We start from the raw sequence: 57,671 nt of genomic DNA, 5'->3' as shown, positions 1-57,671 counted from the left end.
CCCGCGATCCGGATCACCGCGCATGCCATCCGCTCGGTGCCGCGCAACACGGTCGAGGCGAGCGAGTCCCTTGGCGCGACCCAGAAGCAGACGCTGGTGAAGGTGCTGCTGCCGTCCGCGCGCAAGACCATCGTGCTCGGCGTCAACCAGACGATCATGGCCGCGCTGTCCATGGTCACGATCGCCGCGCTGATCGACGCGCCGGGTCTCGGCAAGACCGTCGTGAAGGCGTTGCAGACGCTCGACGTCGGCACGGCGTTCAACGCCGGTCTCGCGATCGTGGTGCTGGCGATCGTGCTGGACCGCGTCACGACGGCCGCGACCGAACGCCGCAAGCTGCCACGTTGGGCGTTGTTCGGCGGTGCCGCCGTCACGGCCGTGTGCGTGTACCTCTCGTACACCTACCTGTGGGCGGCGGAGTTCCAGTCGGACGTGGAGATCGGCAGCTCGATCAACAAGGGCGCGACCGCGGTGACCGAGTGGGCGCAGGACTCGCTTCCGGTGCTCACCGGCGGTTTCAAGGACTTCGTCACGTTCGCGTTGATCAACCCGCTGCAGGCGCTGCTGGCCGAGTCGCCGTGGTTCCTGGTGGCGCTGGTGATCGTCGCGGTGTCGTTCATGATCGGCGGTGTGCGGCCGGCGGTCATCTCGGCGGTGTGCGTCGCGCTGCTGATCGCGACGGGCCTGTGGCAGGACTCGATGATCACGCTGGCGTCCACCCTGGTCGCCACGATCATGGTGATGCTGCTGGGCATCGTCGTCGGTGTCTGGATGGGACGCAGCAGGCGGGCCGACCGGTTCATCCGCCCGGTGCTCGACGCCGCGCAGGTGATGCCGGCGTTCGTCTACCTGGTGCCCTTCCTGGCGTTGTTCTCCGCGTCGCGTTTCACCGCGATCATCGCCGCCGTCGTGTTCGCGGCCCCGGTGGCGATCAAGATCATCGCGGACGGGATCCGCGCGGTGTCGCCCGCGACCGTCGAGGCGTCGACGGCGCTGGGGTCGAGCTCGTGGCAGACGATCGTGAAGGTGCAGCTGCCCATGGCGCGCGGGGCGTTGACGCTCGCCGCCAACCAGGGACTGATCTACGTGCTCTCGATGGTCGTCGTCGGCGGTCTCGTCGGCGCCGGCGCGCTCGGTTACGACGTCGTCGCCGGGTTCTCGCAGGGCCAGTTGTACGGCAAGGGGCTCGCGGCCGGTGTCGCGATCGTCGTGCTGGGCGTGATGCTCGACCGCCTCACCCAGGCGGCCGCCAAGCGGTGGACCAACTAGGAGGTCTGGAAAGTGGCAAGGCACAGCGTGCTGGGAGCGGTGCTCGTCGGAGCACTCGCTTTGGCTGGTTGCGGTGGCGCCAAGGTCGGTGACACCTCCTCGGGTGCGACCGGCGACTGCGGCACGTTCAACCTCGCGGTCAACCCGTGGGTCGGCTACGAGGCGAACGCCGCCGTTCTCGCGTACGTGGCCGAGAAGGAGCTGGGCTGCAAGGTCACCAAGAAGGAGCTCAAGGAAGAGGTGGCCTGGCAGGGCTTCGGCACCGGCGAGGTCGACGCCGTCGTCGAGAACTGGGGTCACGACGACCTGCGCAAGAAGTACATCGACGAGCAGAAGTCCGCCGTCAGCGCGGGGTCCACCGGTGTGAAGGGCCAGATCGGCTGGTACGTGCCGCCGTGGCTCGCCAAGGAGCACCCCGACGTCCTGGACTGGAACAACCTAAACAAGTACGCCGAGCAGTTCAAGACGTCCGAGTCCGGCGACAAGGGCCAGCTGCTCGACGGCGACCCGTCGTTCGTGACCAACGACGAGGCTCTGGTGAAGAACCTGAACCTCAACTACAAGGTCGTCTACGGCGGCAGCGAGACCGCGTTGATCCAGGCCTTCCGCCAGGCGGAGAAGGACAAGAAGTGGGTCATCGGCTACTTCTACTCGCCGCAGTGGCTGCTCAACGAGGTCAAGCTGGAGAAGGTGAAGCTGCCCCCGTACGCCGCGGGCTGTGACGCCGACGCCGAGAAGGTCGCCTGCGACTACCCGGACTACGACCTCGACAAGATCGCCTCCAAGAAGTTCATGGACGCCAACGGCCCGGCCGCCCAGCTGGTCAAGAACTTCAAGTGGACCAACGAGGACCAGAACACCGTGGCGAAGTTCATCGCCGAGGACAAGATGAAGCCCGAGGACGCCGCCAAGAAGTGGGCGGAGGCCAACGCCGACAAGATCAAGGCGTGGCTGCCGGCCAAGAGCTGACGCCGCGACGCCGCAGGGGGTGTGGTTCCTGGACGAGAGGAACCACACCCCCTGCGGCTACCCGGCATCACGCAGCCCGCGGCCCGGCGGGGACCTCGGGCTCGTGCCGGTGTGTCATGCGGTGCCACCACGAGCGGGGCTTGCCGCCGTTGCGGTAGAACTCCCGCGCCCGGCGTGCGTCCTCGCGCAGCGCGGTCTGCCGGTAGTCCATCTCCGCCTTGATCGCTTCGGGCGTCCACTCCATCTGGGACTCACTCCTCAGGTCGTTTTCTGACAACGCCGAGAGTGCTCCTGAGGGACGGCCCGTCACATCGGACGATCACCTAAGGCACCGCCGCGAACCCCTTACCCGGGCCGGTCGCGGGCGTGCGAGAGGTGCCGTGCGACCGAGTAAGGGCACGGCCGAACGGTGCAATCGGACACAGCGGACTTTCCTGATCCGGTCTGGTTTGCTTAGGTCTGCTGAGCTCCGCGAACGCAGGCGGGGCCTTGGGGGACTTGGGGGATCAGAGGCATGCCCTTTTCCAGATCACGCGCGGCCGTGCTCGGCATCGCCGCCGCGACGCTGGCGGTGCTGGTTCCGGGGGTGGCGCACGCGCAACCGCCCGGCAACGACGACTTCGACTCGGCGACGGTGATCAGCGCCCTGCCGTTCTCCGTCGAGGGGGACGCGAACTCGGCCACGCGAGCGGTCGACGACCCGGTCATGGACTGCAGCCACCGCGACGTGAAGGCCTCCGTGTGGTTCCGCTACACGGCCGCCGAGGACGGCGTGCTGCGGTTCGGCACCACGGACGCCGGCGACAGCCTGCCCGTCAGCGTCTACACCGGCGGACGCGGCGACCTGCGACGTCCCGGAGGCGACGACGACTGCGCGTGGGACGCGGGGAGGCCGGCGAGCGTGCGGGTGACCGCGGGCACCACGTACCACCTGCTGGTCAACGACGGCAACAACTCCGGCCGCCCCTTCCGGCTGTCGGTCGAGCAGGTGCCCGTTCCCGCCAACGACGACTTCGCCGCCGCGCAGGTCGTGACGTCACTGCCCTTCACCTCGCAGGGGGTCGACCTCACGGCGGCGTCCGCGGAGCCCGACGAGCCCTTCGGCACCTGTGCCTGGGAAGGCGCTCCTTCGGTCTGGTACCGCTACACGCCGCAGCAGAACCAGTTCGTGCTCACCGAGGGCGCCTATGTCACCACGTACGAGGGGGCGACGTTCGAGGACCTGCGAACGCGCACCTGCGCCAGGGGCTCCGACTTCGACGCGCGGGTGGTCGAGCTGACCGCCGGCAGGACCTACCACTTCCAGCTGGCGGGGTCGGCGGCGCCCGCGTCGCTGAAGCTGTCGGAGGCGCCGGAGCTGCTGACGTTCCTGAACGTGCCCTTCGGCGACCGGTCGATCTACGACAAGCCGACCACGTTCACCGTCGGGCACTCCTACGACTACAACTCCCCGGTCACCACCGAGTGGGACTTCGGTGACGGCACGACCCTGCCCGCGACCGGTGTCAAGGAACAGCAGCACCACTACGCCGCCGACGGCACGTACACGGTGATCCTGCGGTCGAAGTCGGAGGACGGGCGGGTCGCCTCGCTCAAGCAGAACGTCGTGGTCAAGACGCGCGACGTCGGCATCACGTCGTTCCGGACGCCGGCCGTCACCATCCCCGGCAGGCCGGTGACGCTGACCGTCGGGCTCGCGAACCACCGGTACGCGGCGAGCCCGCGCGTCGAGTTCTACCGCAGCGACAACGCCTCGAGGTGGAAGTTCATCGGCGAGAAGACGGTCGACATGGCGGCGGACAGCACCACCGACGTCTCGACGACCTACCGGATCACCACCGAGGACGCGGCGGTCGGCAAGGTGTCGTTCCGCGCCGTGGTGTTCCTCTCGGACCGGGACTCCCGCCAGGACAACGAGGTCACGTCGATCCCGACCACCATCAACCTGGTCAGCCCCGCCGCCGCGCACGACGCCGGCATCACGAAGTTCACCGCTCCGGTCACGGCCGCGGCCGGTGAGCGGAAGGCGATCACCGTGCAGGTGCGCAACGACGCGTTCGCCGAGCGGGCGGTCGTCACGTTCACCCGGCTCGACCGCTTCTCCTGGCAGCCGCTCGGCGAGCAGACCGTCGACCTGCCCGCGTCCACCACGATCGACGTCCCGTTCGCCTACACCTTCACCGAGGAGGACGCGCGGATCGGCAAGGTGGCGTTCCGCGCGACCGTGCGCCTGACGTCGTCCTCCGACGCCCGAGCCGCGGGCGACGACGTGATCGCGGTCGCCACCACCGTCGGACCGTCGGCGACCGCCGCCGTCCTGAACTGATCTGGGGGGATCATGAGAAAGCTCCTGCACGTTCCGCTCGCGGCCCTCGCCGCGGCCGTGATCGCGACGCTCGCACCCGGCGTCGCGCTCGCGGCACCGGCCGGCGACGACTTCGACGCCGCGACCGAGATCACCGCGCTGCCGTTCACCGGCACGCTCGACACCACCGGGGCCACCCGGAGTGCCGACGACCCGTACGCGTGCGACAACTACGGCTACCAGACGACCTGGCTGCGCTACACCGCGCAGGCCGACGGGTTCGCCCGGCTGCAGCTGCAGAGCGACCGCAGGTACGCGTCCTTCGCGGTGCTCACCGGACAGCGCGGGGCGTTGACCGCGGTGCCGGGCAGCTGCAGTTCCACGCCGGAGAGCACGTTCCGCGTCACGGCGGGCACCACGTACCACGTGATGGTGCGGGAAGGGAGCCCGTGGGAGAGCGGTCCGCTCACGCTCAGCCTGCGCACGGTGTCGGCCGAGCCGAACGACGCCCGCGCCGCGGCGAAGGTGACGACGCTGCCCGCCACGCACACCGGTGACCTCCGCCTGGCGAGCGCCGAACCCGGTGAGCCGTCGCCGAGCTGCAACGCGCAGGCGACGCAGTCGGTCTGGTACCGGTACACGGCGACCCGCACCCGGTACGTCAGCGCGGCCTCCGTGTACGGCACGGTCACGGTGCACCGCGCCACCGATCTGTCCGAACTGGACTGCGCAGGCGGCACCGAGCACTCCGTGTTCGCCGCGACCGCGGGCGAGAGCTACCTGATCCGCGTCGCGAGCTCGACGCAGAACGCCCGCGACTTCAAGCTCGACATCGGCACGGGAAGCCCGCTCGCCCCGCAGGTCAGCTGGTTCGCGGGCCGCTACGGTCTCCCGCCGGCGGGCTACGACGTGCAGTTCTCGTTGTACGCGGGCGACCGGCACAACCGGGAGCTGGTGAGCGGCACCCTCTCGTTCGGCGACGGCACGTCGGTGCCGGTGCAGGGCAGGAACTACACGCACCGCTACCAGCAGGACGGCGTCTACCAGGTCACCGTGTCCGGTGCGACCGTCGACGGCCGCACCGGCACCGCGACGACGACCGTGCGGGTCGAGACGCACGACGTGGCGGTCACGAACGTCGTGGCACCCGCCGCGGTCACGCCCGGCCAGACGAAGCAGGTAGAGGTGGCGGTGACGAGCCGGGCGCGGACCGAGGAGGTCAACGTCTGGTTCTACCGGGTCGGCCAGAACGGCGGGAGCGACGAGCTGATGGGACAGCTGACGCAGCAGGTCTCGCCGGGCACGACCACCGCGTTCCCGTTCGCCTACACCTTCACCGCGAAGGACGTGGCGGGCGGGAAGGTGACGTTCCGGGCGGTCGCGTCGTTCACCACCATCGGGATGCTGGACGCGACGCCGGCGGACAACGAGGCGCAGGCCGTCTCGGTCGTGGGTCCGGCGCAGGCCTGAAGCTCGAGACACCGCAGGGGGTGTGGTTCCTGGACGACAGGAACCACACCCCCTGCGGCTTTCCGCCGAAACCCCGGTCAGTTGACCAGGGCGCTGCCTCCCGCCGCCGGGCGGACGGACGTGGTGGTGGCGCGGGCCTCGTTGTCGTCGCCCTTGTCGTCACCGTTCCAGCCGAAGCCGCTCACCTCGGCGCGCGCCCGGAACGTCACCTGGCCCGCCGTCGCGTCCTCCTCCCGGTAGGAGTAGGCGAACGGGAACCCGGTCCGTCCCTGCGCCGACGCCGTGACGCGCTGGGTGAGGCTGCCGATCGTCCGCTCCTGCTCGCCGTTCGCGCCGACGCGGTAGAGGGTGACGGTGACGTCCTCGTCGTGGCGGGTGTTCGCCACGGACACCTTGATCGGCTTGGTCTGGCCCGCCCGTGCCGAGGCCGGGACCGACAGGCCCGCCACGGCCACGTCGTGCGTCCTGACCTGCACCGTCCGCGTGGTCGTGGCGGTGCGGCCGTCCGCGACCGAGGCGGTGGCCGTGACCCGGTAGTCGCCGTCCCTGGTGAACCGGTGCTTGACCTGGCCTCCGTCGGCGCGCAGGACAGTGCCGTCGCCGAGGTCGATCGTGGCGCTCGTCATCGGCAGGTAGTTCGGGTCGCCGACGTGCACGCCGAACGTGGTGTCGCTCAGCACGGTCGGCCGGTCCGGCCAGGTGGACAGGTTGGCGACGATGTCAGGGGCCGTCCGGAACTGGACCTGGACCTTGTCGGCCTCCGTCGCTGACGTGGCCGCCCTGATCAGGTAGGTCTCGTTGGCGGCTGCCGGGAACAGCGCCTTGGAGTACCGCTGCGCGCACGCCAGTTCGGCCGTCTCGCCCGCCCGGTGGACGCTGATCACGGTCCCGGAGACCTCGACGACCTTGGCGCGGGCCGGGGTGTAGCGGTACCAGACCGACCGGGTCGCCGTGGTGTCGCAGGTCGGCGGGGTCTCACCCGGTTCGGCCGTGGCGAGGGTGAGGTCGGGTTGCTGGGTGCTCGGCACCTGCACCGCCGTCGCCGTGGCCTGGGCGTCGTTCGGTTCCGGCGTGGCCTGCCGCAGCGTGAACGACAGCGGGCCGCTGTACTGCTCGTCGTAGTCGACGACCATGAAGTAGTACGTGGTGCCCGCCTTGGCGTGCACGGTGTAGGAGCCGTCCTGGACGCACGCGTTCGGCTCGATGCCGAGGGCGCCGCGCTGTCCGGTGTAGACGGCGAGCATCGAACCGAAGGTGCCCCTGCGGGCCGAGACCCGCAGCAGTCCGTCGGCCGGCGCGGTGTACTTCTGCCACACCGAGCCCTGGCCCCAGAAGTAGCAGGGGTTCGGGTCGTCCTCGGCCTTGGTCGAGCCGGTGGTGTCGAGGGTCGCGCTGTGCGGCAGCGCGGTGATCTCCGCGGCGGTGTCGAAGTCGTCACCGGCCGGTGCGGCGTGGGCCACGGCGGGTGCGAACACCGCGGCGACGGCGAGTGCGATGGCGGTCAAGCCTGCCCGTCTGAACATGTCTCCCCCTCGTCAGTTCGCGGTGGCGGCGGCGGAGGTGGTGGCGGGACGGACCGTCGTGGCGGTCGAGATCGCCTCGTTGTCCAGCGGCAGCGAGTCCACGGCCGGGTACGGCAGCGAGAGGGTGGCGCGGAAGTTCGCCTTGCCCCTGACCGCGTCCTCCGCCGTGAAGGTGTAGGAGAACGGGAAGGTGACCTTGCGGGTCGGGTGGGCGGGCACGTCGAGCGAGAGCGTGCCGATCGACTGCCACCCGTACTCACCCCACTTGTAGAGCGTGACGGTGGTGCCCTTCTCCAGGTAGCGGGTGTTCGTCACCTGGACGTTGACCGGCTTCGCCTCGCCCGCCCTGGCCGACCCCGGCGTGGCGAACTTCGCGATGCCGACGTCGTGCGTCTTCACCACGAAGGAGGAAGAGGAGGTCGCGGTGCGGCCGTCCTCGGACGTGGCCTTGACCGTGACGGTGTAGCTGCCGTCCTTGCTGTAGCGGTGCGACTTCGCGGTGTCGGTGCTCGGCGGCAGCACCGTGCCGTCACCGAAGTCCCACTCGGTCCGCACCGGCTGGTTGTACTGGTTCTGGTGGTAGACCGAGAGGTTCACGTCCCGGAAGGTCGACTGCTCGTCGAAGACGCGGGACAGGCTCGTCTGCAGCGGGGACGCCTCCGACAGCCGCAGCGTCGCCGTGTCGGACGAGTAGAAGCTGTACTGCAGCTGCAGGCGGTACGTCTTGCCGGCGACGAACTGGAAGGACCTGCCGTCGTAGTAGCTGGGGTTGACGCAGCCGAGGTTGCGCAGGTCGGTGAGCGACGAGCCCTCGTACACCCCGAGAACGGGACCGGAGTTGTTGATCTGGCCGTGGACCCACTGCGTGGTGGCCGGCGTGTAGGAGTACCAGACCGTGGGCGTGCCTTCGCGGACACCGGGGCACGCCGTGGTCCACGGCTCGTCCTGCTCGGCGCTCGCGAGCGTGAAGTCCGGCTGGGGCGTGGTGAACGGCAGCGACGTCACCGGCTGCGCGTCGGCGAAGTTGTCGTTGGCCACCGGGGCCATCCGCCGCAGGGACATCTTCAGGGTGGCGCCGCGGCCGTCGTAGCCGTCGGCCGCCATGAAGTAGTAGGTCTGGCCGGCGGTCATCCGGAAGGTGAACGGGTTCGAGGGGCCGGAGCACCCGACGGACCGCAGGTCACCGCGGGTGCCGCTGAGCACCGACAGCTTCACGTCGCGGTCGCTGCCGACGGCGTCGACGCGGTAGATGCCGTCCTCGGTCGCGGTGTGGTGGAACCAGACGGACCCCTCGGCCGGCCACTGCACGCAGTTGGCCGGGTCGTCGAGCGCCCTGGTGGCCTCGGTCCGGTCGACCTGCGTGGTGAACGGCAACGAGGTGATCGGCGTCGAGGCGTCGAAGTCGTCGTTGGCGGGTGGTGCCGCGTGAGCGACACCGGGTGTGTTCATCCCCAGCGCGAGCGCGGCGACCACCGCGATCGGTCTCCAAGAAGGCATGCGAAATTACCCCCACGTTCCCCAGTACCCCCAAGCCCCCAGTGGCTGGAGGTTCCCCGGCGCCTTAATACCGTCAGGCGGGGTGTTCGTTGTGCGTCCCCGCCCAAGTTGCGTCGTTCGGCCCAATCCCTGGCCGTGGTGCGAAATCCCGCCTCTGCACGCCTGAGGGCGGGGTGCCCGTTGCCACCCCGCCCTCAGCAACACTCGTTCGGTCTAGCGGCTGAACCGCAGGGTGAGCACCTGGAACGGGCGCAGCGCCACGTCGGCCGACGCGTCGGCCAGGGGGCGTTCCAGCAGGTCGGTCTCCTGGATCCGGCTGTGCGGGAACGAGGTGGTGAGCGAGGCGCGGGCACGGCCGCCGTGCGCCTCGTACAGCCGGACGACGACGTCGCCCGACCGGTCGTCGGCCAGCTTCACGGCCTCGACCCTGACCGCCGGGTTGTCCGTGCGCACCAGCGGTTCCGGTGCCTGCGAGCCCCGGACGGCGCGCGGTGGCAGGTTGATCCGGTAGCCGGCGTCGATGGCGGCAGGCAGGTCCCCGATCACGAGGGCGTAGCGGAAGCTGTGCTCGCCCTGGTCGGTCTCCGGGTCGGGGAACCTCGGCGCGCGCAGCAGGGAGAGGCGCACGGTCGTGGTGGTGCCGCCGTCGTCGCGGGTGGTGCGGGTGACCTCGTGGCCGTAGGTCGAGTCGTTGACCACCGCGACGCCGTAGCCGGGTTCGCCGACGTGCAGGAAGCGGTGGGCGCAGATCTCGAACTTCGCCACCTCCCACGAGGTGTTGGTGTGCACGGGGCGGTGCAGGTGGCCGAACTGGGTCTCCGCCGTGGAGACCTCGGCGCGCAGGTCGAGCGGGAACGCGATCTTGAGCAGCTTCTCCCGCTCCTGCCAGTCGACCTCGGTCTCGAAGTCGACCTGCTTCGCGCCCTCGCGCAGCCGGATGGTCTGGGTGAGCGCGGAGTTGCCGAACTTCGCCCTGACCACCACGCCGTCGTCGCCGTCGACCCGTTCGGACGGGATCAGGTCGGCCTTCCAGTTGCGGTAGAACGGGTCGATGTCCCAGGCGTCCCACTGGTTCGGGTTGTCGCGGTGCAGCTGCGGCATGCCCGCGAACCCGTGCGGGGGCAGGACCTCGCGGTCCTGTTCGAGGTCGAGGATCGACGTGACGATGCCCTCGGCGTCGATCGTGACGCGCAGCCTGCCGTTGTCCAGCACGCCGTTCACCGGGGTGGCGAACGGTTCCGGGGCGTCGCCGCCGAGCACGTCGAACGTCAGCTGGTCGTCGCCGTCGCCCTTCAGCGCGTCGATGGCCTGCGTGGTCAGTGCCTTCAGCTCGGCCGCGACGCGGGCGTAGGTGGCCTCGGCCTCGCGGTGCACCCAGGCGATCGAGCTGCCGGGCAGGATGTCGTGGAACTGGTGCAGCAGCACGGTCTTCCACAGCCGGTCGAGGTCCTCGTACGGGTAGTCGGCGCCCTGCAGGGCCGCCGCCGTCGCCCAGTGCTCGGCCTCGCGCAGCAGGTGTTCGCTGCGGCGGTTGCCCTGCTTCGTCCTGGCCTGCGTGGTGTAGGTGGCGCGGTGCTTCTCCAGGTAAAGCTCGCCCGCCCACACCGGCGCGTCCGGGTACTCGTCCTGCGCGGCCTGGAAGAAGTCGCGCGGCGGCTCGACCTTGACCGTCGGCGAGCCTTCGAGGTTCGCGACGCGGTGCGCGGTCTCCATCATCTCGCGGGTGGGGCCGCCACCGCCGTCACCGTAGCCGAACGGGACCAGGGACCGCGACGCCTTGGCGTGCTCGGCGAACTGGCGGGACGCCCGCGCGAGCTCTTCGCCCGACAGCGACGAGTTGTAGGTGTCGACGGGCGGGAAGTGCGTGAAGACCCGTGTGCCGTCGATGCCCTCCCACCAGAACGTGTGGTGCGGGAACTTGTTGATCTGGTTCCACGACAGCTTCTGGGTGAGGAACCAGCGCGAGCCGCTCAGCTTGATCAGCTGGGGGAGCGCTGCGCTGTAGCCGAACGAGTCCGGCAGCCAGACCTCCTCGGTCTCGACGCCGAAGTTGTCGAGGAAGAAGCGCTTGCCGTGCACGAGTTGGCGGGCCATCGCCTCGCCGCCGGGCATGTTCGTGTCCGACTCGACCCACATGCCGCCGACCGGCACGAACTGTCCACTCCGGACCTTCTCGCGGACGCGGTCCCAGACGTGCGGGTGGTGTTCCTTCATCCACGCGTACTGCTGGGCCTGCGAGCAGGCGAAGTAGAAGTCCGGGTACTCGTCCATCAGCTTCGTGACGTTCGAGAACGTGCGGGCGCACTTGCGGACCGTCTCGCGCAACGGCCACAGCCAGGCTGAGTCGATGTGCGCGTGGCCGATCGCGGACACCTTGTGCGCGGAGGCGTTGGCGGGCAACGTGAGCACGCCCGCCAGTTCCTCGCGGGCCAGTTCGGCCGTCGCGGCGACCTCGTTGAGGTCCAGTGCGTCCATCGCCCGGTCCAGCGCGTGCAGGATCTTGTGCCGGCGCGGGTCGTGGGCCTGCAGCTCCTTCATCAGGCCCTGGAGCACCTCGATGTCGAGCATCAGGTGCCAGACCTGCGGCTGGAACACCGCGAGCTCGGCCTTGAGGATCTTGTACAACGGCTCGGTGCCCGCGGTTTCCCTGTCGCCCAGCGGGGTCGGCAGGAACGGGTGGAAGTCGAGGATCGTCGGGTTGCCCGCGGCCTCCAGGTAGAACAGCACCTCGCGGCCGTCGACGGGCAGGTAGGTGTTGCGCGGCTCGATGCCCTTGATGGGCACGCCGTCCGCGCCGTACGCGAGACCCTCGGACTGGAAACCGGGGCCGGGGTGGGTGAAGCCGAGGTCCAGCACGACCTCGACCTGCCTGCCCTCCCACGCCTCGGGGACGCTGCCGGTGAGCCGGAACCAGCTCGTGCTCCACGGCGCGCCCCAGTCGTCGCCGACCTGCGCAGGTTCGTAGGTGGCTTCGAGGGCCTCGGCGACCGGGACTGGCTCGTCCGGGACCGTCCAGACGGCGAGCTCCAGCGGTGCGGTCTCGCCGTAGACGGCCGGGCGGATGCGTTCCTTCAGCGTGCGGTTGAGTCGTTCTTCCAGCAGCGCGCGTTCGTCGTGCACTTGATCGTCACCCCAGCTCGATAGACGCCCGCACGCCCTGCCGCGCGAGGCTCATCCACTCTTCGAAGAAAGCGCCGCCCGGACCCCACGCGGGCCGGTCGCCGTGCAGCGTGATCGGCGTGCGCTCGGCCGGCTCGTGCACTGCCTCGCGCACGATCCGGGCGATCGTCTCGCCGAGCGGCTTGACCTTGCGTTCCGTCGTCAACAACCCCAACTCGTACTCGCGTTCGGGGAAGTCCACCAACGCACGGTCGACGTCGTGCGAGCACCACCACGTGACGCCCCACAGGTTCGAGCAGGTCAGCACGTTCGCAAGCGTTTGCTCGGCGAACTGCGGCGCCTGCTCGGCGGTGATCTCCGGCTGGGCAGCGCCGACCTCCTGGAGCCACACCGGCCGGTCCGGGTCCTTCGCGTGCGCCTTGGCCAGCTCGACCAGGTACTCGGCGTGGTGGACGCTTTCGGGGCTGAGCGATCCGTAGCGCTGCGCGGTGCCGTTGAAGACCCACGAGTGCACGGTGGTCATCGCACCCTTGTTGGCGGCGTGCTCAGGCAGGAACGCGTGTTCGCTCTCGTACCAGACCGCGTCGTACTCGCTGTGGACGTGCGGCCGGCCGGGCGCCGACCGTTCGCACTCGGCGAGCAGCGCGTCGATCCACTCGCCCGCCTGCTCGGGCGCGCAGGGGTTGGACTCGGTGAGCAGGTTGACCTCGTTGCCGAGGGTGAAGCCGAGGAAGTTCTGCTTGTCCCTGAGCGCCTCCGCGAGCGTGCGGACGTAGAAGCGCTGCCCGTCGATCACGTCGGGGTCGGTGAAGATGTTGCGGCGGTGCCAGGTCTGCACCCACGAGGGGTAGAAGTCGAAGCTGGACAGGTGCCCCTGCAGGACGTCGACCTGGACGTCGAGGCCGCAGTCGTGCGCGGCGTCGAGCATCTTTCCGAGCTGGTCGACGGCCTGCGGGCGGACGAGCCCCCGGTTGGGCTGGAACACCGGCCACAGCGGGAACACCCGCACGTGGTCGAGGCCCAGGCCCGCGATGGACTCGAAGTCGGCTTTGACGTCGTCGAGGGAGAAGTCGAGCCAGTGGTGAAACCAGCCCTGGGAGGGTGTGTAGTTCACGCCGAAACGCAAGGTTGAGCTCCTCGGGGTGTCAGCCCTTGATCGCGCCTTCTCCCACTCCGCGGAAGAAGTGCTTCTGCAGCAACAGGAACAGCAGGATGAGCGGGACGACGGCGATGATCGTGCCCGCCGCCACCAGCCGCTGGTTCTGCACGAACGTGCCTTGGAGGTACGCCAGTCCGATGGTGAGCGTGTACTTCTCCTGGTCGCTCAGCACGATGAGCGGCCACAGGAAGTCGTCCCAGCTGAACATGAACGAGAACAACGCCACCACGACCAGCGTGCCCTTGACCGACGGCAGCGCGAGGCGGGTGAAGCGCTGCCACGCGTTGGCGCCGTCGATGATCGCGGCCTCCTCGACTTCGGCGGGGAGTGCGAGGAACGCGTTGCGCAGCAACAGGACGTTGAGCGCGGCGATCGCGCCGGGCAGCACGACGCCGGTGAGCGTGTTGGTGAGGCCGAACCCGCGCATCACCAGGAACAGCGAGATCATGATCGCCTCGAACGGCACCAGGATGCTGCTCGCGAAGACCACCGCGGCGAACCGGCGGCCGCGGAACTTGAGCCGTGCCAGGGCGTAGCCGGCCATGGCCGCGCCGAGGCAGTTCGTGACGACGTTGACGCTCGCCACCGCCAGCGAGTTGAGCGCGAAGCTCCACACCGGCACCACGTCCGCCACGGCGGCGTAGTTGGCGAACGTCGGGTCGTCGGGGATGAAGTCGGGCACGAACACGTCCTCGTCCGGCCCCTTGATGCTCGTGGCGAACTGCCACAGGAACGGGCCGATGCTGATCGCGAGGACGGCGAGCAGCCCGGCGTAGCGCAGTGCCAGGAAAGCGTGGGCGCGCTTCACAGCTGCTCCTCCCTGCGGTTCAGCTTCAGGGTGATCAGCAACAGGCCCAGCAGGATCACGAACAGCACGACGCTGAGCGCGGAGGCGTACCCGACCTCGCCGGTGAGGCCGCGGCCGACCGACTGGATGAGCATCACCAGCGTGGTGCTCGCCCCGCCCGGCCCGCCGGTGCCGCCCGACAGCAGGTAGATCTCGGAGAAGACGCGGAACCCGTTGACCGCGCTCAGCGCCGCGACCAGCACCATCGTGGGCCGCAGACTGGGCACGGTGACCGACCAGAACCTCCTGACCGGTCCCGCGCCGTCGACCATCGCGGCCTCGTGCAGGTCCTTCGGCACGTTGGCGAGCGCGGCCAGGTAGATGACCATGTAGTAGCCCAGGCCGCGCCAGACCGTCACCACCATCGAGCTGACCAGCAGCAGCGTCGAGTCGGTCAGGAAGCCGATCCTGCTGCCGCCCAGCGCCTCCACCACGTTGTTCACCAGGCCGCGGCTGTCGAGCAGCCACGTCCAGATGAGCCCGACCACGACCGTGGACGCGATCACCGGCGTGAAGAACGCCGTCCGGAAGATCCCGATGCCAGGAACCATCTTCTGCACCAGCATCGCGATCAGCAGCGGCAACAGCACCAGCGGCGGGACGACGCCCGCCATGTAGAGCGCGCTGTTGCGGGCCGCCGCCCAGAACTTGGGGTCCTGGAACATCCGCACGAAGTTGTCCGCACCGGTGAACTGGCCGCCGCCCAGCGCGCTCGCGTCGGTGAACGCGAGCACGATCATGTTGAGGAACGGGAAGATGACGAACAGGCCGCAGACGACCAGTCCTGGGGCCAGGAACAGCCACGGTGTGTACGGGCGATGGGTCATCGTGCCTACTTCAGCAGCCGGTTGCACTCGGCGGCGGCGTCGTCCAGCGCCTGCTTCGGCGACTTCTTGCCGAGCATGGCGTCGGCCAGCTGCTGCAGGAGCGCCTCGCGCATCTGGTCGCTGAACTGGACGGGCGTGTAGTTCACCGCGGTCTTGAGCTGCTTGGCCGCGGCGACCCGCACGCGCGCCTCGTCCGTGCCGTCCTCGGTGGTGAAGTACGGGTCGTCGCCGCCCTTGGAGGTGCTCGGGAAGATCGAGGCGAGCTTCGCGAACTTCACCTGGTTCTCGGCGTTGGTGGCGAACCGGCCGAACGCGAGCGCCGTCGCCTGGTTCTTGCTGCTCTTCGGCACGCTCATGCCGTGCAGGAACATGTTGGCGCTGCCCGTGTTCGTGATGGGCGTGGTGATGCCGACGTTCGCGTAGAGGCTGGGCGCGTCGGTCTTGAACTTGCCGAGGTCGTACGCGCTGCCGGGGTTCATAGCCGTCTGCTGCGCCATGAACTTGGCGCCGGCGCCGGTGTAGTTCTGCGTGAGCGCTTCGGGGATGAGCGCGCCCGCGTCGTACATCCGCTTGTAGAACTCGACGAACTCGACGCCCTTGGGCTCGTTGAAGGTGAACTTGTCGTTCTCGAACAGCTTGACGCCGTAGAGGCCGAAGTCGGCGATGCTCGGCGTCTGGCCGAGGATCGCGACCTTCTTCTCGGCGAGCTTGAGCGCCGTGGTCTCGAGCTCCTTGAAGTCCTTCGGGGGCTTCTCGGGGTCCAGGCCCGCCTGCTGGAACAGGGCCTTGTTGTAGAAGATCGGGCCGGTGTTGAGGTACCAGGGGAAGCCGTAGCAGCCGCCCTTGCCGGGGATCTCGAACGCCTGCCAGGCGTTCTCGAGGTACTCCGGCCTGGCGTCCTTGAGGCTGTCGTCCAGGTTCACCAGCTGCCCGGCCTTGGCGAGCGGGAAGCTCAGGTCCGGCGGCACGTTGATGACGTCGGGAAGACTCCCCGCGCTGGCGTCCGCCATGACCTTCTGCAGGTACCCGTCCGCGGGCTGGTCGACCCACTTCACGGTCGTGCCCTGGTGCTGCTTCTGGAACGCGTCGATGACACCGTTGACGTAGTCGGTGTACTTGGGTTTGAGGGACCAGGTCTGGAACGTGATCTCGCCCGTGACCTGCCCGTTAGTGGCCGTGTTGGTGCTGGACGTGCCGGACAGACCGCATCCCGCCACGGGCACCGCCGCCAGGCCCGCGAGGAACGTGCGCCTCTTCATTGACACCCACCTCCTTGGCCGCGGACCCTAGCTAAACCGGTTTATCTCCGGCTAGCCTCCGAACGTCTTGTTGTCTCGTTCCGGACAGGGTGCGCGTGCTGTGAAGAGGCCGACCATCAAGGACATCGCCGCCGAGGCAGGCGTCTCCAAGGGCGCCGTCTCGCTGGCGCTGAACGGCCGCGCGGGCGTCTCGGAGTCGACGCGCGCCCGCGTGCTGGAGGTGGCGTCCTCCCTGGGCTACCGCCCGTCGGTCACCGCCCGCGCACTGTCGTCCGCCTCCGCTGACGCCGTCGGGCTGGTGCTGGTGCGGCCGCCGCGCGCTCTCGGTGACGAGGCCTTCTTCTTCCAGCTGATCGCCGGCATGCAGTCGGAGATGTCGTGCGCCTTGTTGTTGCAGGTGGTCGCCTCACGCGAGGAGGAGATCGCCCTATACCAACGGTGGTGGGCCGAGCATCGGGTCGACGGGGTGTTCCTGGTGGACTTGCTGGTGTCGGATCCGCGCGTCGAGCTGATGTCTTCGCTCGGGCTGCCGGCCGTTGTCGTGGGCGGCGCCGGGCACCACGGGTCGCTGGCTTCCGTGTGGGCTGATGACTACGCGGCCATGACTTCCGTGGTGGAGCACCTGAAGTCGTTGGGGCATCGGCGGATCGCGCGGGTGGCCGGGTTGTCGTCGTTGCTGCACACGGTCCGGCGGGATGCGGCCTTCGCTTCGTCCGTTGTGGACGGTGTGGTGGTGCCGGGGGATTACACGGCCGAGTCCGGGGCTGCTGCTACCCGTTTACTGCTCGGGTCTGCTGTTCCGCCTACGGCGATTGTTTACGACAACGATGTTATGGCGGTCGCCGGGGCGGAAGTTGCTGCTTCGCTCGGGGTTTCGGTGCCTTCGTCGTTGTCGATCATTGCCTGGGATGACTCGGTGTTGTGCCAGCACGGGCGGTTGACGGCGTTGTCGCGGGACACGTTCGCGTTCGGTGCTCGGGCGGCTCGGGCGTTGGTCTCGGTGATCGGTGGGGCGTTGCCGACCGATGTGGAGGACGTGTTGCCGGAACTGGTGGTGCGGGGGAGTTCCGGGGTCGCGCAGGGTTCGTAGGTGGTTGCGTTGGGGGCAAAGACTTTGACGGGCGTGGTTGAGTCATCGCCGCTGGCGCGTCGATAGAGATTGGGGCTTGACTTCGGGGCCCTTGCGAGGCGCTTGTCGGACCGGAAAAGGCCGGGCTGAAAAGCGCCCGGCCGAGCCACAAGTGGTAGCACCTCGCACCCAAAGTCAAGCCCCAATCTCGTTGGTGCGTGGCTGAGTTGCGTTGGCACGTCACCACACCGCTTTGACGGCGCGCGAGGGAAGGACGCCTCGCCTCCGGCATTGCGTTGGGTCTTGGCTAGGCTCGGCTGCGCCATCGCGAAGCTTGCGCTCGATCGGGCTCGCCTCCGGCTTCGCCAGGCCCTAAAGCCATCCTTGACCCGTCTCGCCTCGACCCGACTTGCCTCGACCCGTCTCGCCTTGACCGTCTTGCCCGATGCCGTCTCGCCCAGCCGGGTTGCGTCTCGCCCGGTTGGGGTTGTGTCCAGCTCAGCCGGATTGTCAGACCCTCTGAGTACGTTGGGCCGCGGGGGAGCCAACTACCAGGGGGACCCCTGCGTGAGCTTGCCCGGGCCTGCCACGTCCCCACTCCAGGCCGGTTGGGGTGCGGCCCGTCGTCAGCCGTGGCCGGGTGCGCCCCACGTCTGGCGGCTCGCGGTGTCCGGTCAGGTCAGGGACGCGACCTGGTCGCTCACCACCTGCGCCGCCGCCGACACCAGAGCCGTCACAGCCGGGTTCGTCGAGTTGTCCTGGCGCCAGCCGAACTGCGTGTACACGCGGAACGTCGGGGACCAGGGCAAGCGGACCAACCTGCCGTCGGACAGCTCGGCGGACACCGTGACCTCCGGCATCAGGGCGATGCCCAGGCCTGAGGCCACCGCTCGTTTGGCCGCGTCCACCGAGTCCAGTTCGAGCACCGGGGCCCTCGTGTCGTCGTAGCCGAGGGAGTGCTCGAAGAGTTCGTGGTAGCTGGCGCCGTTCTCGGCTCTGATCAGGGTGCTGCTCGTCAGGTCGTCCTCGGCCAGCGACTGGCGTTGGGTGAGCATGTGGTTCGGGCCCGCGACCATCACGAGGGGCTCCGGGCAGAGCACCGTCGTTTCCAGGCCCTCGCGGGGCTCTATGGCGCCGATGAAGAAGGCGCAGTCCAGCTGGCCGTCCCGGACCGAGTTCAGGTTGTTCAGGGCGTTGCGCGAGTGCAGCGAGAGTTGGACCGACGGGTAGCGCCAGCACATGTATTCGATGAGCGGTAGCAGACGGTAGTCGGTCAAACTCTGTGCGGAACCGATGACGAGTTTGCCGTGCGGCTCGCCGTTCATCGTGATGGCTTTTCGGGCCTTTTCGGTGAGGTTGATGATGTTTCGCGCGAACGGGAGTAGTTCCACGCCTGCGGAGGTCATCTGGATACCTCGGGGGAGGCGCCGGAAAAGGACGACCCCGAGGGCCTCCTCCAGCGCCTTGATGCGGGTGGTGATGGTCGGCTGCGAGCAGTTGAGCGTGGCAGCGGCCTTGGTGAAGCTCCCTGTCTGAACCACGGTCGTGAACGCGAGAAGCTGGCGTGTCTCCATCAGGCGGATCCTCGGGGTAAAACGGTGCGACGACTTTTTCTCGTTCGTTCCCGTGGTCCTGTTACGGATGGTGCGGGAGCAGTAACGCTACCTGCCCTCTGAGCGGGGGTGATTGGTGCTTATGGAGTCATCTTGATCGGTCGCGAAAGGCTGTTTCGGCCGAAAGAGTGAAATTGTGGGCGAGCGTTTTGACGGGCGGTAGTTGGGCGACTCGTTTCAGTTATGTGGTTCGCCAGGCGAACAAAAAACGCCGCCCCTGAGTGCGGGACGCCGCTTCCCGCGCACTTCCGGAACGGCGCGTGCGCGGTGAGCTGGGCCGCGGAGGTCACCGGTTTGACGCCCGCCGAGACGCCGGCCTTGATCGTGACGGACTCCTGCCCGCCGGCGTAGCTGTGGCCGACGGCGGTCGCCTCCTGCGGACCCGGTGCCGCCGCTTGACGTGCGGCGGCCGCTGCCTGACGCGTCGCGGCGAGAAGTCTGGAACGCTTGTGCGCCATCGTGATCCCCCAGGTTCGTCGGTTCGCGGGATCGGGTCCCCGCCGCCGATGACTCAACCGGAGCGCGCTGACGCCGTGCTGACGTGCGGATCACACGGACCACGCAGATCACTTGGACCACGCGGCGGGGAGCGGGTGAGCATGCTCGGAGAAGTTCTGGACGTGCGCGTCACCCAGGATCACCTCGTCGAAGGCCCAAGGCGGGGTGGCGGCGGTCACAGCGCGGGTCTCGCCTAGACTCGCTGGGAATCCGGGCGTCCCGAGTGGCGGTACCGGCTGTCTTGCACGTTCTTGTTCGTATCGAGGAGTCCACGTTGAAGAGCACCGTCGAGCACCTGAGCCCGACGAGGGTCCGGATCAACGTCGAGGTGCCGTTCGACGAGCTCAAGTCGAACTTCGACCAGGCGTACCGGAAGCTCGCGAAGCAGGTCCGCATCCCCGGTTTCCGTCCGGGCAAGGCCCCCGCCAAGGTCCTGGAGAACCGCATCGGCCGCGCCCCGGTGCTGGACGAGGTCATCCAGGAGGCGATCCCGGCCAAGTACCTGGAGGCGGTCAACGCCGGCGAGGTGCGCACGCTCGGCCGTCCGGACTTCGAGGTCACGAAGATCGAGGACGGCCAGACGCTCGAGTTCACCGCCGAGGTCGACGTCCGCCCCGAGATCACCGTGCCGGCGTTCGGCGAGCTCGCCGTGACCGTTGACGAGCAGGAGGTCACCGACGAGGACGTGGCGACCCAGCTCGACGAGCTGCGCGCTCGCTTCGGCACGCTGACCGGCGTCACCCGCCCGGTCGAGACCGGTGACTTCGTCATCGTCGACCTGTCCGCCACCGTCGACGGCGAAGAGGTCGAGGAGGCGCGCACCAGCGGCCTGTCCTACGAGGTCGGCTCCGGCCAGCTCGTCGAGGGCATCGACGACGCGCTCGTCGGCGCGTCCGAGGGCGAGTCCAAGACCTTCACCACCACGCTCGTCGCCGGTGAGCACGAGGGCCGCGAGGCCGAGGTCACCGTCGTGCTGAGCTCGGTCAAGGAGCGCCAGCTGCCGGAGCTCGACGACGAGTTCGCGCAGCTCGCCAGCGAGTTCGACACGCTGGAGGAGCTCAAGGCCGACCTGCAGACCCGCCTCGGCCGCGTCAAGAAGATGCAGCAGGGCGTCCAGGCCCGCGACAAGGTCCTCGAGGCGCTGCTGGAGACCACCGAGGTCCCGCTGCCCGAGGGCATCGTCCAGGGCGAGATCGACGCGCGCAAGCACGACGCCGTGCACGCCTTCGACCACGACGACGCGAAGTTCGCCGCGTGGCTGACCGAGCAGGGCCAGACGGAGGAGGAGTTCGACACCGAGCTCCGCACCGCCGCCGAGCAGGCCGTGAAGACGCAGCTCGTGCTCGACTCGATCGCCGACGCCGAGCAGGTCACGGTGTCCGACGGCGAGCTGACCGAGCGGATCATCTACCAGGCCCAGCGCTTCGGCATCAGCCCGGACGAGTACGTCAAGCGCGCGCAGCAGTCCGGCCAGCTCGGCGCGATCTTCGCCGACGTCCGCCGGGGCAAGGCGCTCGCGAGCGTCGTGCGCCAGGCTGAGGTGTCCGACACCAGCGGCACCAAGCTCGACCTCGACGAGCTCTTCGGCGAGACCAAGTCCGAAGAGGACGCGGAGAAGTAAAGCTGATAGCGAACGCGGGCGGTGTCGGGCATCTGACGCCGCCCGCCTTCGTTAAGGTCGATCGCAGAGAGTTTTTGCTTCCAGATTCGTTCCACCTGGAGTTAGGCAGGCAGACGTGACGCAGCACTCCTTCCCGACCCCCGAGATGCGGTCGGCCACCGCCGGGATGAACCTCAACGACTCGGTGTACGAGCGGCTGCTCCGCGAGCGGATCATCGTCCTGGGATCGCAGGTCGAAGAGGGCATCGCCAACCAGATCACCGCTCAGCTGCTGCTTCTCGCCGCTGAGGACCCCGAGAAGGACATCACGCTCTACATCAACTCGCCGGGTGGCTCCGTCACGGCGGGCATGGCCATCTTCGACACGATGCAGCTGATCCAGCCGGACGTGGCCACGTACGCGATGGGCCTCGCGGCCTCGATGGGGCAGTTCCTGCTCTCCGCGGGCGCGCCCGGCAAGCGCCACGCGCTCCCGCACGCGCGCATCCTCATGCACCAGCCGTCGGCCGGTGTCGGCGGTACGGCCGCGGACATCGCGATCCAGGCGGACATGCTGACGCGCACGAAGCGCGAGATGGCCGAGCTGATCGCGGAGCACACCGGGCAGTCGGTGGAGACCATCACCCGCGACTCCGACCGCGACCGCTGGTTCACAGCGCAGGAAGCGCTGGAGTACGGCTTCGTCGACAAGGTCGTCACCCGCGCGCAGCCGGTCGGCTCGAGCAACTAGCAGCTGAGGAGATCTCGAAGTGAGCCAGTTCCACGCCCCTCAGTCGCGGTACGTGCTGCCCTCGTTCATCGAGCGCACGAGCTACGGCATGAAGGAGTCGAACCCGTACAACAAGCTGTTCGAGGAGCGCATCATCTTCCTCGGCGTGCAGGTTGACGACGCTTCGGCCAACGACGTCATGGCGCAGCTGCTGGTCCTCGAGTCCGAGGACCCGGACCGCGACATCCTGATGTACATCAACTCGCCGGGTGGCTCGTTCACCTCGCTGATGGCCATCTACGACACGATGCAGTTCGTCCGCCCGGACATCCAGACGTACTGCCTCGGCCAGGCCGCCTCGGCCGCTGCGGTGCTGCTGGCCGCCGGCACCCCCGGCAAGCGCCACGCGCTGCCGAACGCGCGAATCCTGATCCACCAGCCCTCCATGGAGGGCGCGTACGGTCAGGTGTCCGACCTGGAGATCCAGTCGAACGAGATCCAGCGCGTGCGCCGCCTGATGGAGACCACCCTCGCGCGGCACACCAACCGGACTGCGGAGGAGGTTCGCGAGAGCATCGAGCGCGACCGCATCCTCACGGCCGAAGAGGCCAAGGAGTACGGCATCGTCGACTCGGTGCTGCCCTACCGCAAGCTTTCCGCCAAGTCCTGAGCCAGGTTCCCGAGCTCTGGGAAACCCCAGAGCTCGGGCACTGCGCACCCATCCGACACGCCGGTGTGACGGTCAACAGGCCTGATCGACGCGTCGGGGGGACGCTGGTCCTCCCCGGAAACGGGGTCGGCCAGGTACCGTCAGGAGAACGGGCTCAGCACCCACAGCCAGTGGGACTGCCACAGCAAGTCAGCAGGCGCACTACAGCAGGTGTGCGCCGGAGGGGACATAGGTCAGCGGTCATGGCGCGTATCGGTGACGGCGGCGACTTGCTGAAGTGCTCTTTCTGCGGAAAGAGCCAGAAGCAGGTGAAGAAGCTCATCGCCGGCCCCGGCGTTTACATCTGCGATGAGTGCATCGATCTCTGCAACGAGATCATCGAGGAGGAGCTGGCGGAAGCCGGCGACGTGAAGCTCGACGAGCTGCCGAAGCCCGCCGAGATCCACGAGTTCCTCGACCAGTACGTCATCGGCCAGAGTGATGCCAAGCGCACCCTCTCCGTCGCCGTCTACAACCACTACAAGCGCATCCAGGCGGGCGACCGCGGGCGCGAGGGTCGTGACGACGGCGTCGAGCTGGCGAAGTCGAACATCCTCATGCTCGGCCCGACGGGGTGCGGCAAGACCTACCTCGCGCAGACGCTCGCGAAGATGCTGAACGTGCCGTTCGCCATCGCCGACGCGACGGCGCTGACGGAGGCCGGGTACGTCGGCGAGGACGTCGAGAACATCCTCCTGAAGCTCATCCAGGCCGCCGACTACGACGTGAAGCGCGCCGAGACGGGCATCATCTACATCGACGAGGTCGACAAGATCGCTCGAAAGAGTGAAAACCCGTCGATCACGCGCGATGTCTCCGGCGAGGGCGTGCAGCAGGCGCTCCTGAAGATCCTGGAAGGCACCACCGCCTCGGTGCCCCCGCAGGGCGGCCGCAAGCACCCGCACCAGGAGTTCATCCAGATCGACACGACGAACGTCCTGTTCATCGTGGCAGGCGCCTTCGCGGGCCTGGAAAAGATCATCCAGGACCGGGTGGGCAAGCGAGGCCTGGGCTTCGGCGCCGAGGTCCGCTCCAAGGCCGAGACGGACGCGGCGGACTACTTCGCCGACTCCATGCCGGAGGACCTGATCAAGTTCGGCCTGATCCCCGAGTTCATCGGGCGTCTGCCGATGGTCGCCTCCGTCACGAACCTCGACAAGCCGTCCCTGGTCATGATCCTCACCGAACCGAAGAACGCCCTGGTCAAGCAGTACCAGAAGCTCTTCGAGATGGACGGCGTGGAACTCGAGTTCACCAAGACCGCGCTGGAAGCGGTCGCCGACCAGGCGATCCTGCGCGGCACAGGTGCCCGAGGCCTGCGCGCGATCATGGAAGAGGTCCTGCTCCCGGTGATGTACGACATCCCGAGCCGCACGGACGTCGCCAAGGTCGTCATCACCGAGCAGACGGTGAAGGAGAACGTGAACCCGACCATCGTGGCCCGGCAGCCCTCGCGCCGCGAGCGCCGCGAGAAGTCGGCCTAGGGTTCAACAGCCAGCAAAGGGGCGCCGGTGGATCTCCACCGGCGCCCTTTCGCATGCCCAGGGCCACGCGCGGCCCGCGAGCTCGGGCCGGGTGGGGAGAGGGAAGAGCCGGGCCGGGCTGTGGCGGGGAGCGAGGGGAGAGGTGGGAGCGGAACGCGGGCTGGGCCAGGGTGGGGGCTGCTGTGGAGGAGGGAACGCGGCTGGGCTGCGGTGGGCGCGGGCTGGGCTGTGGCGGGGAAGCGAGAGGGGACGTGGGAGCGGCTGCGGTGGGCGAAGGCAGGGTTGCGGCGAGGCGAGCGAGAGGGATGTGGGAGCGGCCTGTGGCGAGGTCGAGGCTGCATGGGCTGTGGTGGGCCTTTCCGGTCCGGCAAGCGCCTCTCAAGGGCCCCGAAGGCAAGCCCCAATCGCCACCCAGGCGTCGCCACGACCCGCGCAAACACCCTCGCAAGCGCAGCCCAACCAACAAAACGCAACCCACCCCCGCCACAACAGGAACCACCGCAAGCAACCGGCACCCGCGACTAGGCTGAACACCATGTCGCTGCCTCACGTCCTCCTGCTCCACGGCTACACCGGCTCCGGCCCGGGCCACTGGCAGCGCTGGCTGGCCCAAACCGTGAGCGAACACGGCGGCCTGGCCGACATGCCCCACTTCAGCAGCCCGGAAGCTCCAGACCGGGACACCTGGCTGACCGAGCTGGACACCCACCTCGAAGCTCTCCCCGAAGACCGGGAACGGGTCGTGGTGGCCCACTCCCTCGGCTGCTACCTCTGGCTCCACCACGCGGCGCGGGAGAACATCGCCCACGTCGACCGCGTCCTGCTGGTGGCCCCGCCCCAGCTGGACCACCCGGAACCGGCCATCAAGTCGTTCTTCCCGGCCCCGCTCGACCCGGCCAACCTCCGCCGGGCCGCCACCGACACGCGCCTGATCGCCGGCGAAGGCGACCCGCACTGCACGATGGACGAGGCGAAGCGACTCGCGGAGGCGTTGCGGATCGAGCTGGACGTGCTGCCGGGCGCCGGCCACGTCAACATCGACGCGGGCTACGGGGAGTGGCCCGCGGTGCTCAAGTGGGTGCGGTCGAGGACGGTGCCGCTCTCACCTCGCTAGCCACAACATCCTGGGGGATGCGTGACCAACCAAACCAACCTGATCGACCTCGACGCCCTGATCGCCGAGCACGGCATAGTCGGGGCGCAGGTCGCCGTGCTGCACAACGGCGAAGTCGTAGATGTCGCAGCCGGCGTGCTGAACAACGTCACCAACGAGAAGGTGACGTCGACCTCGGCGTTCCAGATCGGGTCGATCACCAAGATCTGGACCGCGACGCTCATCACGCAGCTGGTGAACGAGGGCATGCTCGACCTGGACCGCCCGGTCCGCGACGTGCTGCCCGGCTTCGAGATCGCCGACGAGAAAGCCGCGAAAACGATCACCCCGCGGCACCTGCTGACGCACACCGGTGGGTTCGACGGCGACCTGTGGTTCGACACGGGCGCCGGCGACGACAAGGTCGAGAAGTACGTCGGGCTCATGGCGGACGCACGGCAGGTCGTCGAGCCCGGTGAGCTCTACACGTACTGCAACAGCGGGTTCGTGGTGCTCGGCAGGATCGTGGAAGTGTTGCGCGGCAAGACTTTTCACGAAGCGGTCAAGGAGCACATCGGCACGAGACGTCTCGGCACGGTCGCCACGACGTTCGCCGAGTACGCGGACCAGACCGTGGCGACCGGGCATCTGGGCAAGGACCTGGAACCCGCCGGGAAGTTCCTGACCGAGGCCGCGGTTCCTGCCGGGACGGTGCTCGCGATGAGTGCGCGCGACCTGGTGGAGTTCGCGCGGATGCACGTCGAGTCGGACGAGTTCGCGGCGATGCGCGAGGTGCAGTTCGCGCTGCCGGACTTCGGGCTCGGCGGCAGCCAGGGGCTCGGCTGGGTGCTGCAGACCTACCCCGACGGCCGCAAAGGCATGGGGCACACGGGGATGACGCTCGGGTTCGAGGCCTCGCTGCGGGTGCTGCCCGAGGACGGGCTGGCCATCGCGGTTCTCACCAACGGCGGGGAGAGCCTGCCGCTGGTCCGCGCGGTGCAGGCGAAGGTGCTGGGCGATCTGGTGGGGTCCAAGCCGAAGAGCCTGCCCGCGCCACCGCTGGTGCGGGTGCCGGTCGACGTCGAGAAGGTCGTCGGGGTCTACCGGTCCGCCGGGCTGGAGGCGCACGTGAGCGAGGGTGACGGCGGCACGGTGCGGATGCGGTTCGTGGCCCTCGACGAGGTCTGGGAGGCCCTGGTCGACGACGAGGAGCACGAGTACACCGGGCTGCGGGACGACGCGCTCATCAGCGTGCGCGAGCAGGACGGGTACCACCCCGTGCTCGTCCTCTGCGGACGGGACGAGCAGGACCGGGTGAAGTACCTGCACTGGGGGCGGGCGGCGGTCAGGGTCTAGACGGCGCGCTTCGCGTACTTGGCGAGGAACTGGACGACGTCGGGCGTGACCTTGCGGTACAGCCCGTCGTCGTGCCCGCCGCCCTTCACCGTGCCGACGACCGGGCGGGCGTCGTGGATGTAGCGGCGGGTGCCCTCGATGAACTTGTCTCGGTCGCCGATCCACACGCCGACCGCCGTCGAGCCGGTGGACCGCAGGTGTCGCAACGGGTCGAGCGACGCCCACTCGCCCTCGTTCTTGAACGCCCTGCGCTTCGCCATCTCCGGCCACGTCGTGATCAGGCCGGGGGAGATGGCCGCGGCGGCCGCGATCGGGTCGCCCCGTTCGGCACGGCGGCGCGCGTACAGCAATGAGCCGAAGCCGCCCATCGACACGCCCGTCACCGCGAACGGCTCGCCGTAGCCGCGGTCCTTCAACCAGCGGGGGATCTCCTCGAGGAGCATCGCCATCGGGTCGTCGCCGGGGACGTTCTCGTGCCAGTAGTTGTTGCCGCCGTCGACCGCGACGAAGCCGAACGCGGGCACCTTGCCCTTGGCGACGGCCGCGGCCAGCACGTCGGGCAGGCCGCCGATCGCCGCGTGCCGGGCGTCGCCGTTCAGGCCGTGCAGCAGGATCGACATCGGCAGGCCGCGCGGGTTCACGCCGGACGGCAGGTAGAAGGCGAGGGTGACCTCGCGGTGGCGGGCGGCCGAGTACACGCGCTCGAAGCGGATCACGGGTTTCACGGCGGAGGCGGCACGCACCTTGTCCGCCGTCGCGATCTGCTGCTCGACGGCGTTCGAAGTCGACACGTACGTCGCGACGCCGGTGGCTGTCGCGATGACCACGCCGATCGCCGCCAGGAGGGTGCGGCGGCTGTACCTCGGTTCCCCCATGCTCACCTCATCGCGTGGGCGCCGTTCCTCGTTTCCTACTCAGAGGACGGAACGCACACGTAACGAGGACAGTTCCTCACTCGAATAGCCCAGCCACGTCAGCACGTCGTCATTGTGCTGGCCGAGCGAGGGCACCGCACCCGCTGACCACTCGAACCCGGCCACGGGCGGCGCCAGCATCCGGGCCGTTCCGCCGGGAACGCGCACGTCAACCCACGTGTCGAGCTGCGGGTGTCCGGCCAGGTCAGTGACCGGGCGGGTCACCGCGCACGGCACGTCCACCCCGTCCAGAGCGGTCAGCAGCTCGGCCGCGGTGAGGCCCGAAAAGGCCGTTTCCAGCAACTTCTGAAGCTCAGAGCGGTGCTCCACCCGGGACGTGACTGTGGCGAACCTCTCCTCCGCGCCCAGCCCGATCAGCCCGCACAACCGCTGCCACTGCCCGTCGTTCTGCACGGCCAGGTGCACCGACCCGTCCGCACAGGCCACCGGCCCGTACGGCGCGATGCTCGGGTGGTGCGCACCCGAACGGGGAGCCGCGGCGCCCGTTCCGGCGGCGTAGAGCATCGGCTGGTGCATCCACTCGGCCATCGCTGCGAAGAGTGACAACCGCAGCCGCGCCCCTTCACCCGTCCGGCCGCGCTGCAGCAACGCCGCCAGCACCGCTGACTGCAGCTGCACGCCTGCCGCGATGTCCGCGACCGAGATGCCGGCGCGCGCCATCACGTCACCTTCGCCGGTCAGCGCCACCAGCCCCGCCTCGGACTGCACCAGCGCGTCGAACGCCTTGCGGTCCACGTACGGGCCGTCCCAGCCGTAGCCGGACAGCTCACCGACGATCAGCGACGGCGGCAGGTCCAGCGCCAGCCGTGCCCAAACACGCGGCGAGAGGTTGCACAGCAGCACATCGGCGCGCTCCACCAGGCGCACCAGCACCTCACGGCCGTCGGGGTGGTTGATGTCGAGCGACACCGACTCCTTGCCGACGTTCGTCCACGCGAAGTACGACGACACCTCGCCGCACGCCGAGTCGTAGTGGCGGGCGAAGTCGCCCACTCCAGGCCGTTCGATCTTGATGACCCGCGCGCCCAGATCGGCGAGCAGCCGGGTCGCGTACGGCACGGCGACGGCCTGCTCCAGGCTCACCACCACGACCCCGTCAAGCGGTCTCAACCACGCGCTCCCCGCCGGTGTAGACGTTCATCGAGTCACCGCGCAGGAACCCGACGAGCGTCATCCCTTGCTCCTCGGCCAGCTCCACCGCGAGCGACGACGGCGCCGACACCGCCGCGAGCACCGGAACTCCGGACATCGCGGCCTTCTGCACCAGCTCGAACGACGCCCGCCCGGACACCATCAGCACCGCGCCGCGCAACGGCACCAGGTTCTGCAGCACCGCCCAGCCCAGCACCTTGTCGACCGCGTTGTGCCGGCCCACGTCCTCGCGCACCACCAGCAGCTCGCCGTCCACGAACAGGCCCGCCGCGTGCAGCCCGCCGGTGCTCTCGAAGACCTTCTGCCGTTCCCGCAACGCGTCCGGGAACGTCGTGAGCAGCTCCGGCGTGACCCTGACCTCGTCGAACGCGGGCGAGTAGCGCGTCTTGAGCTTGACCGCGTCCAGCGCGCCCTTGCCGCACACCCCGCACGACGACGTGGTGTAGAAGTTCCGCTCCACCCCGGTGTCGGGCGGCGGCACGCCCTCGGCCAGCGCGATGTCCAGCACGTTGTAGGTGTTCAGCCCGTCCGGCCCGGTGCCCTCGCAGAACCGGGCGATCGAGATGTCGGCCGACGACCCGATCACGCCCTCGCTGAGCAGGAACCCGTGCGCGAGCTCCACGTCCTGACCGGGCGTGCGCATCGTGACGGCCAACGCCTTGCCGTTGACCCTCAGCTCCAGCGGCTCCTCGGCGGCGAGCGCGTCGACTCTGCGCCGACGACCGCTCGGCGACACCCGTTCGACCGCTCGGCGCACCGTCACTCGGCCCATGTGCACATCTCCTTCGGACCGCTATGTTCCCCACCGACCAGGCTACGTGGGAGGGATTCCGGGGCATGGACGACGTCGTGATCGTGGGAGGCGGCCACAACGGTCTGGTGGCGGCCGCGTACCTCGCCAGAGCGGGGAAGTCGGTCAGGGTGCTCGAGAAGCTGCCGCACGTCGGCGGGGCCGCGGTGAGCGCGTCACCGTGGGAGGGCGTCGACGCCCGCCTCTCCCGCTTCTCCTACCTCGTCTCGCTGCTGCCCGACCGGATCGTGTCGGACCTGGGGCTGAACCTCGCGCTGAGGTCGCGCGCCGCCTCGTCCTACACGCCGAACGGCAAGGGCGGGCTGCTGGTCGAGCGCACCCCCGGCGAGGCGACCGAGCGGTCGTTCGAGGCCGTGTGCGGGTCGCTCGACGACTGGGTGCGGTGGCGGCGCTGGTACGCCGACCTGGAGCAGATGGCGGCCGCGCTGGCGCCGACTCTTCTGGAACCGTTGGTGTCACGCGAACATCTGCGCGTGCACGTCGACGCGGTGACCCGCGGCCGGGTGTGGGAGCAGATCTTCGAACGGCCGATCGGCGCGACCCTGCAGGAGCTCTTCGACAACAACCTGGTGCGCGGCGTCGTCGCCACGGACGCGTTGATCGGCACGCACTCGTCGCTGCACTCGTTGCGCGCCAACAAGTGCTTCCTCTACCACGTGATCGGCAACGGCACGGGCGAGTGGAAGGTCCCGGTCGGCGGCATGGGCGGCGTGACCGCCGAGCTGGAACGGGTCGCGCGCGAGGCCGGCGCGCAGATCATCACCGGCGCCGAGGTGACGTCGATCGAGTCGGACGGCAAGACCGCGTCCGTGACGTACGGCGGTGAGACCGTCGAGGCCCGGTTCGTGCTCTCCAACGTGGCGCCGTCGGTGCTGGGACGCTTGCAGGGCAAAGAGGTCCACGACGCTCCCGGCTGCCAGTTGAAGATCAACATGCTGCTCCGGAAGCTGCCCGAGCTGAAGTCCGGGGTGGACGCGCGGATCGCGTTCGCCGGCACGTTCCACCTCGACGAGTCCTACGACCAGCTGGAGACCGCGTACCTGGAGAGCGCCGCCGGGCAGGTGCCGTCGGTGCTGCCGGGCGAGATGTACTGCCACTCGCTGACCGACCCGTCGATCCTCGGGCCGTCGCTCGCGGGTCACGAGACGCTGACGCTCTTCGGCCTGCACCTGCCGGCGTCGCTCTTCGAGGGCCGCAACGACGAGCTGCGCGACGAGCTCGTGCGCCGCTACCTCGACCAGCTCAACGCCCACCTGGTGGAGCCGATCCAGGACTGCCTGGCCGTGGACGCCGCCGGAAACCCGTGCATCGAGGCCCGCACCCCGCTCGACCTGGAGGCGGAGCTCGGCCTGCCGGGCGGCAACATCTTCCACGGCGAGCTCGACTGGCCGTTCGCCGAGACCGACGAGCAGGTCGGCCGGTGGGGCGTCGAGACCGATGTGGACAACGTGTTCGTCTGCGGCGCGGGCTCCCGGCGCGGCGGCGGCGTGAGCGGCATCGGCGGCCACAACGCGGCGCGGGCAGTCCTCGAGCGCATTTGAGACATTTTTGATGACACCCCACGTCATCTCTGGTTACGCTCTGCGGCGTGGGGGACTTCTACGGAATCGCCGAGATCGCCGACGCCATGGGGCTCAGCCGGCAGCTGGTCGCCGTGTGGCGCAAGAGACGCTCGCACGGCATCCCCGAGCCGGACGCGGAACTCGCGTCCGGCCCGATCTGGCGCCGCGAGACCGTGGAGCCGTGGATCGAACGCACCCGAGGCCGCCTGGGCCTCGCGGGCACGCGCGAGTCCGCGAGCAGGAGCCTCCGCCTGCGCACGTGCCGTCGCGTGCTGCGGCTGGCGGCGTTGATGCTGGAGGAACCGCAACGGCCGCGCGTGCTCAACGAGGCCGCCGATCAGCTGCGCGACCTGATCCACGAGGTCGACCAGTCCGCGGACGACGTCGTCGGGGCGTTGCTGCGCGAGCTCATCGAACCCGTGCGCGACCCGGACGTGCCCGCCGAGCTGCTGCGGGTGCCCGTCATCGAGTCGCTGCCGCTCGTGACCGCCGTGGCGCGGAACTCGCCAGACTGGTGACCAGCGCGCCCACCGCGGCCAGTGCCATGTCCGCGTGGGCGTCCCACATGTCGCCCTGCTGCCCGTTGTAGGCCTCGGCCAGGTCGGGTGCGAGCGTCATCGCGATCGCCCACTCCAGCAGTTCGTACGCGGCCAGGTCATGCGCACATCCTGGCCGATCATGTCAGCGCCCATATCAGGATCTGTATATCAAGGTTCCTTGCTAAAGGTTCCCTGATGTGGGACCTTGGTGGCATGACGGACGCTCCCATCACCGACCCCAAAGCGCTGCGGGCGCTCTCGCACCCGTTCCGCTGGAAGCTGCTCCAGTTCCTCACCGAGGAGGGGCAGCAGACGGCGACCCAGTGCTCCGCGGCTCTCGGCGAGAGCGTCGCGAGCTGCTCGTACCACCTGAACATGCTGGCCAAGTACGGCTTCGTCGCGGAGGTCGAGGGCCCTGGCAGGCAGAAGCCGTGGAAGATCGTGCCGAAGCGCCAGTCCATCTCGTCGGAGGGGCTGGAGGGTGAGGCGGCCATGGCGGCCGAGGCGGCGTCGATGGCCTACCTGGACCAGGAGTTCGAGCGCATGCGGTCGCGCCTGCGGCAGTTCGACCACCTGCCGGAGGAGTGGCGTCCGGCGGTCGGCACCGAGGGCACCGTCAAGTTCCTCACCGCCGACGAGGCGCTCGCCTTCGTCGACGAGCTGCGGACGTTGCTCGACCGGTACGACGACCGGCGGCTCAATCCCGAACTGAGGCCCGAGGGGGCCAGGGCGGTCCGGTTCTTCCTGAGCCACACGATCGCACCCGACTGATCTGACCAGAGGAGAAGTGCTGTGCTGTCACACGATCACGCGTTTGCTATCGCGAAGCTACGGCAGGCCGAGTTCGAGGCCGACGCCGCCGCGCGCCGGCTCGTTCGCACGCCTGAAGCACCCGAGGAGAAAGCCGGCGCCGGATTACTGGTGGAAGGGCGCCGCCGCTGGAGGTTGTTCGGTCGCGTTCGACCGGCGTAGCGTGGGGCCTCCGCCGCCGTAAACGTTTTCAGGACGTTTCAACGGGGAGGACATCCGTGGTGCGGAGACTCGGTGCGGCGCTGGCCGCGGCACTGCTGGGCGTCGCGATGCTCGCGGAACCGGCGCAGGCGGCGGACTTCAACGTCAGGGACTACGGCGCGGCCGGCAACGGCAGCGCGAACGACACGGCGGCCATCGACAGGGCCATCACCGCGGCGAACGCGGCGGGCGGCGGGACGGTCAGATTCCCGTCAGGCACCTACCGTTCGCCGAACACGATCCACATGAAGAGCAACGTCACGCTCGACCTCGACGCGGGCGCGACGATCATGGGCGCTTCCGGCACCGGGTACGACCCGCCGGAGGACAATCAGTGGGACGACTACCAGGACTACGGGCACAGCCACTTCCACAACGCCATGATCCGGGGCGACCGGCTCACGAACATCGGCTTCGTCGGCTCCGGCACGATCGACGGCGGCGGCGCGCTCATCACCGGCAACCCCGGCCGCGGCCAGGCGGACAAGATCATCTCGTTGACCCGCTGCGAGAACCTGACGGTCAGCGGCATCGAGCTCCGGCGCGGCGGCCACTTCGCGATGCTGGTCAACGGCTGCCGCGGCGTCGTCAGCGACCGCCTCACCATCGACACGGCGAGCGACCGCGACGGCTGGAACGTCATCAACACCACGAACGTCACCATCACCAACGGCGACTTCGCCGGCAACGACGACGCGCTCGCGTTCAAGAGCGACTACGCGCTCGGCCAGAAGCTGAGCAACGGCAACGTGAAGGTCCACGACACCAAACTCAGCGCGGGCTGCTGCAACGCGTTGATGTTCGGCTCGGAGACGTGCGGCGACTTCACCGGCTACGACTTCCAGCGCATCCAGGTCCAGGGCTCGAACAAGTCGGGGCTCGGACTGGTGTCGATGGACGGCTCGGTCATCTCCGACGTGCACTACAAGGACATCACCGTCAGCGGTGTGCGGTCGCCGATCATGCTCAAGGTCGGCGCCCGCAAGCGCTGCGGCAACAGCCCCGGCGTCGGCGCCATCCGGAACGTCACCTACGACAACATCACGATCAACGGCGCCTCGCCGTCGTTCAGCCCCACGATCATGGGCGACGTCGACGGCCACGTCACCGACGTGACGTTCACCAACGTCAAGATCAACGTGCCGGGCGGCAACGGCACGATGTCCACCAACCCGCCCAGCAACGAACGCACCAACTACAACCCCAACAGCATCGGCACGAGGCCCGCGTACGGCTGGTACGTCCGTTACGCCGACCGCATCAAGTGGATCGGCAGCGCCGTGTCGTTCACCAACAACGACGGCAGGCCCGCGGTGATCGCCGACAACTCGTCCGACCTGACGTTCGACGCCTTCGGCTGGGAACGCGGCACGAACAGCCCGACGGACTTCCTCTTCCGCAACACCACCGGTTTCTGCGTGCGGGGCAGCGGGTCGCCGCGGATCCAGAACACCGGTTCGACCGAGAGGTGCGGGACGGACTTCGGCCTCGCCGTCGACCCGTCCTCGCGCGTGGTCAAGCCGGGGGAGACGGCGTCGTTCGCGGTCAGCGCGGCCGGCTCCGCCGGTCCGATCAGCCTCGACGCGGAGAACGTGCCGGCGGGCGAGGTCGTGCGGTTCGACCCGCCGACCATCAACGCCGGTCAGACGTCCACGATGACCGTGGCCACGCTGCCGGACACCCCGCACGGCTCGGCGAACATCACCGTGATCGGCCGGGCCGGGCAGCTCACGCGGACGGCTGTCGCGACCCTGACCGTGGGCGACCAGCCCGCCGAGCTGGAGGTGAGCGGGCTTTCCGTGGCGGACACGGCGAACGCGGGCGACTGGTCGGTGCAGAGCGGGCTGCGCACTGGGGTCGCGCAGTACGGCGACCGGGACTTCACGTTCAGCTCGGTGCCGGGCGAGGTCGTCGGCGCGAAGTGGATCCGCACGGCCAACGACTCGAAGTCGGCCACGCAGAACCCGTTGGCGCGCTTCACGATCAACCGCGACGCGCTGGTGTACGTCGCGGTCGACACGCGGCTCGGCAAACGGCCGTGGATGGACGCGCTGTGGCTCGACAGCGGGGTGCAGCTCGTGAACACCGAAGGGTCCCCGAAGACCTTCCGCCTGTACGTCAAGGGTTTCCGGGCGGGAGAGGTGCAACTGGGACCCAACGGTGGTGCCTCGAACTACAGCGTCGTGGTCAGTTAGCGGCTTCCAAGCGCACGATCACCGACTTGGAGGTCGGCGTACCCGAGATGTCCGCCTTGGAGTCCAGCGGCACCAACGGGTTCGCCTCCGGGAAGTACGTCGCCACACATCCACGAGCCGTGGAGTAGGAGACGATCCGGAACGACTCGGCGCGGCGTTCCACGACGCCCGTCGGGTCGTCCTTCCACTCCGAGATGATGTTGACCATCTGCCCGTCGGAGAACCCCAGCGCGGCGACGTCGTCGGGGTTCACGAACACCACGCGACGGCCGTCCTTCACGCCGCGGTAGCGGTCGTCGAGGCCGTAGATCGTGGTGTTGTACTGGTCGTGGCTGCGCAGGGTCTGCATCAGCAGCCTGCCCTCGGGGATCTCGATGACCGTCATCTCGTTGGCCGTGAAGTTCGCCTTGCCGGTCGTCGTCGCGAACTCCTGCGAGTCGCGCGGCGGGTGCGGCAGCACGAACCCGTCGGGCTGGCGGACGCGCGTGTTGTAGTCGGTGCAGCCCGGCACGACGGCGGCGATGTGCTCGCGGATGACGTCGTAGTCCTTCTCGAACGTCTCCCACGCCACCGGGTGCGACCTGCCGAGCGTCTTGCGCGCGAGCCGGCAGACGATCGAGACCTCGGACAGCAGCTGGTCCGACGCGGGCTTGAGACGACCCCGCGAGCGGTGCACGACCGACATCGAGTCCTCGACCGTGACGAACTGCTCGCCGGAGTGCTGCACGTCGCTCTCCGTGCGTCCCAGCGCGGGCAGGATCAACGCGGTGCGGCCGTGGATCACGTGCGAGCGGTTGAGCTTCGTGGAGACGTGCACGGTCAACGAGCACTGCTCCAGCGCCTTCTCGGTCACCGGGGTGTCCGGGGTGGCGCTGACGAAGTTGCCGCCCATCGCGATGAACACCTTGCCGCGGCCGTGCCGCATGGCGTTGATGGCGTCCACGGTGTCGAAGCCGTGCTTGCGCGGCACGGAGATGCCGAACTCGTTCTCCAGCGCCTTCAGGAAGAACTCGGGCATCTTCTCGTAGATGCCCATCGTGCGGTCGCCCTGCACGTTGGAGTGGCCGCGCACCGGGCACAGGCCCGCGCCCGGCTTGCCGATCATGCCGCGCAGGAACATGACGTTCGCGATCTCGCGGATCGTCGGCACGCTGTGCTTGTGCTGCGTGAGACCCATGGCCCAGCAGGCGATGGTGGCCTTCGAGTCGACGAACATGCCGGCGACCTTGGTGATCTGCTCGCGGGTCAGGCCGGTCGCGGTGAGCACGCCGTCCCAGTCGAGCTCGCGCAGGCTCTCCGCGTACTCCTCGAAGCCGTGGGTCTTCGCCGAGATGAACGCCTTGTCGACCTTGTCCCACTGCAGCAGCAGGTGACCGATCGCCTGGAACAGCGCCTGGTCGCCGCCGACCTTGATCTGCACGAACTCGTCGCACAGCGCGGTGCCCTTGCCGACCACGCCCGCGACGTTCTGCGGGTTCTTGAACCTCATGAGGCCCGCTTCCGGCAGCGGGTTGACGGCGATGATCTTCGCGCCGTTCTTCTTCGCCTCCTCCAGCGCGCTGAGCATGCGCGGGTGGTTCGTGCCAGGGTTCTGGCCGATGACCACGATGAGGTCGGCGAGGTCGAAGTCCTTGATCGACACCGAGCCCTTGCCGATGCCGATGGTCTCGTTCAGCGCCGAGCCGGACGACTCGTGGCACATGTTCGAGCAGTCGGGGAGGTTGTTGGTGCCGAACGAGCGGACCAGCAGCTGGTAGAGGAACGCGGCCTCGTTGCTGGTGCGGCCGGAGGTGTAGAAGATCGCCTCGTCCGGGGATGACAACGCTGTCAGCTCGTCGGCGATGAGCGTGAACGCCGCGTCCCAGCTGATCGGTGTGTAATGCGTCGCACCAGGCCTCAGGACCATGGGTTCGGTGAGCCGGCCCTGCTGCCCGAGCCAGTAGTCCGTCTTCGTCCGCATGCTCTCGACGGAGTGCTCGGCGAAGAACTCGGGCCCGATTCGTCGCTTGGTGGCTTCCTCCGCGACGGCCTTCGCGCCGTTCTCGCAGAACTCCGCCATCTTGCGGTGACCCTGCGGTTCCGGCCACGCGCAACCGGGGCAGTCGAAACCTTCACGCTGGTTGAGCAGTCGCAACGTCTTGACCGTGCGCCCGACACCCATCTGCTCGACCGCGCGGTCGAGCGACACGAGCACACCGGGAATACCCGCGGCCCAGGTCTTGGGGGTGCTGACTTCGAGCGCGGACTCGTCGACGTCGTGCTGCGGGGGCTTGCTGCTCATGTGTTCATTCAACGCCGATCGACGTCGGCGCCGCCAGCGCCCCCGAAGAACGCGGCGGCGCCGTCGACACGGGCCCCAAGGGGTGTGAACGGTCCGTGACGGCTAATTGTGATCGCCGTCACTCGCGTCCGGCACCTCTGAAAGGGTGATCAACCGCAGGTGTCCGGGGTGGGCAGCGGCCCGTCCGTCGAGAAGTAGCGGCGGTCGTCGCCCGCCACGCCCACGCCGGGCGCGGCCGGTTCGGTGAACTGCGGCGCGAGATAACCGTCGCGGGCAGCGCCGCACGCCACCGAGTACTGGAAACCACGGGCCTCCGACGGCCAGATCCCCTCGGGCGTGACCGCGTACGACACCTGGTACCTGCTCGCCACCACCATCTCGCGCTGGTGCCGCAGGGCACCGGGATCGGGCGGTTCGAAGGCGTAGGCGAACACGTAGTCGGTCAGCACCAGCGGGTGCCCGTTCCGCTCGCTCAGCGTCATCCGGCCCTCGGCCTTCACGCCGAGCAGCTTCGTGCCCGGTTTGATCCGCGTGGTCCAGTCGGGCAGGTCGCCCGCGACCTGGAGGCGCACCTGCGGGGCGAGCAACGCGAGGAACGGCTCCGGGTTGTGCCGCTCGATCATCTCGGGGTCGGTCCTGGACGCGATGAGCACCTCGCGGACCAGCGCGAACTCCGTGCGGCCCGCCGGGACGACGATGCCGTCGGCGCCGTCGGGCCACTGCTCGGCGGGGGTGCCCGCGAACGGGATCAGGAGGTTCACCGCCGGGGGTCTGCGCCACGACGTGTTCAGGGCGACGAGCACGGCGACGATGACGACCAGGGAGAGGGCGGACACCGTCTTGTTGTTCACGCAGAACACCACGTTCACGGGCCCGCCGGGGTTGCCTTGCGCGTTAGCAGGTATCTCGTTTCAAGTCGAGACCCCGGCCTCCGTAGACTTCTCGGCTGTGACTGAACTCGACACCGCAACCCAGCGTCCTGACCTCCCCGCCGCGTGGACTCCGGCGGAGGTAGAGGCGGAGCTGTACCAGCGGTGGGTCGACCGGCGGTACTTCGAGGCGGACGTCAAGAGCGACAAGCCGCCGTTCACGATCGTGCTGCCCCCGCCCAACGTCACCGGCTCGCTGCACATGGGCCACGCCATGAACCACAGCGTGATGGACGCCCTGTCGCGCCGCCGCCGCATGCAGGGCTACGAGGTCCTGTGGCTGCCGGGCATGGACCACGCGGGCATCGCCACCCAGAACGCCGTCGAGCGCGACCTCGCGAAGCAGGGCCTGTCGCGGCAGGACCTCGGGCGCGAGAAGTTCGTCGAGCGCGTCTGGGAGTGGAAAGAGGAGTACGGCGGCAAGATCCTCGACCAGATGAAGCGGCTCGGCGACGGCATCGACTGGTCGCGTGAGCGCTTCACCATGGACGAGGGGCTGTCGCGCGCCGTCCAGACGATCTTCAAGAAGATGTACGACGACGGCCTGATCTACCAGGCCGAGCGGATCATCAACTGGTGCCCGCGCTGCCAGACCGCGCTGTCCGACATCGAGGTCGACCACAGCGAGGACGAGGGCGAGCTCGTCTCGATCCGCTACGGCGACGGGGACGCGTCCATCGTCGTCGCGACCACGCGCGCCGAGACGATGCTGGGCGACACCGCGGTCGCCGTCCACCCGGACGACGAGCGCTACCAGCACCTCATCGGCACCGAGGTCGAGCTGCCGCTGACCGGCCGGCGCATCCCGATCGTCGCCGACGCGCACGTCGACCCGAAGTTCGGCACCGGCGCCGTGAAGGTCACGCCCGCGCACGACCCGAACGACTTCGAGATCGGCCAGCGCCACGGCCTGCCGAACCTCACGATCATGGACGGCCGCGCGGTCATCACCGCCAACGGCCCGTTCCTCGGCCTCGACCGGTTCGAGGCGCGCCCGGCGATCGTCGCCGCGTTGCGCGCGGAGGGCAGGATCGTCGCGGAGAAGCGGCCGTACGTCCACTCCGTCGGGCACTGCTCGCGCTGCAACACCGTCGTCGAGCCGCGCCTGTCGCTGCAGTGGTGGGTGAAGGTCGAGTCGATCGCCGCGGCCGCGTCCGCCGCCGTCCGCGACGGCCGCACCAAGATCCACCCGGCCGAGCTGAACAAGCGGTACTTCGACTGGACCGACAACCTGCACGACTGGTGCATCTCGCGGCAGCTGTGGTGGGGCCACCGGATCCCGGTCTACTACGGGCCGAACGGCGAGGTCGTCTGCGTCGGACCGGACGACGAGGTGCCGGCCGGTGAGGGCTGGCGCCAGGACGAGGACGTCCTCGACACGTGGTTCTCGTCGGGCCTGTGGCCGTTCTCGACGCTGGGCTGGCCGGAGTCCACTGAGGACCTCCGCAAGTTCTACCCGACGTCGGTTCTCTCGACCGGCTACGACATCCTGTTCTTCTGGGTCGTCCGGATGATGATGTTCGGTCTGTACGCGATGGACGAGGTCCAGCCGTTCGACCACGTCTTCCTGCACGGCCTGATCCGGGACCAGTACGGCAAGAAGATGTCGAAGTCCAAGGGCAACGGCATCGACCCGCTCGACTGGATGGAGCGCTACGGCGCGGACGCCACCCGGTTCACGCTGCTGCGCGGCACGAACCCCGGTTCGGACATGGCCGTCGCCGAGGAGTGGGCCGCCGGGTCCCGCAACTTCACCACGAAGCTGTGGAACGCGACGCGGTTCGCGCTGGCCAACGGTGCGACGGTGGCCCGTCCGCTGCCCGACCGCTCCGAGCTGACCGCGGCCGACCGCTGGATCCTGGACGAGCTCGACGCACTCGTGTCCTCTGTGGACTCGAACTTCGAGGCGTTCCAGTTCTCCCGTGCCTGCGAGGCGCTGTACAGCTTCACCTGGGACGAGTTCTGCGACTGGTACCTGGAGATCGCGAAGGTCCAGATCGCGGACGGCCGCGCCGAGGCCACGCAGTCCGTCCTGGGCCACGTCCTCGACGTCCTGCTGCGCCTGCTGCACCCGTCGATCCCGTTCATCACCGAGACGCTGTGGACGGCGCTCACCGGCGGCGAGTCGCTCGTCGTCGCCGAGTGGCCGTCTCCGTCCGGCGCTGAGCGGGACGCGGACGCGGCGGCCGAGATCGAGGGCCTGAAGAAGCTCGCGACCGAGATCCGCCGGTTCCGCTCGGAGCAGGGCCTCAAGCCGGGGCAGAAGGTCGCGGGCAAGGTCCGCGGCGCGTGCTGCGTCGGCCTGCTCGACCAGGTCCCGTCGGTGCGGTCGATGACCCGCCTGACCGAGCCCGGCGAGGAGTTCACGGTCTCCGCGACGCTGGAGGTCGGCCTGCCCAAGGGCGCGGTGAAGGTCGAGCTGGACCTGTCCGGCGCGATCGACGTGGCGGCCGAGCGCAAGCGGTTGGCGAAGGACCTGGCCGTGGCGCAGAAGGAGCTCGCGCAGACGTCCGGAAAGCTCGGCAACGAGGCGTTCCTCGCCAAGGCGCCTGCCGACGTCAAGGCCAAGATCGAGGAGCGCAAGGCCACGGCCGAGTCCGAGATCGCCCGCATCAACGAGCGCCTGGCCGCGCTGCCGGAGGCTTAAGCACTGTGGAGAACAACCTCGACGAGTTCCTCGACGTCGAGAACGAGCTCAACCAGCGGTGGCCCGAGACGAAGCTCGAGCCGTCGCTGGAGCGGATCAAAGCGCTCGCCCACGTGCTGGGCGACCCGCAGACGTCGTACCCGGTCGTGCAGCTGACGGGCACGAACGGCAAGACGTCGACGTCGCGCATGGTCGATGCGCTCTTCACGCGCATCGGCCTGCGCACGGGCCGGTTCACGAGCCCGCACCTGCAGCTCGCGACCGAACGCATCAGCCTCGACAACGAGCCGATCTCGCCCGAGCGCTACGTCGAGGTCTACCGCGACATCGAGCCGTACATCGCGATGGTCGACAGCCAGTCCGAGATCCGGATGAGCAAGTTCGAGGTGCTCACCGGCATGGCCTACGCGGCCTTCGCGGAAGCGCCGGCGGACGTCGCCGTGGTCGAGGTCGGCATGGGCGGCACCTGGGACGCGACGTCCATCGCGGACGCCCAGGTCGCCGTCCTGACCCCGATCGGCGTCGACCACACCGAGTACCTCGGCAACCGTCCCGAGGACATCGCGGTCGAGAAGTCCGGCATCATCAAGCCGGGCTCGGTCGCCATCATCGGCGAGCAGACCGCCGAGGTCATGAAGGTGATCCTGACTCGCGTGGCCGAGGTGGACGCCACCGTCGCGCGCTTCGGCAGCGAGTTCGGCGTGGTCTCCCGCGCCGTGGCCGTGGGCGGCCAGATGATCACCTTGCAGGGCCTGAGCGGCGTCTACGAGGACATCTTCCTCCCCCTGCACGGCGAACACCAGGCAGCGAACGCGGCGATCGCACTGGCCGCGGTCGAGGCGTTCTTCGGCGCGGGCCCCGACCGTCAGATCAACATCGACTTCGTCCGCGAGGGCTTCGCGTCCGTCATCACGCCGGGCCGTCTGGAGCGCGTTCGCAGCGCCCCCAACGTCTTCGTGGACGCCGCGCACAACCCGCACGGCGCAGCGGCGTTGGCTCGCGCCCTGGAGTCCGAGTTCGGCTTCCGCAAGCTCGTCGCGGTCGTCGCCGTGATGTCCGACAAGGACGCCGAAGGCATCCTCTCGGCGCTGGAACCGGTCGTGCAGGAACTGGTGATCACCACCAACTCCTCCCCGCGCGCCATGGACCCGGACGTCCTGGCGGGCCTGGCCGTCCCGATCTTCGGCGAGGACCGCTTCGAGGTGCGTCCTCGCCTCGTCGACGCCATCGAGGAAGCCATCCACCTCACCGAGGACGAGCAGTCCGGCGGCGGCATCATCGTCACCGGCTCCGTCGTCACCGCGGGCGAGGCCCGCGCGCTGTTCGGGAAGGAACCGGCATGACCGCCCCGGCCCCGCTGAAGAAAGACCCGATGAAGGCGTTCCGGGGCATCATGGCCGGCACCCTCATCCTCGAGGTGATCGTCGTGGCCCTGGCCCTCCCGGTCATCGCCAAACTGCACGGCGGCGTCGACTCGCTCGTAGGCGGCGTGGCGTTCGGCTTCATCGTCGCGTTCATCGCGATGTGCGCCTTCGTCCGCCGCCCCTGGGCGATTCCGGCCGTGGTGGCCCTGCACGTCCTGCTGATCGCCACCTGGCTGCTGCTCCCCGCCATGGGCGTCATCGGCGTGATCTTCGGCCTGGTCTGGATCTACATGCTGTGGCTGCGCAAGGACCTCCTGAAGCGCATGGCCGAAGGGCGTCTGCCGGCCCAGCAGGCAGCCGCGAAGGCCGAACAGGAGAACGGCACCGCCGCTTCCTGACGCAATTCGGAAAGACAATTAACGGTGCGCGATAAAGCACCGGTTTCCGTCATCTTCTTGTTCACCCGATCGTGCTTCGAATCCGGGACAGGTCCCGCGACCTGGCGCTATGCTCGTCGGCGCACGTTTCTGCACGGGGGAGGCACTGGGGATGAGCGGGACAAAGGTCGATCTGGAGACCCTGCGCACTGCCATCAAGGAGTACGAGGACGTTCTCGCTGAGCTCCTGTTCGCCGAACAGGACGGCGCTGTGCTGGCTGCCGTGCAGGGCGCCGGCAAGGACATGCCCAGCCAGGTCTACGCGAACTGGGCCTCCAACACCGGCCACATGCACCTCCAGTCGAACAAGCAGCTCCAGGAGACCTTGTCCACCCGGATCAACAACCTCAAGGCCACGCTGACCCAGTACGAGCAGGCCGAGCAGGGCAACCGGGACAACCTCAAGTGAAGGACTGAGCTGTTGCGCATCCGATCGATCGTCGTCGGTACGGCTGCTCTCGCACTGCTCGCGGGATGCGGTACCAGCGGCGACACCGCCGGTACGCCGACCACGGCGAGCCAGCCGACGAGCACGAGCGGCAGCGGCGGTGCTCCCAAGATCGACAGCCCGCTCGACGTGAAGGCGTTCACCGCTGATCCCTGCAAGACCGTCACCGCCGTTCAGGTGGAGGCGTTCGGCCTGCCCGGTGTCAGCGGACGTGCGAACACCAGCCCAGTCGGGGAGGCCTGCCTCTGGAACGGTGTCAACACGGAAGCGAAGATGTCCCCAGGAGTGGCATTCCTCCTGGAGGGTACGAACCTGAGCACGATCCTCCCGAACAAGGACAGCACGTACGCGGTGTTCGAGACGCTGCCCGCCGTTCAGGGATATCCGACCTATCTCGCGCTCCCGACCGATCTGCGCTCCAGGGGCAACTGCTCCGCACTGGTCGGCGTCTCCGACGAGCGCGCGATGTTCGTCACCTTCTCCAGCCTCGGCGGCCCGAAGTTCTCCGACCCGTGTGCGGCGGTCACGGAGTTCGCGAATCTCGCCATCACCACGATCAAGGCAGGTGCGAAATGACACGGCCCGCGCCCAGCTGCTTCACCGAGGACAACAGCAGAGCCGAGGGGTTCTCCGGGGCGCAGATCTACGCCCAGATGACCAGCGGACCCGGTACCGCCTCCGCGCAGGCCGGGGCGACGGCCGCCGTCAGGCTGAAGACCACCTACGCGGACCTCGAGTCGCGGCTGAAGCGGGTCGGCGAGACGCTGGGCGAGTCGTGGACGGGGGCCAGCGCGGACGCCGCCGCTGCCGCGGCCAACCCGATCAAGCAGGCCATGGTCCAGATGCAGGACTCCCTGCAGCAGGCCGACCGCTCGATCTCCAACCAGATCCACCAGTTCACCCTGAACAAGGGCCAGCTGAAGGACATGCCGGCCGCGAAGCCGGACACGAACCTGTACGACGACCTGACGCCGTGGGACACCGACACGGAGGACAAGGTCAACGCGTACAACAAGGAAGAAGCCCACAACCGGGCGGTCTACCGGGAGTTCCAGAGCGCCAGCAACACCAACCGCGGCGAGCTCCCGAAGGAGTTCCCGGGCGTCACCGCCGACACGTTGCAGGTCGAGGTCATCAAGTCCGGTGATGACGGCGGCGGCGACAAGCAGTGGAACAACAACGTCGACAGGACGAGCACGACCAGGTCGTCGTCGACCAGTTCGACCAGCAGCACGCAGAACACCACCGGCACGGGCTGGACGGTTCCCACCACCAACGGGGACACGACCACCACGAGCTGGACGGACACCACGAACACCAGCGGCAACAACAACACGGGCCGTCCGATCGGCATCGTGGAGAACCTCCCGCCCAAGCCTCCGGTCGGCAGCGTCATCGACCGCCCGCCGACAACGGGCCTCCCGCCCGTCGGCGTCCCCGTCCGCCCCAACCCGACCGGTCCCGGTGGCACCGGCACCGGTCGCGGTTCGGGTGGCATCGGTGGGCCCGGTGGCGGGGCCGGCGGTGGCCGGTTCGGCGGTGGTGGTGCCGGCGGTGGCATGGGCGGTGCCGGCAAGTTCGGTGGCGCCAGTGGCACGGGCGGCATGGGCAGTGCCGGGTCCGCCGGCACGGGCTCGCAGCAGCCGGGCGGCAAGGCCGGGGTGTTCGGCGGCATGGGCGAGACGGCCGCCGGTGGTGCCCGTGGTGGCGCTGCCGCTGGTGCCGCTGGTCGTGGTGGTGCCGCCGGTGTGGGCGGGATGGGTGGTCACGGGGCCAAGGGCCAGGGCGAGGACGACCTGGAGCACAAGAGCGCCGACTACCTCATCACCGAGGAGAACACGAACGAGATCATCGGCGACATGCCGATGGTCGCACCGCCGACGATCGGGGGGTGACGTGCTGCGGTCGTCCATCCAACTGTCCGACCTCGCCTTCGACGTGCTGTGGAAGCAGGAGAAGCTCGGGGAGTACCACCCGGCGCTGAGCGTCGAGTCGCCTGGCGAGACCGAGGACGAGCGCGTGCTGATCGAGCGCGACGTCATCGGCGAGCTGCGGCGGGTCGGGCTCGACCACCCCGACGTCCGGGGCACGTTGCACCTGATCGCCAAGGCCGAGCACGACTACTCGGCGTGGATCGCGGTCACGCCGCAGGAGACGCGGCCCGTGGTGGTCGCGGCCAACTCGCAGCACGGGGTGCTCGCCGTGCACGACAACGGGTTCGTGCAGCTGCACCCGATCCGGCCGGAGAACGCGCCGGAGGTGCTCGCCATGCAGCTGCCGGACGTGCCGGCGGGACGCGGGGCGTCGATCAACGTGCACGCCAGCGAGATCAACGTGCACCAGCCAGGCAAGGCGTCGCCGTCGATCTCGTTGCGGCAGCTGCTCGCCCAGCCCCGCAAGGGCACGGCGAAGCTGTACGCGGCCAAGCGCGACGGGGAGAGCCGGCAGCGCGCCAAGACGTTCCTCACCACGATCGACTTCGAGGACGGCCGCTGGCTCGTGGTCAAGTACACCGACCAGAACCAGCAGACGTGGGTGCACGCGACACCGGCGTCGCGGCAGATCATCACCGACTGGCTCAAGCGGCTGACGTAAACCGGATTTACCACCGCCTAACCGGACTGCCGCAGCGTCGCGGCTGTGAGAAAGCCATTCGCCCTCGCCGCCGCACTGGCCGCGACGCTGCTGTCCGTCACCACGGGTACCGCGCACGCCGAGACCGTCCCCGGCTGCCCGTCCGCCAAGCAGATCGGCACGACCGGGTACGTCCTGCACAAGGGCGACAAGATCGCGTCCGTGAAGCAGTTCGCGGGCTGCGGCAAGAACGTCGCCTACACCTGGGTCTGGGACTCGTGGGCCCAGAACCACTCCTTCAAGATCACCAACTGGATCGCGGTGATCGACGGCGACGAGGAGTACCCCGGCAGCGAGTCCCGCAGCGGCACCAGGCAGGAGCTGTGGGGTGCCCCGGCGGCCACGCTGAAGAAGTGCACGCGGGCCGTCGCGAGCGTGACCGTGCCCGGCGGGACCTACGTCTCCGGCTGGACGGACCTGCGCTGCTGAAGTTCACCTCGGGTTTCGCCGCAGGCCAGAACCGGCGACTAGAAACCGCCCATGACCTTCGACCGTCGTACGTTGTTCAAGGCAGGCGCACTCGGCACGGCCGCCGCGTTGGTGCCGAGTGGCGTCAGCCTCGCCAAGTCCGACCGTCCGACCCTCACCCACGGCGTGCAGTCCGGTGACGTCACCTGGGACGGTGGCATCGTCTGGACGCGCGCCGACCAGCCCTCGCGGATGCTCGTCGAGGTGTCCAACGACCCGAGGTTCCGCCTGTCCCGCCGGATCCGCGGCCCGTTGCTCACGCCGGAGACCGGTGGCACCGGCCAGGTCCGGGTCGGCGGCCTGCTGCCCGGCCGCACCGCCTACTACCGCGTCACGGCCGAGGACCTGCACGGCCGCACCTGCAGCGCACCGGTCACCGGCAGCTTCTCCACCGCGCCGATCGGTCGCGACGACGTCAGCTTCGTCTGGTCCGGTGACGTCGCCGGCCAGGGCTGGGGCATCAACCCCGACATCGGCGGCATGCCCATCTTCAAGGCGATGGCCGACCGCAGGCCCGACTTCTTCATCCACAGCGGCGACAGCGTCTACTCGGACAACCCGATGCAGGCGAGCGTCACGCTCCCGGACGGCCGGATCTGGCGGAACCTGGTCACGCCCGAGAAGTCCAAAGTGGCCGAGACGCTCGACGAGTACCGCGGCCAGTTCGCCTACAACTTCCTCGACGACAACGTGAAGCGCTTCGCCGCCCAGGTCCCGATGTTCGCGCAGTGGGACGACCACGAGGTCACGAACAACTGGTACCCCGGCGAGATCCTCGACCTGCCGCAGTACACCGAGAAGCGCGTGGACGTGTTGGCGCAGCGGGCTTTCCAGGCGTTCCACGAGTGGATGCCGATCGACCAGAAGCGCGCGGTGGACGGCCGCGTCCACCGGAAGTTCTCCTACGGCCGCAACGTCGAGATCTTCGTGCTCGACATGCGCACCTACAAGGACAAGAACACCTCCCCGAAGGACAAGCCCGGCGTCATCCTGGGCGCCAAGCAGGCGAAATGGCTCGTCGACAGCCTTGACCGCAGCACCGCCACGTGGAAGATCATCGCGGCGGACCTGCCGATCGGTTTGACCGTACCGGACGGCACCGACATCGAAGGCGTGGCGAACGGGCTGCCGGGCGCCCCCAACGGCCGCGAGCACGAGATCGCCTGGGTGCTCAGGGAACTGAAGCGCCGCCGCGTCAAGAACACCGTGTGGCTCACCGCGGACGTCCACTACACCGCCGCGCACCACTACTCGCCCGACCGCGCGGCCGTGGGCGACTTCGACCCGTTCTGGGAGTTCGTGTCCGGCCCGCTGCACTCCGGCGCGTTCGGCCCCAACACGCTCGACCCGACGTTCGGCCCGCAGGCCGTGTTCGTGCACGCCCCGCCCGCCGCCAACACCACGCCGCTGGACAACTTCCAGCACTTCGGCGAGGTCAGGGCGACGCAGCACGAGCTCACCGTGTGGCTGCGCGACGCGACAGGCGCCTCGCTCTGGACCAAAACGCTCAGGGCCGCCTGACGCGAGACGTAGTGTCGACGGGTGCCCATCTCGTTCGACACCTCCGGCTTCCGCCAGCTCGACCAGAACACCTGGCAGCACCCCAGCGGTGACCAGGCCCAACTGACCTACTACGGCCTGGTCCCCGACCTGCCCGCCGGGCTGGACGACCTGCCGAGGCTCAGGCACGACCTCGCGCTGGTCCACGGCGAGACCGGTTGCCTGGTCGAGGCGCACGTCGTCCAGCTCGGGGGAGCGCAGGCGCTGCTGCGGATCATCAAGATGCCGCTGCCGAACCAGCCGAACGGCCAGGTGTTCGTCGCCTCCTTCACCATCCCGAAGGAGAGCAGCAGCGCCGTGCTCCAGCTGGGCGCGGTGGAACGCGGCATGACGGGCACGCGGGAGGCCGTCCTCGCGGCCGAGATCGGGTTCGAGAACTGGACCATGCGGCACCCGTACGCGCCGGAGCTGCAGGGCGTCCTGCCGTTCCACGCGGGTGACGACCCCCGCCACGACGCACGGTTCCCCGACCACCCGTTGAGTCGTGTGCGCGCGTGGGCGCATCACGTCGTGCGCACCGCACGGGTCGATCCGGGCTTCGCCTCGCTGCCGCCGTTCCGCGCCCAGCCCCCGAAGCCTCCGATCGAGCCTGGTCAGAGCCTCGTCACGGCCATGCCGAGCCTCCCGGTCAAGGACTTCGTCGGCCTGCGCGTCGGCGAGCAGACCACGTTCTGGCGCGTCACCGACCCCAAGCTGCACGAGATGCTCGGCCGCGGCCTCATGGGCAGGTCGCCGCTCGCCGAGACCCGGTTCCGCGACATGCTCATGATCGACGTCGAGACCGGCGACGTGATGATCCCGGACCGCTTCACCACCAACGGCCAGATGACCGCGCACAGCACGCGCCTGCGGCAGGTCACCCTCCAGGAGGCCGACGCGGAGCTCACCGACGACGACGTCATGAACGCCTTCAAGTGGGCCGGCCGGATGGCGGGTGCTGCGGCCGAACGCGGTGAGTTCCTGTCCCTCGAACCGATCGAGAACGACGGCGAGCAGGCCGAGCCGCACGTCCTGCTGGCCGTGCAGCAGCACGAGGGCCAGCAGGTGGTGGTCGCCCAGTTCGCCCCGGCACCCACCGAGGGACCGCTCGCGGGATCGACGAGCCGCAGCGCCCCGGCCACGGCCGAGTCCGTCGAGGGCATCGGCGTGATCGCCGGCCTGGCGGTCAACGAGTGGCGCTCACATCCGCTGCGGATGGCGGTCACCTACCGGCGACCGGCAGGCTGACTGCAAATATTTGCAGGACCCGACGTATTGTTTCCTGCTGTTTGTCGTGGTTTCGTGCAGCAACCCTGCAAGAAGTTGCGACAAGGAGGTCGCGATGCGTCGGGTCGTCGCCGCGCTCGCTGCACTGGTTCTCATCCCCCTCACACCGGTCCAGGCCGTTGCCGCTCCACCGCAACGTCTTGCCGTGGGCGAGGTGGTGGACATAGCGCCGGGGGTGCGCGACGGGGACGCGAGGCTCGCGTTGCCGCCCAAGCGCGACGACCTCCGGGGCGAGCGCTTCTACTTCGTGATGCCCGACCGGTTCGCGAACGGCGACCCGTCGAACGACCGGGGCCGCTCTAACGCCGCCGAGAACGGCTTCAACCCCGCTGACAAGGGCTTCTACCACGGCGGCGACCTCAAGGGCCTGCGTCAGAAGCTCGACTACCTCGACGGCATGGGCATCACGGCGATCTGGATGACGCCGATGTTCCTCAACCGCTGGGTCCAGGGCGACAGCGCCGGCTACCACGGCTACTGGACCCTCGACTTCACCAAGCTGGACCCGCACTTCGGCACCACGCAGGAGATGCGCGACCTGATCAAGGACGCGCACCGCCGCGGCATCAAGGTCTTCTTCGACATCGTCGCGAACCACACCGCCGACGTGATCAAGTACGAGGAGGGCAGGACCCAGTACGTCTCGACGGGCGCCCAGCCGTACCTGGACGCGTCCGGCAAGCCGTTCGACATCGAGGACTTCGCGGGCAAGAAGGACTTCCCGAAGCTCGACGCGAAGAAGTCGTTCCCGTACACCCCGGTGAAGGACGGCCCGACGAAGTACCCGTTGTGGCTCAACGACTCCACGCTCTACCACAACCGCGGCGACTCGACGTTCTCCGGCGAGTCGAGCGAGCAGGGCGACTTCTCCGGCCTCGACGACCTCATGACCGAGCACCCGCGCGTGGTCAACGGCATGAAGGACATCTTCACCAGCTGGATCGACACGCTCGACATCGACGGCTACCGCGTCGACACCGTCAAGCACGTCAACCTGGAGTTCTGGCAGGCCCTCGCGCCGCACGTCAAGCAGTACGCGAACCGCAAGGGCAAGAAGGACTTCTTCGTGTTCGGCGAGGTCTTCGACTCCTCGCCCGAGAACACCTCGAAGTACACGACGGACGGCCGCATGCAGGCCACGCTGGACTTCCCGTTCCAGAGCAGCGCGCTGAACTTCCTGTCCGGCAAGGGTTCCCAGCGCCTCGGCGAGGTCCTGCTGGACGACGACCGCTACACCGACGCCGACTCCAACGCCTCGTCGCTGCCCACGTTCCTGGGCAACCACGACATGGGCCGCATCGCGTGGATGATCCGCAACGACCGTCCTGGCATCTCGGACGCCGAACTGCTGGACCGGCTCAAGCTCGGCAACCAGCTGATGTACCTGTGGCGCGGCAACCCGGTCGTCTACTACGGCGACGAGCAGGGCTTCGCGGGCACCGGCGGCGACAAACTCGCACGTCAGGACATGTTCGCGTCCAAGACGCCGGAGTACATGGCGGAGAAGCTGGTCGGCTCCGACCGGACGGGCGCTGTCGACAACTTCACCACCTCGCACCCGCTGTACCAGCAGCTCAAGGCCCTCGCCGCACAGGTCGACAAGGACCCCGTGTGGCGTGACGGCAACCAGGTCCTCCGGTACGCCGAGGGCGACGTGTTCGCGTTCAGCCGCATCCTCGGCCGCGAGCACCTCGTCGTCGCCAACGCCGGCACCTCGCCCGCGACCGTGACCGTGCCGGTGTCGTCCACCGGCTTCGAGAACGCGCAGGTCCAGAACGGCCGCGTCACGGTCACCGTGCCCGCGCTGTCGACGGTGGTGCTCAAGGGAACCAGCGACGTCGCCAAGTCCAAGCCGGCGCCGACGTTGATCGCTCCCGCCACCGGAACCGTGCTCGACAAGCGCGTCGAACTGCGTGCGGACGGCATCGGCGCGCCCAACGCGGCCGCCACCTTCGCGGCTCGTGTCGAGGGCACGCGCGAGTGGACCGTCCTCGGCACCGACGACGCCGCCCCGTACCGCGTTTTCGCTGACCTGTCGGCACTTCCGGGCGCGGCGGTCGGCAAGCGCGTCGAACTGCGGGTGGTCGCGAAGTCCGGCGAGATCGGCGCGGACGGCGCGTTCGTGTCGCTCGTCGCCGCACCGCCGCTGCCGGACCCCGGCACGAAGAACCCCGACTGGCTGGTCGTGCACTACGCGCGCGACAACTACGACGGCTGGGGCCTGCACGCCTGGGGTGACGTGGAGACGCCGACCGAGTGGAGCGCCCCTCTGCCGTTCGCGGGAGAGGACGCCTACGGGCGGTTCGCCTGGGTGAAGCTGAAGCCGGGCGCCAAGTCCGTCGGGCTCATCGCGCACAAGGGCGACGAGAAGGACACGTCCGTCGACCGGTTCGTGGACCCGAGCGTCACGCCCGAGATCTGGCTGAAGCAGGGCGACCCGGCCGTGCACGCCTCTGAGCAGGCGGCCACGGGCAAGGCGGTCGTGCACTACGTCGGTGACGCCACCGGTGCTGTCGTCCGCGTCGCCGGACGCGGGGACGTGCCGTTCACCAACGGCATCGCGGAACTGCCGCCCACCACCGACTTCTCCGTCGTGCGCGGCACGACCGTCGAGGCGTCCGGCAAGTTCACCGGCGGCCACGCGTGGGTCGCGAACGGCAAGGTGCACGCCACGCGCGCTGCCGCCGAGAACCGGGCGGTGATCCACTACAACCGCGCGGACGGCGACTACACCGACTGGACGATGTACCACTGGACGGGCTCCGCGGAGCCGTCGCCGGGCTGGAACCAGTCCCGCGTGCCGGACGGCAGGGACGCGTACGGCGTCTACTGGTCGGTGCCGCTGGCGGCCGGCGCGGCGGGCCTGAGCTACATCATCCACCGCGGCGACACCAAGGACCCGGGCCCCGACCAGTTCCTCGACCTGGGGCAGAAGGGGAACGAGGTGTGGCAGTTGCAGGGGAACGAGACCTACCTGCTGCCGCCGAACGCCGGTCCGGCCGCCGACGACGACCTGACCAAGGCCAAGGCGATCTGGATCTCCAAGGACAAGGTCGTCTGGGACGTGCCTTCGGTGCAGTCCGACGGCTACCGGCTCGAGCACGGGTCGAAGGTGCTGCGGCTGACGCCCACGACAGAGGAGGTGCCGGCGCAGTTCCCGCACCTTCGCGGGAAGCCGGTGTTCGCCGTGCGCGGGTTCGTCGACGAGGCGTTGCGGGACAAGCTCTCCGCCGTGCACGTCGACGCGGGCGGGGCGATCCGGCACCGCACGAGCGTGCAGATCGCGGGCGTGCTGGACGACCGGTTCGCTGCCGCCGCCACGAAACTGACGTTCGGACCCACCTTCGACCACGACCGCGCGTCGGTCCGGCTGTGGGCGCCGACGGCTGCCACCGTGAAGCTGCGGATCTTCGACCAGCCGTCCGGCGAACCGCGGAAGGTCGTGCAGCTCAAGCGCGACGACGCTTCCGGCTCGTGGACCGGCACCGGTGACTGGAAGAACAAGTACTACCAGTTCGAGGTCACCAACTGGCAGCGCACGGTCGTGGTCACCGACCCGTACTCGGTGGCGTTGTCGGTGAACTCGACGCACTCGCAGTTCGCCGACCTCGGGGACAGCCGCACGATGCCCGCCGGGTGGTCGAAGGACGTCGCGAAGGGCATGGGCGGCGCGATCACCGAGCTGCACGTGCGGGACTTCTCGATCAACGACCAGTCCGTCCCGGCGGCCGATCGCGGTACGTACAAGGCGTTCACGCACCGCGACTCGACCGGCATGAAGCACCTGAGGACGCTGGCCGCGGCGGGCATGGACACCGTGCACCTGCTGCCGACGTTCGACATCGCGACGATCCCGGAGAAGCGTTCCGACCAGGCCACGCCCGCGTGTGACCTCAAGTCGTTGCCCGCTGACTCCGACCAGCAGCAGGCCTGTGTGGGTGCGGTCGCGGCGAAGGACGGCTTCAACTGGGGCTACGACCCGTTCCACTACGACGTGCCCGAGGGCTCTTACGCCACGGCGGACGCGCAGAACGGTGCGGCGCGCTCGAAGCAGTACCGCGAGATGGTGAAGTCGTTGCACGACAACGGCAACCGCGTGGTGGTGGACGTCGTCTACAACCACACGGCGGCGTTCGGTGACGCACCGACGTCCGTGCTCAACAAGGTCGTGCCCGGCTACTACCAGCGGCTCAACCTCGACGGGTCGGTCGCGAACTCCACGTGCTGCGCGAACACCGCGACCGAGAACGCCATGATGGGCAAGCTCGTCGTGGACTCCGTGGTGCGGTGGGCGCGCAACTACAAGGTCGACGGGTTCCGGTTCGACCTGATGGGCCACCACCCGAAGGCGAACATCCTGGCGGTGCGGGCCGCGCTGGACGCGCTGACCGTGGCGAAGGACGGCGTGGACGGGCGCAAGATCGGCGTCTACGGCGAGGGCTGGGACTTCGGCGAGGTCGCCGGCAACGCCCGGTTCGAGCAGGCCACGCAGGCGAACATGGCGGGTACGGGGATCGGCACCTTCAGCGACCGGCTGCGTGACGCCGTGCGCGGTGGCGGGCCGTTCGACGACGACCCGCGCGTGCAGGGCCTCGGTTCCGGTCTGGCCGGGGACGTGAACTCGTCGCCCGCCAACGGGAACGTGGCTGCGCGCCTGGAGAACTACAGCGACCTGGTGAAGCTGGGCATGGCGGGCAACATGGCCTCGTACCGCTTCCAGTCCACGGCCGGGCCCGTGGTCGCCGGTCGGGACGTGCAGTACAACGGCTCACCCGCCGGGTACACCGGGCAGCCGTTGGAGGCCATCACGTATGTCGACGCGCACGACAACGAGGCGTTGTTCGACGCGTTGATGTACAAGCTGAAGCCCGAGACGTCGATGGCCGACCGGGTGAAGATGCAGACGGTGTCGCTGGCGCCGGCGTTGCTGGGGCAGGGGCGGCCGTTCGTGCACGCGGGCACCGAGTTCCTGCGGTCGAAGTCGTTGGACCGCAACAGCTACGACTCTGGTGACTGGTTCAACGCCTACGACCCGTCGTTGCGCGACAACGGTTTCGGGCGCGGGTTGCCGCCCAAGGCCGACAACGAGGCGAAGTGGCCGTACGCGAAGCCGTTGCTGGGACTGGCCAAGCCTTCCTCGTCCGACATGAAGGCCTCGCTGGACGCGACTTTGGAGCTGTTGCGGATCCGCCAGAAGTCCCCGCTGTTCTCGCTGGGGTCGGCGGAGCTGGTGCAGCAGAAGGTGTCGTTCCCGGCCGCGGAGTCCGGACTGATCGTCATGCACGTCGACGACACGGTCGGGCCGGACGTCGATCCGGCCAGGCGCGGGCTGCTGGTGGTGATCAACCCGTTCCCGACGGACAAGACCATCGCGCTGCCGGGTGACGGGTGGAGGCCGCTGACGGCGGAGAAGAAGGTGGGTGCGGCGCGGTCGGTGGTCGTGCTGGAGCGATAGTCCCGCCGAGAAATAGTTTTGTTTCGGATCAGTTTGCTACCGTGGGTGCATGGGCACGACGGGGTGTACTGACCTGATGATGCTGCTGCATCGGACGTCGCACGCGCTCGAGACCGAGCTGACGGCGAGGCTCGCGGAGATCGGACTGACTCCGCGAGCCCGCTGCGTCCTCGCGACCGCGCTCGACGCCGAGCTCACGCAGATCGAGATCGCCGATCGCGTCGGCATCGACAAGACGACCATGGTCGTCACCCTGGACGCGCTCGAATCCGCTGGTTACGCCTCTCGCAAGCCGTCACCCACCGACCGTCGCGCCCGCGTGGTGGTGGTGACCGAAACGGGCCGTGCGACCACCGTCAAGGCCGACGAGGTGTACGCCGACGTCGTGAACAGCGTGCTCGGCTCGTTGCCAGCTGACGAACGATCGGGACTGGTCGGAGGCCTGACCCGGCTGGTCGAAGGCCGCCTGAGCACCCCGCCCCCGTGTGAGAAGCCGCCGCGCAAACGTGCGCTGCGTCATGCAGTTGGGTAGAAGATAGTCCCGTACAAAACTATCTGTTACGGTTCCTCTTATGACTTCAGGGGGATCGAGGACTGACGCGCGCTGGCTCGCGCTGATCGTGCTGTGCGCGGGGATGTTGATGATCGTGCTGGACCAGACGATCGTGAACGTCGCGCTGCCCGCCATCGCGGAGGACCTGCAGTTCGGCCAGGCCGGGCTCGCGTGGGTGGTGAACGCGTACCTGATCGCCTACGGCGGTCTGCTGCTGCTCGCGGGCCGGCTCGGCGACCTCATCGGGCACAAGAAGGTGTTCCTGATCGGCCTCGGCGTGTTCACGGTGGCTTCGCTGCTGTGCGGGCTGTCGTTCAGCGCCGAGATGCTGATCGTGTCGCGGTTCGTGCAGGGTGCGGGCGGTGCGCTGGCGACGTCCGTGACCTTGGGGATGGTCGTGACGATGTTCCCGGAGCCGGGGGAGCAGCGCCGCGCGATCGGCGTCTTCAGCTTCGTGGCGGCCGCCGGTGCGTCCTTGGGGCTGCTGCTGGGCGGCGTGCTCACCGACGCCATGTCGTGGCACTGGATCTTCTTCGTGAACATCCCGATCGGGCTGGTGGCGGCCGTTTTCGCGGTCCGCCTCGTGCCGGACTCGGTCGGCCTCGGGCTGCGTGAAGGTGCGGACGTCATCGGTGCGTTGTTGATCGTGGCCGCCGTGATGCTCGGCGTGTACACGATCGTCAAGGCGGAGCACTACGGCTTCGGTTCCACACACACGGTGGGCCTTGGTGCCGTTGCCGTCGCGTTGTTGGTGGGCTTCGTCGTGCGCCAACGGACTGCCGCGAAGCCGTTGCTGCCGTTGCGGGTGTTCCGCTCCCGCAACGTGACCGGCGCGAACCTCGTGCAGATCTCGATGGTCGCGGGCATGTTCGGCCTGTTCTTCCTCGGCACCCTCTACATGCAGCTCGTGCTGCAGTACACGCCGTTGCAGATCGGCCTGGCCTTCATGCCCGTCGCCGGCGCCATCGCGTTGTTCTCGGTGTCGCTGTCGGCGCGGTTGAACTCGCGGTACGGCGAGCGCAACATGCTGATCGTCGGCCTGCTGTTCATGCTCGCCGGGATGCTGGTGTTCACGCAGGTGCCGGTCGACGGGTCGTACCTGGCGGACATCCTGCCCGCGGTGGCACCGCTGGGCATCGGCCTCGGGCTGTCGTTCCCCGCGCTGATGTCGCTGGCGATGTCCGGCGCCTCGCACGACGAAGCCGGGCTGGCGTCCGGCCTCGTGAACACGACCGCGCAGGTAGGCGGTGCTCTAGGCCTCGCCGTGCTGGCCACGACGTCGACCTCTTACACGTCGTCGCTGCTGGCCTCGGGCGTCGGCCGGCTGGAGGCGCTGACCTCGGGCTTCCACCTGGCGTTCTGGATCTCGGCCTCGTTGGTGGCGGTGGCGCTCGGGCTCGCGGTGTTCGTGCTGCGCCAGGTCGCGGTCGACCGTTCCGCGCAGCCCGTGCTCGTGCACTAGTGGTCGGCGAGCTCTTCCCGCTTCTGGACGTCCTCGGTGCGCAGGATCTTGAACTTCCGGTCCTTCGCGTCGAGGACCTTCAGGAACCCGGGACTGGTCTCGAAGACGTAGACCTCGTCCTTGTCGTTGATGCGCTCCTTCGGCACCCACGGAGTGCTGACGATCGCGGCCACCGCGAGCGCCGAGCCGGCCGGGATCCAGGCGAACCACCTGAGGATCCACTGGGCGTTGTGGACCGCCAGCACCATGGCCGCGCCGATCGCCACCGCCCCCAGCGCGAGCCACCAGCGGTGGTAGGTGAGCGTGTGGCTGACCATGAGCGCAACGAGGACGATGAGGGCCAGCAGCGCCGTCGTGTTCGGGCGTTCCGGGTCCTTGCGGGTGCGCAGGAAGTAGAAGAACGTCGCGGGCGTGACGATCATCAGCAGCACCGTGCTGATGCGGTCGTCCGCCATGAACGTGCCGAGGAACAGGCCAGGAGCGTCGTCCAGCGCGAGCGTGTGCAGCAGCGCGAACGCCGTGTGCCAGTTGTAGTTCGACACCGCGAGAAGCCTGAGCAGGACGAAGAGGACGGCGGCGCCGGTCACGGCGGAACCCGTGTGCTTTGCACTCACGCGCAGAACTATGGCGCATCGGCCGGCGACGCCGGGTATTCCCCGTCACAGCCCTGGCGGAGGGCGCCGCACGTGCGCGGTTACCCTTGTCCGCACATCCCGTACCTGTTTTCGAGGAGTCACACCGTCGTGTCCGAGCGCACCCTGGTTCTCGTTAAGCCCGATGGCGTCGCCCGTGGTCTCGTCGGCGAGGTGATCGCCCGCATCGAGCGCAAGGGCCTCAAGCTCGCCGCGCTGGAGCTGCGCACCGCCGACCGCGCCACCGCCGAGCAGCACTACGCGGAGCACGACGGCAAGCCGTTCTACGGCGACCTGGTCGACTTCATCACCGGCGGCCCGCTGGTCGCGATCGTGGTCGAGGGCGTCCGCGCGATCCCCGCGTTCCGCCAGCTCGCCGGCGGCACCGACCCCGTCGAGAAGGCCACGCCGGGCACCATCCGCGGCGACTTCGGCACCGAGGTCCAGTACAACCTGGTGCACGGCTCCGACTCGGCGGAGTCGGCCGAGCGCGAGATCAAGATCTGGTTCCCGAACCTCTGATCCGGGCTTTCGCGGCGGCCCCGACCGAGTGGGTTTTCGGTCGGGGCCGTTCGCTATTTTCCGGGCCGTGCGGATTTCTGACTCGGAGCTCGCCCGGGAGCTTGACGCTGTCGGGCTGGAGTTCATCGAGGTGGTGGCGCAGCGCCCGGTCCTTCCGACCGCGCCCGGGCACAGCCCGGCTTCCAGCCTGCGCGAACACGGGCGGTTCGACACCGGCGCCGTGCACATCGACGATCCCGCGTTCGTGGCCCGGATCAATGCCGACTGGTGGCGCATGGCCACCGAGCACGGCCTCTTCGACGCACGGCGTGAGTGCCTGTTCGGCCTCCACCTCTGGGTTGCCAGCGAGGGTGAGGAGTACGACGCCAACGCGTACGACGAGTCCTTTGCCTGGGTTCGGGTTCGGTTGTC

46 protein-coding genes (2 of these 46 cut by a window edge) are annotated in these 57,671 nt (G+C 68.7%); 30 read left to right on the top strand and 16 right to left on the bottom strand.

The genetic code is table 11. The annotated features are described in order from the left end of the window. A protein-coding gene (locus tag ACQEU1_RS18155) for an ABC transporter permease (RefSeq protein WP_433202684.1) crosses the window boundary here: on the top strand, nucleotides 1-1,269 show its 3' portion. It extends 672 nt beyond the left edge of the window; 1,269 of the gene's 1,941 nt are visible here — the last part of the coding sequence; its start codon lies beyond the left edge, outside the window; its stop codon occupies nucleotides 1,267-1,269. Between the two features lie 12 nt (nucleotides 1,270-1,281). Next, complete coding sequence (locus ACQEU1_RS18150) at nucleotides 1,282-2,238, top strand: glycine betaine ABC transporter substrate-binding protein (protein ID WP_433202681.1); 957 nt, start codon at nucleotides 1,282-1,284, stop codon at nucleotides 2,236-2,238. Nucleotides 2,239-2,305: 67 nt separating this feature from the next. Here ACQEU1_RS18150 and ACQEU1_RS18145 read toward each other — a convergent pair whose 3' ends face one another. Continuing rightward, nucleotides 2,306-2,482: a hypothetical protein gene (locus tag ACQEU1_RS18145; RefSeq protein WP_433202678.1), complete on the bottom strand. Its 177-nt coding sequence runs from the start codon at nucleotides 2,480-2,482 to the stop codon at nucleotides 2,306-2,308. A gap of 270 nt (nucleotides 2,483-2,752) precedes the next feature. Between ACQEU1_RS18145 and ACQEU1_RS18140 the strand changes: the two genes are divergently transcribed. Further along, nucleotides 2,753-4,564, top strand: coding sequence for a PKD domain-containing protein (locus ACQEU1_RS18140; protein ID WP_433202675.1), 1,812 nt, complete (start codon nucleotides 2,753-2,755; stop codon nucleotides 4,562-4,564). A gap of 12 nt (nucleotides 4,565-4,576) precedes the next feature. Then, a complete protein-coding gene (locus tag ACQEU1_RS18135) occupies nucleotides 4,577-6,013 on the top strand; it encodes a PKD domain-containing protein (protein ID WP_433202672.1) in 1,437 nt (478 codons plus the stop codon). A 77-nt stretch (nucleotides 6,014-6,090) separates the two neighbouring features. On the opposite strand, the gene ACQEU1_RS18130 is transcribed toward ACQEU1_RS18135, so the two are convergent. The 7 genes from ACQEU1_RS18130 to ACQEU1_RS18100 form a co-directional block, all read right to left on the bottom strand. Further along, nucleotides 6,091-7,536, bottom strand: a complete 1,446-nt coding sequence (locus ACQEU1_RS18130) for a PKD domain-containing protein (protein WP_433202669.1) — start codon at nucleotides 7,534-7,536, stop codon at nucleotides 6,091-6,093. Nucleotides 7,537-7,548: 12 nt separating this feature from the next. Next, the gene (locus ACQEU1_RS18125; protein ID WP_433202666.1) at nucleotides 7,549-9,033 is read right to left on the bottom strand and encodes a PKD domain-containing protein; all 1,485 of its coding nucleotides are present in this window, start codon (nucleotides 9,031-9,033) and stop codon (nucleotides 7,549-7,551) included. Nucleotides 9,034-9,246: 213 nt separating this feature from the next. Then, on the bottom strand, nucleotides 9,247-12,153 hold the full coding sequence (locus ACQEU1_RS18120) for an alpha-mannosidase (RefSeq protein WP_433202663.1): 2,907 nt from the start codon (nucleotides 12,151-12,153) through the stop codon (nucleotides 9,247-9,249). Nucleotides 12,154-12,160: 7 nt separating this feature from the next. Further along, entirely contained in the window at nucleotides 12,161-13,267 is a 1,107-nt protein-coding gene (locus tag ACQEU1_RS18115) for a glycoside hydrolase 5 family protein (protein ID WP_433202660.1), read from the bottom strand. Nucleotides 13,268-13,298: 31 nt separating this feature from the next. Continuing rightward, complete coding sequence (locus tag ACQEU1_RS18110; RefSeq protein ID WP_433202657.1) at nucleotides 13,299-14,120, bottom strand: carbohydrate ABC transporter permease; 822 nt, start codon at nucleotides 14,118-14,120, stop codon at nucleotides 13,299-13,301. Next, nucleotides 14,117-14,986: a carbohydrate ABC transporter permease gene (locus tag ACQEU1_RS18105; protein WP_433202654.1), complete on the bottom strand. Its 870-nt coding sequence runs from the start codon at nucleotides 14,984-14,986 to the stop codon at nucleotides 14,117-14,119. Before ACQEU1_RS18105 ends, ACQEU1_RS18110 begins: the two co-directional genes overlap by 4 nt. A 5-nt stretch (nucleotides 14,987-14,991) precedes the next feature. Then, nucleotides 14,992-16,245 (bottom strand): ABC transporter substrate-binding protein, encoded by a 1,254-nt coding sequence (locus ACQEU1_RS18100; protein WP_433202650.1) that lies wholly within the window; start codon nucleotides 16,243-16,245, stop codon nucleotides 14,992-14,994. 100 nt (nucleotides 16,246-16,345) lie between these two features. Here ACQEU1_RS18100 and ACQEU1_RS18095 point away from each other — a divergent pair, with 100 nt between their 5' ends. Continuing rightward, nucleotides 16,346-17,335: a LacI family DNA-binding transcriptional regulator gene (locus ACQEU1_RS18095; protein ID WP_433202647.1), complete on the top strand. Its 990-nt coding sequence runs from the start codon at nucleotides 16,346-16,348 to the stop codon at nucleotides 17,333-17,335. A 653-nt stretch (nucleotides 17,336-17,988) separates the two neighbouring features. Here the strand turns inward: ACQEU1_RS18095 and ACQEU1_RS18090 are convergent. Next, on the bottom strand, nucleotides 17,989-18,888 hold the full coding sequence (locus tag ACQEU1_RS18090) for a LysR family transcriptional regulator (protein WP_382444424.1): 900 nt from the start codon (nucleotides 18,886-18,888) through the stop codon (nucleotides 17,989-17,991). 811 nt (nucleotides 18,889-19,699) lie between these two features. Here ACQEU1_RS18090 and tig point away from each other — a divergent pair. The 6 genes from tig (at nucleotide 19,700) to ACQEU1_RS18060 (ending at nucleotide 26,397) form a co-directional block, all read left to right on the top strand. After that, nucleotides 19,700-21,046: a trigger factor gene (gene tig / locus ACQEU1_RS18085; RefSeq protein ID WP_433202643.1), complete on the top strand. Its 1,347-nt coding sequence runs from the start codon at nucleotides 19,700-19,702 to the stop codon at nucleotides 21,044-21,046. A 145-nt stretch (nucleotides 21,047-21,191) separates the two neighbouring features. Further along, nucleotides 21,192-21,776 (top strand): ATP-dependent Clp protease proteolytic subunit, encoded by a 585-nt coding sequence (locus ACQEU1_RS18080; protein WP_285638708.1) that lies wholly within the window; start codon nucleotides 21,192-21,194, stop codon nucleotides 21,774-21,776. A 19-nt stretch (nucleotides 21,777-21,795) separates the two neighbouring features. Further along, on the top strand, nucleotides 21,796-22,425 hold the full coding sequence (locus ACQEU1_RS18075; protein WP_433202640.1) for an ATP-dependent Clp protease proteolytic subunit: 630 nt from the start codon (nucleotides 21,796-21,798) through the stop codon (nucleotides 22,423-22,425). Between the two features lie 242 nt (nucleotides 22,426-22,667). Further along, nucleotides 22,668-23,948, top strand: a complete 1,281-nt coding sequence (gene clpX / locus ACQEU1_RS18070) for an ATP-dependent Clp protease ATP-binding subunit ClpX (RefSeq protein WP_191305687.1) — start codon at nucleotides 22,668-22,670, stop codon at nucleotides 23,946-23,948. Nucleotides 23,949-24,483: 535 nt separating this feature from the next. Next, nucleotides 24,484-25,062, top strand: a complete 579-nt coding sequence (locus tag ACQEU1_RS18065; protein ID WP_433202637.1) for an RBBP9/YdeN family alpha/beta hydrolase — start codon at nucleotides 24,484-24,486, stop codon at nucleotides 25,060-25,062. A gap of 21 nt (nucleotides 25,063-25,083) precedes the next feature. Continuing rightward, complete coding sequence (locus ACQEU1_RS18060) at nucleotides 25,084-26,397, top strand: serine hydrolase domain-containing protein (protein ID WP_433202634.1); 1,314 nt, start codon at nucleotides 25,084-25,086, stop codon at nucleotides 26,395-26,397. Here the strand turns inward: ACQEU1_RS18060 and ACQEU1_RS18055 are convergent. From ACQEU1_RS18055 to fdhD, 3 genes are read right to left on the bottom strand one after another with little or no spacing between them, the layout of a single operon-like run. Beyond that, complete coding sequence (locus tag ACQEU1_RS18055; protein WP_433202631.1) at nucleotides 26,394-27,272, bottom strand: alpha/beta hydrolase; 879 nt, start codon at nucleotides 27,270-27,272, stop codon at nucleotides 26,394-26,396. The two genes, ACQEU1_RS18060 and ACQEU1_RS18055, sit on opposite strands and share 4 nt — an antisense overlap. Before the next feature lie 39 nt (nucleotides 27,273-27,311). Next, on the bottom strand, nucleotides 27,312-28,442 hold the full coding sequence (locus ACQEU1_RS18050; protein WP_433202628.1) for a CaiB/BaiF CoA transferase family protein: 1,131 nt from the start codon (nucleotides 28,440-28,442) through the stop codon (nucleotides 27,312-27,314). Further along, nucleotides 28,429-29,256: a formate dehydrogenase accessory sulfurtransferase FdhD gene (fdhD, locus tag ACQEU1_RS18045; protein WP_433202625.1), complete on the bottom strand. Its 828-nt coding sequence runs from the start codon at nucleotides 29,254-29,256 to the stop codon at nucleotides 28,429-28,431. Before fdhD ends, ACQEU1_RS18050 begins: the two co-directional genes overlap by 14 nt. A 65-nt stretch (nucleotides 29,257-29,321) precedes the next feature. Between fdhD and ACQEU1_RS18040 the strand changes: the two genes are divergently transcribed. Together ACQEU1_RS18040 and ACQEU1_RS18035 are read left to right on the top strand one after the other, a co-directional pair. Further along, nucleotides 29,322-30,836 (top strand): phytoene desaturase family protein, encoded by a 1,515-nt coding sequence (locus ACQEU1_RS18040; protein ID WP_433202622.1) that lies wholly within the window; start codon nucleotides 29,322-29,324, stop codon nucleotides 30,834-30,836. 47 nt (nucleotides 30,837-30,883) lie between these two features. After that, complete coding sequence (locus ACQEU1_RS18035) at nucleotides 30,884-31,375, top strand: hypothetical protein (RefSeq protein WP_089922227.1); 492 nt, start codon at nucleotides 30,884-30,886, stop codon at nucleotides 31,373-31,375. On the opposite strand, the gene ACQEU1_RS18030 is transcribed toward ACQEU1_RS18035, so the two are convergent. Continuing rightward, complete coding sequence (locus tag ACQEU1_RS18030; RefSeq protein ID WP_433211560.1) at nucleotides 31,320-31,496, bottom strand: DUF2238 domain-containing protein; 177 nt, start codon at nucleotides 31,494-31,496, stop codon at nucleotides 31,320-31,322. The genes ACQEU1_RS18035 and ACQEU1_RS18030 overlap by 56 nt on opposite strands. A 113-nt stretch (nucleotides 31,497-31,609) precedes the next feature. On the opposite strand from ACQEU1_RS18030, the gene ACQEU1_RS18025 reads away from it, so the two are divergent. Next, nucleotides 31,610-32,167: a winged helix-turn-helix domain-containing protein gene (locus ACQEU1_RS18025; RefSeq protein ID WP_433202617.1), complete on the top strand. Its 558-nt coding sequence runs from the start codon at nucleotides 31,610-31,612 to the stop codon at nucleotides 32,165-32,167. A gap of 257 nt (nucleotides 32,168-32,424) precedes the next feature. Beyond that, on the top strand, nucleotides 32,425-34,602 hold the full coding sequence (locus ACQEU1_RS18020; protein ID WP_433202614.1) for a glycosyl hydrolase family 28 protein: 2,178 nt from the start codon (nucleotides 32,425-32,427) through the stop codon (nucleotides 34,600-34,602). On the opposite strand, the gene ACQEU1_RS18015 is transcribed toward ACQEU1_RS18020, so the two are convergent. Then, complete coding sequence (locus tag ACQEU1_RS18015; RefSeq protein ID WP_433202611.1) at nucleotides 34,595-36,883, bottom strand: FdhF/YdeP family oxidoreductase; 2,289 nt, start codon at nucleotides 36,881-36,883, stop codon at nucleotides 34,595-34,597. The two genes, ACQEU1_RS18020 and ACQEU1_RS18015, sit on opposite strands and share 8 nt — an antisense overlap. 149 nt (nucleotides 36,884-37,032) lie before the next feature. Beyond that, complete coding sequence (locus ACQEU1_RS18010; protein WP_433202608.1) at nucleotides 37,033-37,734, bottom strand: hypothetical protein; 702 nt, start codon at nucleotides 37,732-37,734, stop codon at nucleotides 37,033-37,035. A gap of 97 nt (nucleotides 37,735-37,831) precedes the next feature. Between ACQEU1_RS18010 and ACQEU1_RS18005 the strand changes: the two genes are divergently transcribed. The 13 genes from ACQEU1_RS18005 to ACQEU1_RS17945 all read left to right on the top strand — a co-directional run bounded on the left by ACQEU1_RS18005 (nucleotide 37,832) and on the right by ACQEU1_RS17945 (nucleotide 56,106). Next, nucleotides 37,832-40,459: a valine--tRNA ligase gene (locus tag ACQEU1_RS18005; RefSeq protein ID WP_433202605.1), complete on the top strand. Its 2,628-nt coding sequence runs from the start codon at nucleotides 37,832-37,834 to the stop codon at nucleotides 40,457-40,459. Nucleotides 40,460-40,464: 5 nt separating this feature from the next. Beyond that, complete coding sequence (gene folC, locus ACQEU1_RS18000) at nucleotides 40,465-41,802, top strand: bifunctional tetrahydrofolate synthase/dihydrofolate synthase (RefSeq protein WP_433202602.1); 1,338 nt, start codon at nucleotides 40,465-40,467, stop codon at nucleotides 41,800-41,802. Further along, nucleotides 41,799-42,221, top strand: a complete 423-nt coding sequence (locus ACQEU1_RS17995; RefSeq protein WP_433202599.1) for a DUF4233 domain-containing protein — start codon at nucleotides 41,799-41,801, stop codon at nucleotides 42,219-42,221. Before folC ends, ACQEU1_RS17995 begins: the two co-directional genes overlap by 4 nt. A gap of 151 nt (nucleotides 42,222-42,372) precedes the next feature. Next, nucleotides 42,373-42,669 (top strand): PE domain-containing protein, encoded by a 297-nt coding sequence (locus ACQEU1_RS17990; protein WP_433202596.1) that lies wholly within the window; start codon nucleotides 42,373-42,375, stop codon nucleotides 42,667-42,669. A gap of 12 nt (nucleotides 42,670-42,681) precedes the next feature. After that, on the top strand, nucleotides 42,682-43,284 hold the full coding sequence (locus ACQEU1_RS17985) for a DUF3558 domain-containing protein (protein ID WP_433202593.1): 603 nt from the start codon (nucleotides 42,682-42,684) through the stop codon (nucleotides 43,282-43,284). Continuing rightward, complete coding sequence (locus tag ACQEU1_RS17980) at nucleotides 43,281-44,603, top strand: PPE domain-containing protein (RefSeq protein WP_433202590.1); 1,323 nt, start codon at nucleotides 43,281-43,283, stop codon at nucleotides 44,601-44,603. Before ACQEU1_RS17985 ends, ACQEU1_RS17980 begins: the two co-directional genes overlap by 4 nt. A 1-nt stretch (nucleotide 44,604) precedes the next feature. After that, nucleotides 44,605-45,303 carry an ESX secretion-associated protein EspG gene (locus tag ACQEU1_RS17975; protein ID WP_433202587.1) on the top strand — a complete coding sequence of 233 codons (699 nt, stop codon included), beginning with the start codon at nucleotides 44,605-44,607 and terminating at the stop codon, nucleotides 45,301-45,303. A gap of 45 nt (nucleotides 45,304-45,348) precedes the next feature. Then, the gene (locus ACQEU1_RS17970; protein WP_433202584.1) at nucleotides 45,349-45,771 is read left to right on the top strand and encodes a hypothetical protein; all 423 of its coding nucleotides are present in this window, start codon (nucleotides 45,349-45,351) and stop codon (nucleotides 45,769-45,771) included. A gap of 51 nt (nucleotides 45,772-45,822) precedes the next feature. Next, a complete protein-coding gene (locus tag ACQEU1_RS17965) occupies nucleotides 45,823-47,331 on the top strand; it encodes an alkaline phosphatase D family protein (RefSeq protein ID WP_433202581.1) in 1,509 nt (502 codons plus the stop codon). Nucleotides 47,332-47,352: 21 nt separating this feature from the next. Then, nucleotides 47,353-48,597 (top strand): hypothetical protein, encoded by a 1,245-nt coding sequence (locus ACQEU1_RS17960; protein ID WP_433202578.1) that lies wholly within the window; start codon nucleotides 47,353-47,355, stop codon nucleotides 48,595-48,597. Between the two features lie 94 nt (nucleotides 48,598-48,691). Continuing rightward, nucleotides 48,692-54,091: a pullulanase-type alpha-1,6-glucosidase gene (pulA, locus tag ACQEU1_RS17955; protein ID WP_433202575.1), complete on the top strand. Its 5,400-nt coding sequence runs from the start codon at nucleotides 48,692-48,694 to the stop codon at nucleotides 54,089-54,091. A gap of 49 nt (nucleotides 54,092-54,140) precedes the next feature. Further along, complete coding sequence (locus tag ACQEU1_RS17950; RefSeq protein ID WP_433202572.1) at nucleotides 54,141-54,623, top strand: MarR family winged helix-turn-helix transcriptional regulator; 483 nt, start codon at nucleotides 54,141-54,143, stop codon at nucleotides 54,621-54,623. A 40-nt stretch (nucleotides 54,624-54,663) separates the two neighbouring features. Continuing rightward, nucleotides 54,664-56,106 (top strand): DHA2 family efflux MFS transporter permease subunit, encoded by a 1,443-nt coding sequence (locus tag ACQEU1_RS17945; protein WP_433202569.1) that lies wholly within the window; start codon nucleotides 54,664-54,666, stop codon nucleotides 56,104-56,106. Here the strand turns inward: ACQEU1_RS17945 and ACQEU1_RS17940 are convergent. Continuing rightward, nucleotides 56,103-56,720 carry a hypothetical protein gene (locus ACQEU1_RS17940; RefSeq protein WP_433202566.1) on the bottom strand — a complete coding sequence of 206 codons (618 nt, stop codon included), beginning with the start codon at nucleotides 56,718-56,720 and terminating at the stop codon, nucleotides 56,103-56,105. The two genes, ACQEU1_RS17945 and ACQEU1_RS17940, sit on opposite strands and share 4 nt — an antisense overlap. 129 nt (nucleotides 56,721-56,849) lie before the next feature. Between ACQEU1_RS17940 and ndk the strand changes: the two genes are divergently transcribed. Both ndk and ACQEU1_RS17930 read left to right on the top strand, forming a co-directional pair. Next, entirely contained in the window at nucleotides 56,850-57,260 is a 411-nt protein-coding gene (ndk, locus tag ACQEU1_RS17935) for a nucleoside-diphosphate kinase (protein ID WP_355306847.1), read from the top strand. 67 nt (nucleotides 57,261-57,327) lie between these two features. Then, on the top strand, nucleotides 57,328-57,671 hold the 5' portion of the coding sequence (locus tag ACQEU1_RS17930; RefSeq protein WP_433202562.1) for a hypothetical protein. The gene runs 211 nt beyond the window's last position; only the first 344 of its 555 coding nucleotides appear in the window; it begins with the start codon at nucleotides 57,328-57,330; its stop codon lies off the right edge, out of view.

This window comes from Lentzea sp. CA-135723 (genome assembly GCF_050936595.1).
Taxonomy (GTDB): Bacteria; Actinomycetota; Actinomycetes; order Mycobacteriales; family Pseudonocardiaceae; genus Lentzea.
Note: the sequence above shows the minus strand (reverse complement) of the source record. Positions and strands in the feature narration are given on the sequence as shown.

Coding starts and splice junctions, on each gene's coding strand:
- fdhD (WP_433202625.1), bottom strand. CDS start 29,256: ATGGGCCGAGTGACGGTGCGCCGAGCGGTCGAACGGGTGTCGCCGAGC.
- ACQEU1_RS17965 (WP_433202581.1), top strand. CDS start 45,823: ATGACCTTCGACCGTCGTACGTTGTTCAAGGCAGGCGCACTCGGCACG.
- clpX (WP_191305687.1), top strand. CDS start 22,668: ATGGCGCGTATCGGTGACGGCGGCGACTTGCTGAAGTGCTCTTTCTGC.
- ACQEU1_RS18040 (WP_433202622.1), top strand. CDS start 29,322: ATGGACGACGTCGTGATCGTGGGAGGCGGCCACAACGGTCTGGTGGCG.
- ACQEU1_RS18125 (WP_433202666.1), bottom strand. CDS start 9,033: ATGCCTTCTTGGAGACCGATCGCGGTGGTCGCCGCGCTCGCGCTGGGG.
- ACQEU1_RS17995 (WP_433202599.1), top strand. CDS start 41,799: ATGACCGCCCCGGCCCCGCTGAAGAAAGACCCGATGAAGGCGTTCCGG.
- ACQEU1_RS18065 (WP_433202637.1), top strand. CDS start 24,484: ATGTCGCTGCCTCACGTCCTCCTGCTCCACGGCTACACCGGCTCCGGC.
- pulA (WP_433202575.1), top strand. CDS start 48,692: ATGCGTCGGGTCGTCGCCGCGCTCGCTGCACTGGTTCTCATCCCCCTC.
- ACQEU1_RS17980 (WP_433202590.1), top strand. CDS start 43,281: ATGACACGGCCCGCGCCCAGCTGCTTCACCGAGGACAACAGCAGAGCC.
- ACQEU1_RS18100 (WP_433202650.1), bottom strand. CDS start 16,245: ATGAAGAGGCGCACGTTCCTCGCGGGCCTGGCGGCGGTGCCCGTGGCG.
- ACQEU1_RS18015 (WP_433202611.1), bottom strand. CDS start 36,883: ATGAGCAGCAAGCCCCCGCAGCACGACGTCGACGAGTCCGCGCTCGAA.
- ACQEU1_RS17950 (WP_433202572.1), top strand. CDS start 54,141: ATGGGCACGACGGGGTGTACTGACCTGATGATGCTGCTGCATCGGACG.
- ACQEU1_RS18025 (WP_433202617.1), top strand. CDS start 31,610: ATGACGGACGCTCCCATCACCGACCCCAAAGCGCTGCGGGCGCTCTCG.
- ACQEU1_RS18080 (WP_285638708.1), top strand. CDS start 21,192: ATGCGGTCGGCCACCGCCGGGATGAACCTCAACGACTCGGTGTACGAG.
- ACQEU1_RS18090 (WP_382444424.1), bottom strand. CDS start 18,888: ATGGAGACACGCCAGCTTCTCGCGTTCACGACCGTGGTTCAGACAGGG.
- ACQEU1_RS18140 (WP_433202675.1), top strand. CDS start 2,753: ATGCCCTTTTCCAGATCACGCGCGGCCGTGCTCGGCATCGCCGCCGCG.
- ACQEU1_RS18130 (WP_433202669.1), bottom strand. CDS start 7,536: ATGTTCAGACGGGCAGGCTTGACCGCCATCGCACTCGCCGTCGCCGCG.
- ACQEU1_RS18145 (WP_433202678.1), bottom strand. CDS start 2,482: ATGGAGTGGACGCCCGAAGCGATCAAGGCGGAGATGGACTACCGGCAG.
- ACQEU1_RS18135 (WP_433202672.1), top strand. CDS start 4,577: ATGAGAAAGCTCCTGCACGTTCCGCTCGCGGCCCTCGCCGCGGCCGTG.
- ACQEU1_RS17990 (WP_433202596.1), top strand. CDS start 42,373: ATGAGCGGGACAAAGGTCGATCTGGAGACCCTGCGCACTGCCATCAAG.
- ACQEU1_RS18055 (WP_433202631.1), bottom strand. CDS start 27,272: ATGGGGGAACCGAGGTACAGCCGCCGCACCCTCCTGGCGGCGATCGGC.
- ACQEU1_RS18105 (WP_433202654.1), bottom strand. CDS start 14,986: ATGACCCATCGCCCGTACACACCGTGGCTGTTCCTGGCCCCAGGACTG.
- ACQEU1_RS17945 (WP_433202569.1), top strand. CDS start 54,664: ATGACTTCAGGGGGATCGAGGACTGACGCGCGCTGGCTCGCGCTGATC.